Source organism: Streptomyces sp. NPDC006476 (genome assembly GCF_040612015.1).
Lineage (GTDB): Bacteria > Actinomycetota > Actinomycetes > Streptomycetales > Streptomycetaceae > Streptomyces > Streptomyces griseorubiginosus_B.
In genome coordinates this window covers 1-54,111 of sequence record NZ_JBEXPK010000054.1, presented here as the reverse complement: position 1 = coordinate 54,111, position 54,111 = coordinate 1, and the positions used below count along the sequence as shown (strand labels likewise).

Genomic DNA, 54,111 nt, shown 5'->3' with positions numbered 1-54,111 from the left:
ACCAGGGCATCATCCACGACTTCGTGATGCTCAACGCCCTGCGCGAGACCCACGCCGCCGAGGCCGCCATCAACCAGGCCGTCGCCACCCTGCGCGCGGCCCTCCACACCAACTGAGCCGGGAGACAGCCGACATGACCACCACACCCACCGCCCTTCTCGTGCACGGCGCCTTCGCCGACGCCGGCAGCTGGGCCGGTGTCGTCGCGGAGCTGCAGAACCAGGGCATCCCCGTGATCGCGCCCCCGAACCCGCTGCGCGGGCTGGCCGCCGACGCCGCCTACATCGCCTCCGTGGCCGAGCAGATCGACGGCCCGGTCGTCCTCGTGGGGCACTCCTACGGCGGCGCGGTCATCACCGTGGCCGGTGCCGTGGAGAACGTCGTCGGCCTGGTCTACGTCGCGGCCTACGTGCCCGAGGAGGGCGAGAGCCTGGGCGAGCTGCAGGGGCGCTTCCCGCTCTCGCCGCTGAGCAGCAACCTCAAGGAGTGGACGTACCCGGTCGAGGGCGGGGAGCCCGCGGTCGAGGTCACCATCCAGGCCGAGGCGTTCCCCGGCATCTTCGCCGCCGACGTCCCGGCCCCGGTCACCAAGACGCTGGCGGTGTCGCAGCGCCCGCTGGCCGCCTCGTCGTTCACCGAGCCGGCCTCGGCCGCCGCGTGGAAGACCAAGCCGTCCTGGGCCCTGGTGGCGGGCGCGGACGAGGCGATCAACCCGGAGGTGGAGCGCTTCGGCGCCAAGCGCGCCGGGGCGACGACCGTCGAGCTGGAGGGCGCCTCGCACGCGGTCGCCGTCTCCCGGTCCGAGGAGGTCGCCGCGCTGATCCGCGACGCGGTTCGGGCCACGAGCTGACGGGACCGGAAAGGCGGCGCGGACGGCGCTACAGCACCGTCCGCGCCGTCGCTCAGCCGTCCCGGTACAGCTCCGTGAGCAGTTCGATGGCCGCCGGGGTCGCCGGGTGGGGGTCGTCGTGCCACCAGGCCAGCCGTACGGCGATGGGCTCGGCGTCACGGACGGGCCGGTAGACCACGCCGGGGCGGGGGTACTGGTGGGCGGTGGACTCGGCCGTCATGCCGATGCGCCGGCCCCCGGCGATGACGTTGAGCCAGTCGTCGACGTCGTGGGTCTCCTCGGTGGCCGGGCGGGCGTCGGGCGGCCACAGGTCGGCGGTGGTCGTGCCGGTGCGCCGGTCGACGAGCAGCGTGCGATCGCTGAGGTCGGCGAGCCGCACTGAACGGCGCCGGGCGAGCGGGTCGTCCGCGGCCAGGGCGCACAGCCGTCGCTCCAGGCCCACGATGGCGGTGTCGAAGCGCCGGTCGTCGCCCAACGGCCTGCGTACGACGGCGAGTTCGCAGCTGCCCTCGGCCAGTCCGGCCGTCGCGGTGTTGACCCGGACCAGGTGCAGGTCGGTCTCGGGGTGGGCCGCGGCCCAGCGGCGCTGGAAGGCCGCGGTGTGCCGGCCGACCGCCGACCAGGCGTAACCGATCCGCAGGCTGGTGTGGTCCGAGGTCGCCGCGCGGACGAGTTCGGAGACCTCGCCGAGCACCCGCCGGGCGTGCGCCAGCACCCTCAACCCCGCTGCGGTGGGCGTCACCTCGCGCGAGGTGCGCCGGAGCAGCCGTACCCCCAGGGACCGTTCCAGCGAGGCCAGCGTGCGGGACACGGCCGCCTGGGAGACGTCCAGGGCGATGGCCGCGTCGGTGAAGGTGCCCTCGTCGACGATCGCGACGAGGCACCGCAACTGCCTCAGCTCCACATCCATGACTCCAGCGTATGGATCGAGCACCATACGCATTTTGCGCATACACCGGCTCGTCCCATCATCGGCCCATGCGACCCGTACGCACGCTCCCGCCGGCCCGCACGGCCTCCGCCCCGGCCCGCCCCTCCTCGCGGCCGTTCGCGGGCGTCGTCGCCATGGTCGCCAGCGGTCTGTCGAACCAGACCGGTGCGGCGATCGGCTCCCTCGCCTTCCCGGTGCTCGGTCCACTGGGGGTGGTGGCGGTCCGGCAGTACGTCGCCGCGCTCGTCCTCCTGGCCGTCGGCCGGCCCCGCCTGCGGACCTTCACCTGGCGGCAGTGGCAGCCGGTACTGCTGCTGGCCGTGGTGTTCGGCACGATGAACCTGTCGCTGTACACCGCCATCGACCGGATCGGTCTCGGGCTCGCGGTGACGCTGGAGTTCCTCGGCCCGCTCACCGTCGCGCTGGCCGGCGCGCGGCGCCGGGTGGACGCCTGCTGCGCGGTGATCGCGGCGGCCGGGGCCGTCACACTGATGCGCCCGCGGCCCTCGACGGACTACGTCGGCCTCGGGCTCGGTCTCCTCGCCGCCGTCTGCTGGGCCTCGTACATCCTGCTCAACCGGACGGTCGGCCGACGGGTCCCCGGCGCCCAGGGATCCGCGGCGGCGGCCGGCGTGTCCGCCGTGCTGTTCCTGCCGGTCGGTGTGGTGGTGGTGCTGCGGCAGCCGCCGACGGCCTCGGCGGTGGGGTGCGCCGTGGCGGCCGGGGTGCTGTCCTCGGCGGTGCCCTATCTGGCGGACCTGTTCACCCTCCGCCGGGTCCCGGCGGAGGCGTTCGGCCTGTTCATGAGCGTCAACCCGGTCCTGGCCGCCGTCGTCGGCCTGGTCGCTCTCGGGCAGCGTCCGGGGTGGGCGGAGTGGGCGGGCATCGGTGCGGTCGTCGCCGCGAACGCGCTGAGCATCCTCGCCAGAAGCGGGTGAGCCGCCTCAGCTCCAGAGGCCGGTGAGACCCAGTTCGAGGGTGGCCCGGTCCAAGGGGACCGGTTCTGCTGCTGTTCGTAGAGGGTGAAGGGCTCCAGGACCTCGCGCCCGACGGCACCGGACAACCAGGCGGCGTCGCAGGCGATGCCCTCCCGTGCGTTGTCCAGGGAGCCCTCGCCGCTGAGGTTGGACTGGAAGATCCCGGCGGCGGAGCGGGCAGGAAGTCCTCGTGGACGATGGGTGTGACGCGTAGCCGGCCGCCGGAGACCAGGGCCGCGAGGTCGGCGGGCGGGCGGCTGCCGTCGCGGGGCCGTTCGTCCACGCCTTCGTAGGTGACGCGGTGCAGCCGCAGTTCACCGAAGGCGAGGTCGACGAGCGTGTCGAGGGCGTCGGTGCCATGTCCACTGCCTCGGTGTTCCGGCGCCAGCATCAGGACCGCCTCCGCCGTGCCGTCGGCCAGGTCCTGGTCGATGGGGGCGGTGTAGCCGATCGGGGTGCCGTCGGGCGGCAGGACGAGTGGGTCGTCGCGGTCCACGTCGTCGATGTCCCGCTCGACGCGTTCGCGCAGCCAGGACAGGGAGCGCGGCCAGACACCGATCTCATGGGCGGCGACCGGGTCGGACCTCCACCGCTGGAGGTGTTCGGCGTCGTCGGTCTCGAGCGGGGCGAGGGCGGTCTTCCTGCCCCGGCGGCAGGTCACGCGCGCGTCGGCCTGGGTGTCGTCCGGTCCGTTGTCGTTCACGAACGCCGAGGTTGGGCCCCGCGCGGGGGCACGGCCACCGCATTCGGCGGCAGCCCAGGGAGCTGCGTCACCATGCGGCGGGCGGGGACCCCCCGGCGGACGCCTCAGCGAACGGCCGCCGTCACGGCCTCCTCGAACGTCGGGTGTTCGAAGGTGAACCCGGATTCCAGGAGGCGGGCCGGCAGCACGCGCTGGCTCATCAGGATGCCGTCGGCGAACTCGCCCAGGGCCAGACGGAGGGCGAAGGCGGGGACGGGCAGGATCGTGGGGCGGTGCAGCGCCCTGCCGATGGCGGCGGTGATGTCGCGGTTGGTCGCGGGGTGCGGGGTGGTCATGTTGACCGGGCCGGCGACCGTCTCGCTGTCGATGAGGTGCCGCAGGGCACGGACCGTGTCGGGCAGCGCGATATAGCTCCAGTACTGGTGTCCGTCGCCCAGCCGGCCGCCGAGTCCCGCCCGGGCCAGTGGCAGCAGCTGTCCCATCGCACCGCCCTTCGCCGACACGACGATCCCGAACCGGGTGGTCACCACCCGTGTCCCGGCCGCCCGTGCACCGCCGGCCGCCGCCTCCCACTCCTGGCACACACCGGCCAGGAAGTCCTGGCCCGGCAGCGCGGACTCGTCCACGACGTCCTGGCCGGTCTCGCCGTAGTAACCGACCGCGGAGCCCGACACGAACACCGCCGGGGGCTTCGCGCAGTCGCCGATCGCCGTGGCGAGGGCGCCGGTGCCGCGTACCCGGCTCTCCCGGATCCGTGCCTTGTACGCGGCCGTCCAGCGCCGGTCGCCGATCCCCGCCCCGGCGAGCCCGACGACGGCGTCGGCCCCGTCCAGCACCGCCGGATCCACGCCACCGGCCCGCGGCTCCCAGCGCGCCTCCTCGCTCCCGTCGGCCCGGACCTGCGGCTCCCGGCGGACCAGCCGGGTCACCCGGTGACCGTCGGCGAGCAGCGACGCGGCGAGGGCACCGCCGATCAGCCCCGATGAACCGCTGATGACGACATGCATGGAACCGACCTCGATCCGGGCGCGCGGCACCCATCACCCATCTGTTTGATATTTCAAGCAGTAGGATCAGCCTAACGCACACACACGAAAAAGCGTTGGCGGGTCGCGATGGCCGGAGGCTACGCTCCCGGCGATGACTCCTTCTGCTGACAGATTGGGGGTCCCGTCCGCGTCAGGTGAGTGCTGATGGCCACTCACCCCCACTTCGCGAACGGGGATTCCCGCCTCTCCCTGTGGCTGCGCGTGCGCGAGTTCGCCGTGCCGCCCGCCATGATCGAGACCGCGACCGCCCGCCGCCTCGCCGGGGACTGGGCAGGCGCGTGCGCCGCCGCGCGCGTCGACGTCGATCTCGACCTGCGTTCCGTTGCCCGTGTCCACGGCCGTGACCTCGCGGCCCGACTCCGCGCGGATCTACGGCATCTGGCACCCGACCTGCTGCGCTGGCACATGCCGAGGATCGCCCCGGACGGACTGCTGCGCCCGGCGCTGACGATCACGCTGGCCCGCTACGAGCTCCCGGGCCGCCCCCGTCCCCTGCATCTCGTGGTCCGGACCCCGCCCGCCTGGGCTGACGCCGGTCAGCGAATCAGCCTCGGCCTGTGGGACGGTTCCCGGCCGGACGCCGACGATTGCCGTCATCCGCATCCTCACCCCAGCCCGCGGTTCCGTCTGGACCTGCATCGTCATCTGTGGGATGCGCGCAGGGCGGGCGAGCTGCGGGCACGTTGCGGTGCGGATCGCCACCATGACGGGCGTCCGTGTCCGGAGGCTCTGCGGGCGGTGGCGCTCGAGCACCCGTGCGCCGTCGACCGGTGGGCGGCGGAAGCGGGGGCGCTGCTCCTGGCCGACGGCCGGGGCGGGGACCCGGGGGCGGGGGCCGTCCTGGTACGGATCGCGCGTCGGTGCCGGCTGGTGCTGCGCGTTGTCACGGACGCGGGCGGTGCCGGGCCTTCCGCTTGGCGTGTCGCGGAGGTGGCCGAAGGCGGTGGTTCGGGGCTGCCGGTCCTGCCCGACGCCGCGACCTGGGTGCTGCCCGACCTCGAACTGGTCCGAGCTGGTGCGATCGACGCCGATCGGCTGCATCCGCTCGTCGCCCGGGCGCTCGTACCGGAGTGGTCACCCGTCACCCCGGCCGCTGACGAGGAGTGGACCGCCCGGGCGCACGTCGTGGAGTGCCGGGGAGCCCGGCATCGTATCGGCCTCGTCGACGGCGTGCTGGCACCGCTGGACCACGACCCGGCCGAGATCCGCCGCGAGGAGCTGCTGGCCGCGCTGACCGGCACGCCCCTGCCCTGCCTCCAGGCCATCGACCGGGCCCACCGCCGCCCCGACTGTCTCGCCGGCGTCCGCGAACGTCTCGACCATGGCGACACCGCCGGCGCGCTGGCCGTCGTGGAGGGCCTGTTGGGCCCGGACGCGGTGCTGCGCGAGGGCGCCCTGCGGGACGCGCTGGAGGACGCGGCGCGGCGGCGGATCACGTACGGCCTCTACCGGGCGGGGCTCATCGGCCCGCCACCCGGACGGATGCGCCCGCGTGTGCCCCGCCCCGGGACCTATCGCTCGCACCCACGCGACTGCCTGCTCCGCTGACGGGACACCGTCCCGGGTTTCGCCGAGCCCTCCCACGATGCCAATCCGACTTGAAAAGGTGATGATCCATGCCGTCTTCCACCACCGCCCAACTCGACGTCGCAGACGAGCTGTTGACGCTCCTGCGCGCGAACACCACCGAACCCCGGCCCGACATCCAGCTGGAGGCCCTGACCCTGGCCGTCGCCGCCGATCTGCCGGTCCTGCTGTGGGGTGAGCCGGGGATCGGCAAGACCGCCGCCCTGACCCAGCTCGCCGCCGCCCTGGACCTCCCGCTCACCACGGTGATCGCCAGCGTGCACGAGCCCTCCGACTTCTCCGGACTGCCCATCGTCGGCGACGATCCCGCCGAGCAGGGCGTGCCGATGGCCCCGCCGGACTGGGCCGTGCGGCTGGTGCGGGCCGGGCGCGGACTGCTGTTCCTGGACGAGCTGTCCACCGCGCCGCCCGCCGTGCAGGCCGCGCTGCTCCGGCTGGTGCTGGAGCGGCGCATCGGAGCGCTCCAACTGCCGCCCGGTGTACGGATCGTGGCCGCGGCCAACCCGCGTTCCTCGGCCGCCGACGGCTGGGAGCTGAGCCCGCCGCTGGCCAACCGGTTCGTGCATCTGCAGTGGACCCACGACCACGAGGTCGTCGTCCGCGGCCTGGGCGGCACCTGGCCCGTCGCGACGCTGCCGCGGCTCGATCCCGAACTGCTGGCCGACGCCGTGGACTTCGCCCGCCGTGCGGTGTGCGGGCTGCTGGCCGCCCGGCCGAAGCTGGTGCACCAGTTGCCGGGCAGCGAGACCAGGCGGGGCGGTGCCTGGCCGTCGCCGCGCAGTTGGGAGATGACGCTGCGGCTGATCGCGTTCGCGACCGCCGCCGGTTCCTCGCGGGACGTGCTGTCCCTTCTGGTCCGCGGAACCGTGGGTGACGGGCCGGGGCTGGAGCTGCTGGCGAGTGTGGACCGTATGGACCTCCCCGATCCGGAGGTGTTGCTCGCGGACCCGGCGGGGGCCGTCCTGCCCGAGCGGGGCGATCTGCGTCAGGCCGCACTGGACGGTGTGGTGGCCGCGGTGCGCGCCCGGCCGGACCGGTCCCGCTGGGACGCCGCGTGGGCGCTGCTCGTGCGGGCCGTGGAGACCGGCGCGCCCGACCTGGTCGTCGTCCCCGCGACCACGCTCGCCTCGCTGCGGCAGCAGGGCTGGGAAGTGCCCGAGTCGATCGAGCAGTTGGCCGGTGTGGTGACCCTCTCCCGGCGGGCGGACCGGGCGGCGGCCCGGACGGTGGCGGCTAAGCCGGGGCGGCGATGACCACCGGGGCGCCGGGGGCGCCGGACCCTGAGTCGGGGGCGCTGGATTTCGACAAGCTCTACGCGGCCCGGCTGCAGGCCGCCCGCGCCCGCCCCTATCTGGCGACGGCCCTGTTCGCGCTGCACACCGTGGAGTCACGGCAGGTGCCGACGATGTCCGTGGACCGGTACTGGCGGTGCTACGTCTCACCGGGGTTCGTGGACCGGATGCCGGTGGAGGAGCTGGCCGGGGTGTGGGTGCACGAGGTGTCACACCTGCTGCGCGACCATCACGGGCGCAGCGACCGGGTCGCGAAGGAGCTCGGGCTGTCCGGACCGGGCGAGCGGCTGCGCATGAACATCGCAGCGGACTTCGAGATCAACGACGACATCTACGGCGACGGGCTGGCCTGGCCCCGGGGCGCCGCCCACCCAGGGCTGTTGCAGCTGCCCGCGGGACAGCTCATGGAGGACTACCTGCGCCTGTTCCGGCTCGGTCCGCGGCTGCAGGAGATGGCCTGGCTGGACTGCGGCAGCGGCGCCGACGGGCTGGAGCGGGAGTGGGAGCTGGGCCCCGACGGGGCGCACGCGCTGAGCCGGCAGGAACAGGACGGGGTGCGCTATCGGGTGGCGCAGGGGATCAAGGGCCGCCCGGGCCACGCGCCGGAGGGCTGGCGGCGGTGGGCCGAGGAGGCGTTCCATCCGCCGCAGCCGTGGCGGGAGTTGCTGGGTGCCGCGGTGCGGTCGGCGGCGTCCGGGGGCGGTGCGGGCGAGGACTACTCCTACGGCCGTCCGGCGCGGCGCTCGGCGGGGGTGCCCGGGGTGGTGCTGCCGAGTCTGCGGCGCCGTCCGCCCCGGGTGTCGGTGATCATCGACACGTCCGGTTCGGTCAGCGACGCCGAACTGGGCAGCGCCCTGCTGGAGGTGGCCGCGATCTCCCGTGCCGTGGGCGGCCGGCGCGACCTGGTCACGGTGGTGCCGTGCGACGCGGCGGCCCGGATCGCGCACCCCCTGTGCCGCGGCGAGGGCATCCCGCTGCTCGGCGGCGGGGGTACGGACCTGCGCACCGGCTTCGCCACGGCGCTGCGGACGCGTCCGCGCCCCGATGTCGTCGTGGCCCTGACCGACGGGCAGACACCGTGGCCGGAGGCCCGACCGGCCTGCCGGACCGTGGTGGGGCTGTTCTCCCGGTCGGGTGGTTCGTGGGACGAGGAGGACCCGGACTACGTACCTCTCGCGCCGCCCGCCTGGGCCCGGGTGGTGAAGATCGGGCCTTGAGCGGAAGGGGTCACTCCCAGACGACGATGTTGCGGCGCACCGGGACGGTCGGGGTGCCGGTGACGAAGAGTTCGGGTGAATGCGCGCGGATGCGCTCGATGTCGTCGAAGACGGCCCGCAGATGGGCGCGCATGGCGGTGCGGGCGAGGGCGACGTCACCGCCGACGACGGCGGCGAGGATCTCGTGGTGCTGGTCGGCGAAGACGGCCGGTGACTCGTTCTCGTGCAGGCCGAGCCGCCGGGCCCGGTCGAGGTGACCCTTGGCGGCGGCGACCGTGGTCCACACGTTGCCGTGCCCGCTCAGCCGCATCAGGCCCTGGTGGAATGCCTCGTCCAGGGCGAAGAACTCCTCCAGGTCCAGGCCCGTGCCGCGCTGCCGTTCGAGGTTGTCCCGCAGCTCCTCGACGACCTCGGCGTCGAGCCGCTCGGGCAGGTCCTCCAGGGAGGCGAGTTCCACGGCCTCCCGCAGGAACTGCGCGTCGGCGACCCGCGCCGGGTCCACCCGGGACACGAACGACCCGATCTTCGGGAAGACCTGCACCAGCCCCTCCTGGGCCAGCAGGATCAGGCTCTCCCGCACCGGGGTGCGGCTGACGCCGAGGGACGCGGCGAGCTCGTTCTCCGAGAGGGCGGCGCCCGGGGCGAGGTCAAGGGTCAGGACCATCTGACGCAGCCTGAGATAGATGTCGCGCCGACTCGTCCGCCGCCCGTTCGATTGAGCCATGTGCCCATCCTACGTAGCGCTCCGGCCCCTGAAGCGCAGCCGAGAGGGCCTTGCCGGGCTGCGCGACGGATGCTTGTATACAAGTACTGTACGACAGGACGGGAGCCGCAAGTGAGTACGATCGAGCGGGCCGAGGTGCTCGTCGCGTCCCCCGGGCGCACCTTCGTCACATTGCGTATCACCACCAGCGACGGGGTGACCGGACTCGGCGACGCCACCCTCAACGGACGCGAGCTGGCCGTCGCGAGCTATCTGAGCGACCACGCGGTCCCGCTGCTGATCGGCCGGGACCCGGCCCGCATCGAGGACATGTGGCAGTACCTCTACAAGGGCGCCTACTGGCGGCGCGGCCCGGTGACCATGACCGCGATCTCCGCCGTGGACACCGCGCTGTGGGACATCAAGGGCAAGGTGGCCGGGCTGCCCGTCTACCAGCTGCTCGGCGGCCGCTCCCGCGACGGCGTCCTCGTCTACTCCCACGCCAGCGGCACCGACGTGCCCTCCCTGCTGGACGACGTCCAGCGCTATCTGGAGCTGGGCTACCGGGCCGTCCGCGCACAGGCCGCCGTGCCCGGCGTCGGGGGGACGTACGGCGTGCGCAAGGGCGCGGTGTACGAGCCCGCCGCCACCGACCTGCCCGAGGAGCAGCCCTGGGACACCGAGGCCTACCTCGGTTTCGCGCCCTCCTATCTGGAGGCCGTGCGCGAACGGTTCGGCTTCGGCTTCCACCTCCTGCACGACGTGCACCACCGGCTGACCCCGATCGAGGCGGCACGCTTCGGCAGGAGTGTCGAGGCGTGCCGGCTGTTCTGGATGGAGGACCCGACCCCGGCCGAGAACCAGGAGTCCTTCCGCCTCATCCGCGAGCACACCACCACACCGATCGCGGTGGGCGAGGTGATGAACTCGATCTGGGACGTCCAGCACCTGATCACCCAGCAGCTCATCGACTACGTCCGCACGACCGTCGTGCACGCGGGCGGCATCACGCACCTGCGCCGCATCTTCGACCTCGCGGCACTCCACCAGGTGCGCACCGGCTCCCACGGGGCGACCGACCTCTCCCCGGTCAGCATGGCCGCCGCCGTCCATCTGGACCTCGCCGTACCGAACTTCGGCATCCAGGAGTACATGGGTCACCCCGCCGAGACCGCCGAGGTGTTCCACACGGGCGTGACCTTCGCCGACGGCATGCTGCACCCCTCCGAGGAGCCGGGTCTGGGCGTCGAGTACGACGACAAGGCCGCCGAACGCTTCCCCTACCAGCGGCGCTATCTCCCGGTCGCACGCCGCCTCGACGGCTCGGTGCACGACTGGTGAGCGCGCCACTGAACCGTACGACGGTCTCCCGCCTCCCCGCCGGGCTGCGCCCCTCGGTCGACCCGGCCCACCTGCGCACCCGCCTCGTCCACTTCGGCCTCGGCGCCTTCCATCGCGCACACCAGGCCGTCTACACCGAGCACGCCGGCGAACCGTGGGGCATCACCGCCGTGGCACCCCACTCGACGGACGTGGTAGCCGCCCTGCGGGATCAGGACTGTCTGTACTCCCTCACCGAACGGCGGCCGGAGGGCAACCGCACGCGGATCGTCGGCTCGATCGTCGGCGCGCTGGCCATGGGCCCGGACGCCAAGGCCGTCGACGCCCTGCTCACCGACCCCGAGGTGACGGTCGTGACGCTGACGGTGACCGAGAAGGGATATCACCGGTCGCCGCTGGCCGGCGGGCTGGACACGGACGCCGTCGCCGTCGCCGCCGACCTCGCGGCGGACCCCGCGGGGCCGCTCACCACGGTGGTGGGACGGCTGGCCACCGGACTGGCGGCCCGGATGCGGGCAGGCGCCCCACCGATCAGTGTCGTGTCCTGCGACAACATGGCGGACAACGGGGCCGCGTCGGCGCGGGTCGTGCACGACTTCGTACGGGCGTCGAGCTGGCCCGACCGCGCGGCGGTCCTGGACCGGATGGCCGAGGCCGTCGCCTTCCCGGCGACGGTCGTGGACCGGATCGTGCCCGCGACCGGGGAGGCCGACCTGGCGGCGGCCCGGGAAGCGCTCGGGATGCCCGACGCCCTGGCCGTCACCGCCGAGCCGTACCGGCAGTGGGTCCTGGAGGACTCCTTCGCCGCGCCGCGGCCACCCTGGGAGCGGGACGGGGCCCTGTTCGTTCCCGACGTGACGCCGTATCAACTCACCAAACTACGCATGCTGAACGGCTCCCACTCCGCTCTCGCCCACCTGGGTGCCGCCGCCGGGCTGACCACCGTCGCCGAGACCATGGCGACCGACTGGGGCGAGCGTCTGGTGCGGGCCCTGTGCGCCGAGGTCGCCCCGACGCTCCCCGCCGGCGGTCCGAATCCGCTCGCCTACGCCGACGATCTCGTCCTGCGGTTCCGCAACCCCGCCATGCGGCACCTGCTGCGGCAGATCGCCACCGACGGCCCGCTGAAGGTCAGGGAGCGCTGGCTGCCCGCACTGCGCGAGCTGCGCGCCCGCGGTGCCCGGACCCCGGTCCTCGAACTCGCCCTCGCAGCTTGGGCGTTGAGTGCCTCTCCGGAACCGGTACCGGCCCTGTTGCGGGCCGCCGGAGCCGCGGACCTGGCGGACGACGACACCCTCACCACCGCGATCACCGACCGGCTCCCCGCCCTGCGTGCCGGCCACGTCGAGCTCTGATCCCCCCGCTCCACCCCAGTCCCCAAAACGGAGTTCAACCGGACGGTCACCGGCCGCCCGGATCCGTCCGCTCCCGGACGGCGTGGACACCCAACAGGGGGCGCCAGCCGAGCTGTTGGCCGTCGCGCTGCACGCCGCCGACCTGGCGCCCTCCTCCCTCGCGGTCGCCCGGGCCATGGGCGCCGAGGGGTCCGGCGCCCCGGCCGCGCTCGGACCCGTGCTGCGGGCCACGGCTCGCTGCGGCACCCTCGTCCAGGTCGGCAACCTGCCGGGTACGGCCGCGCCCGCCGCCCTCGGTGACCTGGTCACCCGGGAGATCACTGCGTGCGGGACGGCCTGGACCTGACGCCGTTGATCACCCACCTGCTTTCCGTGCTCCCCGCTCGGGCGGCGCACTGAGGCTTGCGGCTCAGTGGGCGTCGCAGCAGGCGTCCCTGCGCATCAGCCTCCCCATCGCGAGCCAGTCCTCCTCGGCTTCGACCGTGCTCCGGGCGGCCGGCTCGAATGCGGCGGTCAACTCCTCGGTGGTGTAGGGCACTCCGCCCCTCAGTACCGCGACGGTATGCACGAGGGTGTCGAAGTCCGTGAACGGATCGCCGTCGACGACGGTCAGGTCCGCCAGCCTGCCCTCCTCCACGGTGCCGAGGTCCCGGTCGAGGCCGAAGAGACGGGCGGGCAGGACGGTCGCCGTGCGCAGGGCCTGGGCCGGGGAGAGGCCGCCGCGGTGCAGGGCGCGCAGGCCGAGGTGGAGGGAGAGGCCGACGGGGACGAGCGGCTGGTCCGTGCCGAGCGCGACGAGTCCGCCGGCGGCCAGGATCCGCCGGTAGACGTCGGTCTCCGTGCGCAGGGTGGCGAGTTGGGCCGCGGTGGGCGCGACACCGGCCGACTGCTTGACGGTCGCCGAGTCCCACGGCGGCATCACCACCGTGACCCGGGGATCCTCGGCGAGGGCGGGGTCCGCGCCGAGCAGGGGGACGGCGGTGAACGGGGTGGCGATCATCGAGAAACGCACCCCGCGCGCGGTGTAGATCTCCACGACGTCCTGGTAGGCGCGGCCCGTCGCGGTGACGGCGTGCCCGAACTCGGCGCGCTGGGTGGCCTGCAGATGGGTCGTCAGGTCCTGGCCGACCTCGACGCCGGGCGAGAGCAGATGACTTCCCGCGCGGACACCGAGCCGCTCGTGGGCGAAACGGGCCGCTTCCGCCATCACCCAGGCCGGCGCCCGCACATACGTCTTCACGAAGTCCCAGTCCAGCGCCTCGCCCCGCTCCAGGGAGCGCAGCAGTCCGTCCCTGGTCCGGTGGGCGCGGCCCATGCTGTAGGCGACGCGCGCCCCGTCGAGGAGTTCGCCGGTGGTCAGCAGCCGGGGCCCGGCGAGCTGTCCGGTGGCCACCGCCTCGCGCAGCCGGGCCTGTTCGTAGGCGAAGCCGCCCAGCGAGACGGCCGTGGTGATGCCGTAGGTGAGCTGGCCGACGGTCTGGCGGCCGCCGTAGGTGCTCTGCCAGGGGTGGGTGTGGGTGTCCCACAGACCGGGGATCACGGTCCGGCCGGAGGCGTCGACCCGGTGGAGCGCGGCCCGGCGGCCCGATCGGTGCGCCTCGACCGCCGTGACCCGTCCGCCGCTCACCACGATGTCCACGTCCTCGCGGGTCGTCTCGCCGGTGCCGTCCCACAGACGTCCGGCACGCACCACGACGTCGGCGGGTGTGGGTCTGGGCGCGTCGAGGGGGACGCGGACGGTGCGGGCGGGGCCGCCGTCGACACCGATGAGGCGAAGGCGTCCGGCGGAGAGGTAGAGCAGGGTGGTGGAATCGGCGGACCAGGAGGGGTGGTCGGCCGGTTCGGTGGTGAGGGTGCGGAGTTCGCCGTTCGGGGTGCCGTCGGGGTCGACCGGCAGCAGACACAGCGCGGACTCCACGATCACCGCCATCCAGCGCCCGTCGGGCGACCAGACCGGTCCGGAGTCGTAGCGGTCGGAGACGGAGGTGTGGGGCGCCACCGCGTGCAAACGGTCCGCACCGTCAGTGGCGTCGACGATCCGGAGGAGGTTGTAGCCCTCCCGGAAACGCGAGTTGAGCCGGTTGCGGTCGCACAGGGCGAGGTGGCGGCCGTCCGGCGACCAGCTGGGGCGGCCGGGCAGTCCGCCGGCGCCCAGCGGCGCGGCCAGGACGCGTTCCTCGCCGGAGGCCAGGTCGCGGACGAGGAGCCGGCCGGTCATGTCGAGGCAGGCGAGCCGCTGCCCGTCGGGTGACAGCGCCGGATGCACCCGGCCCCCTGTCGCGAGGGCGGCCTCCTCGCCGGTGGCCAGATCGTGCCGGTAGACGCCGAGCAGCCCGTCGCGGTCGTCGGCATACACGAGCGACTGCCCGTCCGGCGCCCACGAAGGGGCCAGCAGATAGCGGGTGGAGGAGGCCGTGTGCAGTCGCCGCGGCGGACGCCCGCCCGAACTCGCCGCCAGCCAGAGCGAGTTGAGCGCGGCGAAGGCGATCTGCCGGCCGTCGGGCGAGAGCGCCGGCAGATGAATGCCGCGCACGGGACGGGCCCGCCCCTCCCCCAGGTCGTACTCCTTGGTCCGGTACCGCGGCCGCCGCACCGGCAGGGTGCCCTCGAAGGGCAGGGTCTCCGGGTGCGCCGGGCTGTCCGGTCGTACGAGCGTGAAGGTGCCGTCGAGGGTGAGGAGCAGCTCGCCCCGGGGCGTCCAGCGCGGGGGCACCGGCGCGAGGTCGCCGGTGAGCGCGACCGGGTGGCCGTCGACGACGAGGGTGCAGGAGGCGTTCGGGGCGGCGGTCGTGCGCAGGTGGGCGAGGCGGCCGTCCCGGGCCACGGCGGGGGTCATGACCTGGGCGGCCTCGGACTCGGTGTACCGGACGGCGACCGCTCCCTGACCGTCGGCCCGGACGGCGGCGATGGTCCGGGCCTCCACGGTGAGACCCAGGGTGGTGGTGACGGTCTTCGCGCGGACGAACAGGATGTGGGTGCCGTCCGGTGTCCAGGTGGGGTCGAAGTCCTCCCACGCTCCGTCCTGGAGGGGGCCGTCCTGGCCGGTCAGGCCGGTGACGCGGGTGATGCGGCCGGTGCGCAGGTCGAGGACGTGGATGCGGTACGGGCTGCCGGCGACCGGGTCGCCGCCGCGTTCGGAGGAGAAGGCGAGCAGGGTGCCGTCGGGCGACCAGGCCGGGCCGCGGTCGTCCCAGGGCCCTTCGGTGCGGCGCCGCAGGTCGGAGCCGTCGGGGCGGACGGTCCAGAGGTGGAATCCGCCATCCCGGTAGGCGCAGAAGGCGATGAGCTCGCCGTCCGGCGCGTGGGTGGGCCGGTTGGGCTCCAGGTCGGCCGGGGTCAGGGGGTGGGCCGTACCGCCGGTTGGGGGCAGGGACCACAGGGTGCCCTGCACTTCGGCGACCAACTGGTCGCCGGCGAGTGTCGCCGAGCCGTTGGTGGCCCGGGTGAAGGTCAGGGAGGGGGCGCCGGTGCGCTGTCGTGCCACCGCCGCGGGGGCCACGCCCACGAGGGGCACGGCGCCTGCGGCGGCGAGGAGTTGACGGCGGGTCGGACGGAAGGTGGGGCTCCAGTCACGGTCCATGACAGAGCACCCTGGCGTAACCGCCGCCTCGGACGCAACAAACGGTACGAGGTCGCCCGCGGAGGGTGACGGTGATCGCGCCACTGATCCACGGCCGAGTGCCTCGAACGGTCGGAGGTGGGGACCCGGCACCCTGTGTCCCGTCGGCACGGCGGTACCGACCGCCCCGGACAGAGAGTCACAGCATGATCGACATCGCCGGCGAATTCCGCCTCTCGCTGCCGGCCTGGATCGAGGACGAGCTGGCGGACGTGCCCGCCGCCGTCCCGGGCGTGAGGACTGCATGCGGCTCGTGCACCGGCTGGCCGACCGCAACTGGCGTGAGGGCGACGGCGGCCCGTTCGCGGCGCTCATGGCCGAGGAGGACACCGGCCGGATCGTGTCGGTCGGAGTGAACGTCGTCCTCGCCTCCGACATCTCCAGCGCCCAGGCCGAGGTCCTCGCGCTAGCGCTGGCCCAGACCGCGATCGGCGGCTGGGATCTCGGCGCCGAGGGCCTCCCGGCCCATGAGCTGGTCGTCAACTGGCGTCCCTGCGTGCAGTGTTACGGGGCGGCACTGTGGTCCGGGGTGCGCGGGCTGGTGGTGGCCGGCGCCGGAGAGGAACTGGAGCAGCTCACCACCTTCGACGAGGGCCCCCTGCCCGACGACTGGGCCGAGCAGTTCGAGGCGCGCGGCATCAAGGTCACGGGAGATGTGCTCCGCGAGGAGGCGATCGCGGTGTTCCGCGGCTACCGCGAGGCCATCGACGCCGGTGAGATCACGGTCTACAACGCTCGCGGGGGATCCGACTGACGCCCATTTCATACGATTGCAACATCAGCCAGGATGACCTGCCTCACCGTGACGGTTGCACCCGGCACGAGCCCGTGCAGCGAGAGGGAACCATCATGACCGTCCAAGACGTCGACCGCGTGAGCTACGTCCAGGAGTGGGAGGAGTGGCACCGGCGGAAGGAGGCCGTGCTCTCCGCCCCGCACGGCTTCCTCGCGATCACCAGCCTCCGCTGGCTGACCGAGGAGCCCACCCGCTTCGAGGACGCGCCGGGCGCCTGGGCCGCCACGGGCGACGGCGTGGTCGTCGAACTCGACGAGGGCGAGGAGGTGACGGTGGACGGGCAGGTCGTGCACGGGCGTCACGAGTTCGGCGTACTCGCCGAGCGCGCGAGCGTCTACGTCGGCTGGGGCGACGCGGTGATCGAGGTCGCCAAGCGCGGCGGCCACGACATCCTGCGGCCCCGCCACCCCGAGAACGCGCTGCGTACGGCCTTCACCTTCACTCCCGCCTACGAGCCCGACCCGCGCTGGGCCCTCACCGGCCGCTTCCTGCCCTTCGACGCGCCGCGCCCGGTGACCGTGGGCGCCGCCGTCGAGGGCCTTGAGCACGTGTACGACTCCCCCGGACAGGTCGAGTTCGAGCTGGACGGCACCGCGTACCGGCTCACCGCCTTCAACGGCGGAGAGCCCGGCGCGCTGATGGTGCTGTTCACCGACGAGACCTCCGGCGTGACCACGTACGCGGCGAACCGCGCCCTGCAGATCGCCGCTCCCGACGCCGAGGGCGGGGTGACGGTCGACTTCAACCGCGCCGCCAACCTGCCCTGCGCCTATACGGACCTGGCCACCTGCCCGCTGCCACCGGCCGAGAACCGTCTGCCGGTCGCGGTCGAGGCCGGCGAGAAGATCCCGTTGGAGCGTGGCGGGCAGCCCTGACGGGACTACCGCGCGAGAAAGTCGGACACCCCGGTCAGCAGCCGGTCGACGTCCTCCGCGCTGTTGTACGGCGCCAGCCCGACGCGCAGGCCGCCGGTGTCGCCGAGGCCCAGGCGGCGGGAGGCCTCGATGGCGTAGAAGGAGCCCGAGGGGGCGTGGACGCCGCGCTCGGCGAGGAAGGCGTAGGCGTCCACCGTGCTGTGCCGTTCGAAGGTCAGCAGCACGGTGGGGGTGCGGTCGGCGGCCCTGGAGTGCACCACGACGCCGTCGAGGGCGGCGAGGCCCTTGTCGATCTGGGTGCGCAGGACGTGTTCGTGCGCCTCCAGGGCGGTGTAGGCGGCGGCCAGGCGTTCGCGTCGGCCCCCATCGGCAGCGGTGTCGAGGTCGGCGAGGAAGTCGACCGCCGCCCGGGTGCCGGCGAGGAACTCGTAGGGCAGGGTGCCCAGTTCGAAGCGCTCGGGGACCGCGTCGGTGGACGGCAGCAGCTTGTCCGGCCGCAGGGTCTCGAGCAACTCCGGCCGGGCGGCGAGGACTCCGTGGTGCGGGCCGAGGAACTTGTAGGGCGAGCAGACGTAGAAGTCGGCGCCGAGCGACTCCAGGTCCACCAGGGAGTGGGCGGTGTGGTGGACGCCGTCGACGTAGGCCAACGCACCGGCCTCGTGCGCCAGTCGGGCGATCTCGGGGATCGCGGGGCGGGTGCCGATCAGGTTGGAGGCGGCGGTGACGGCGACCAGCCGGGTGCGCCCGGACAGCACGGCCCGGACGTCGTCGACGGTCAGCTCACCGGTGGCCGGGTCGAAGTCGGCCCAGCGCACGGTGGCGCCGGCCTGGGCCGCGGCCTGCACCCAGGGGCGGATGTTGGCGTCGTGGTCGAGCCGGGTGACGACGACCTCGTCGCCGGGCGCCCAGGTCTTGGCGAGGGTCCGGGAGAAGTCGTACGTCAGCTGTGTGGCGCTGCGGCCGAAGACGATGCCGGACGGATGCGCACCCAGCAGGTCGGCCAGGGCCCGGCGGGCCTCGGTGACTATGGCCTCGGCGTTGCGCTCGCCGGGCGCGGTGTGGCCGCGGTTGGACAGGGGGTTCGCGAGCGCGTCGGCGATCGCCCGGATGACCGGCTCGGGAGTCTGGGTGCCGCCGGGTCCGTCGAAGTGGGCGACGCCGGCGGCCAGGGCCGGGAACTGGGAGCGGAGGGCGGTGATGTCGAACGTCACGGGGAGCTCCTGTCGGTTCCGGGTGGGTGCGTGCCGCGGTCGCCTCAGCGTGTCACGACCACAGCACGTGCAGGGTGGGCGGCTTGCGGAAGACCAGGCCGTGCGGGCTCGCGGGGCGGTCCGGGTCGAGGCGGAGGGCGGGGAGGCGTTCCAGCAGGCGCTGGAGGGCGATGCGGGTCTCCAGGCGGGCGAGGTGGGCGGCGAGGCAGTGGTGGGGTCCGTGGGCAAAGGCCAGTTGCAGGCGGGCCTCGGGGCGGCGGACGTCGAAGCGGTCGGGGTCGGGGAAGACGGCCGGGTCGCGGTTGGCCCCGGCCAGGGAGACGGTGACCAGGTCGCCGCGGCGGATGGTGGCCGGGCCGAGGACGGTGTCGCGGGTGGCGTAGCGGTCCACGACGGCCGCGCCGGGCTCCAGGCGCAGCGACTCCTCTATCGCGCCGTCCAGCAGGTCGAAGTCGTCCTTCACCAGGGCGAGTTGACCGGGGTCGCCGAGCAGGTGGAGCAGCGCGTTGGTGATCATCGCCTCGGTGGTCTCGATGCCGCCGAACATCAGCACGGCCGCGTTGGAGGCCACCTCGGGCACCGTCAGCCGTCCGGCGGCGGCAGCGAGCAGCGAGGACGTGTCCGGGTCGGCGACGGTGGCCTCGACGGCGCCCCGCAGCTGCGCGTAGGCCTGGGCGCCGGAGGTGCCCGGGTCCAGTCCGGCGGTGATGTCCGAGACCGCCCTCACGATGGCGTCGTACCAGGTCAGGACTGTTTCCGTGGTCGTACCGGCCAGTCCGAGGGCCTGGGTCACGACGGCCACCGCGAGAGGGCCGGCGAAAGCGCGTCGCAGTTCGCCGGCGCCCGTGGGGGCGAGGGAGGTGATCAGCCGGTCGGTCTCCTCCTCGATGAAGGCGGCGAAGCCGTCGCGCACCGCCCGGGGGCGGAAGGGAGCGGCGAAGGGGTCGCGGTGGCGGGTGTGGTCGGCGCCGTCCAGGGAGAGCATGCTGGGGCCGACGACCTGGGCGGTGGAGAAGCGGGGGTCGTCGACGGTGAAGGTCGTGCCGTCCCGCATGACGCTCAGGGCGAGGTCGCGGCGGGTCACCAGCCAGCCGTCGAGTTCGGGCAGCCAGGACACCGGCTCGTGCGCCCGCAGCAGCGCGAGGCGCGGATGCGGATCGTTGGCGAGTTCGGCGAGCGTGGTGGAGGCGCCGAGGGGGAAGGTATCGACGGCGCTCATCGCGCGTTCCGGCCGGGCGGTGGGAAACCGATCACGGCTCAGCCTAACAACGGGGCCGAGCGGTCCCAGCGGCCAGGTCAGGAGGACACTGGGCCTTGGCGGGAGGAGCGTCATGACCACTGTGGACGTGCACCAGCATCTGTGGACCCCGTCGCTGGTGGCGGCCCTGCGCGCGCGTCGCGAGCCGCCGTACCTGGACGGCTGGACACTCCATCTGGAGGGCGAGCCGCCCTTCGCGGTCCGGCCGGGCGACCACGACATCGCCCGGCGTGCGGAGCTGGCCGCCGCCGACGGCCTCGGCCGGGCGCTGGTCTCCCTGTCCACGCCGATCGGTGTGGAGTGGCTGCCGGCGGCCGCGGCACGGCCCCTGCTCGACGCCTACCACGAGGGCGCGGCCGCGCTGCCCGAGCCGTTCGGCGCGTGGGCCGCGGCCTGCGTACGGGACGTCGACGCGGCCGCCACAGCCAAGGACCTCGACCAGGGCTTCGTCGGCCTCCAGCTCCCGGCCGACGCCCTCGCCGACGCGGCCGGCTACGCGCGCTGTGCCCCGCTGCTCGACCTGCTTCAGGAGCGTGACCTGCCCCTCTTCGTGCACCCCGGCCCCGCACCCGGCGGATCCGCCGGCCCCGGCTGGTGGCCGGCCATGGTCCCCTATGTCCAGCAGATGCATGCCGCCTGGTTCGCCTTCCGTGCCTTCGGCCGCCCCCGCCACCCTCGCCTCCGTGTCTGCTTCGCCCTGCTCGCGGGCCTCGCCCCGCTCCACGGCGAGCGCTTCGCCGCCCGCGGCGACGGAGAGAACGGGGTCGACCCGAAGGTGTTCGTCGAGACGTCCTCCTACGGCCCCCGCGCGGTCGAGTCGATCGTCCGCGCCCTGGGCGTGGACGCGGTCGCCCAGGGCTCGGACCGCCCCTACGCCGAGCCCCCGCACCACCCCGGCTTCGGCCTGGGCGGAGCCGCCGCGTACGCCTTCAGGGTCGACAACCCCCGACGCCTGCTCAAGGGAGGCGACTGACGGGGCTCAGCACGTCGCCGCACCTTGGACCACCCGGCCGCACGCCCCTGACATCCGCCGCCTCGGCGGAGACGGTCAGGACGCGCCGATGAGCTGGGCTCATGGGCGCCAGTACAGGGCCGGGTCGGGGTGGTCGGTGAAGCCCAGCTCTCGGTACAGGGGTTCGCCTTCCCGGGAGGCGTACAGGTCGACCCGGGACGCTTCGCGGTCGCGGAACCAGTCCTGCAGGGCGCGCATGATCGCTCGGCTGTGACCGCGGCGACGGTGGGACGGGTCGGTGATCACGCCGATGACGTGGCCGATGCGGCCGTTGGTCAGGTGCGGTCCGGGCAGTCGTTGTTCGATCGCGCCGATGCCGCAGGCCGCGAGCCCGCCGTCGTCGCCGTCCACCACGAGGACGCGCACGGTGTCGTCGGTCAGCTGTTCCTTGAGGACCACGGCCAGGGCGTCCAGCCAACCGCCGTCCGCAGAGGCCGGGTTGAAGAAGTCTCCGCCGAGGTCCTCGAAGAGCAGGGCGCGCAGGCGCAGCAGCTCCACGAGGTCGTACTCCACGGCCTGCCGTACGGCCGATGCGTTGTCGGGGCGTTGTCCCATGACGACCAGACTGCTGTAATGGTCTTATGCATCTCAACCCTTACGGCGAGGATGCCGTGCAGCTCGCCGCGGATCTCGCCAACCGGCGCCCCGCCAACGCCGGGGAGCTCGCGGACCGCTGCCGGGCCGCCGGGCTGGTGCTGGAGCGCCCGGTCACCCCGCCCGACCTGGCCCGCGCGGAGGAGGCGCTGGACGCCTGGGAGAAGGTCGTCGACGCCGAGGACGAGGGCGAGCGCGCCGAACTGCTCAACGCCATGCTGGCGACGGCCGCCGCGTATCCGCGGCTGACCAACCACGCCGGGAGCGGCTGGCACGTGCACTACCGCGACCCCGAACTGCCCCTCGGATCACTGCTGTTGTCCCTGATCTCCGTCGGCACCGCCCTGCATCTGGCGGGCCGCGGCATGCACCGGCTGCGCCGCTGCGCCGTGGCCGAGTGCGCCACGATCTTCGCCGACACCTCCCGCACCGGCCGGCAGCGCTACTGCTCGCAGCGCTGCGCCAACCGCGACGCGGTACGCCGGCATCGGGCCCGTACGACCGCCTGACGCCGACGCGTTGTCACCTCAGGACGAACCTTTCCTCCGCCGGGACTCAACTCCCGCAAACAGAACAGGGATCGTCCAATCCCGCACCCACTTCGCTGCCATATTCGAAAGCAACTTCGGAGGTGGCTGTGACGCGAGAGGCGACGACATCCCGAGCGAGCAGGACGGCACCGGCGGCGGCGACCGCGCCGACGGCACCCACGGCGGACCGCACCGCCCTGCGCATCGCGGACCTGGAGGACCGCCGGGCCCAGGCGGTGATCACCGGTGTGCCGAGAAGACGGGGCGCGCTCGGCGCGCGGGAGCGGATCGGGCGGCTGCTCGACGAGGGCTCCTTCACCGAGACCGGCCTCTTCGTCCGGGCCCGGCCCACCGGCGACGGCGCGCAGCGCCCCTACGGAGACGGGGTCGTCACCGGGTGCGGCACGGTCGACGGACGGACCGTCTGCGTGTTCGCCCAGGACTCCACGGTCTTCGGCGGCAGCATGGGCGAGGCCTTCGGCGAGAAGGTGGTGGCCCTGATGGACCTCGCGCTGAAGACCGGCTGTCCGGTCGTCGGCCTCAACGACTCCGGCGGCGCCCGTATCCAGGAGGGCGTCGCCTCGCTCGCGCTCTACGCCGAGCTGGTGCGTCGCAACGTGCAGGCCTCCGGCGTGATCCCGCAGATCTCGGTCATCCTCGGCCCGTGCGCGGGCGGCGCCGCCTACTCGCCCGCCATCACCGACTTCACCGTGATGGTGGACGGTGCCTCGCACATGTTCGTCACCGGCCCGGACGTGATCGAGACGGTCACCGGCGAGCGCACCACCGCCGAGGAGCTGGGCGGCGCGCGGGCCAGCAACACCGTCAACGGCAACGCCCACTTCCTCGCCGCCGACGAGGAGGACGCCCTCGACACCGTGCGCGACCTGCTGTCGTACCTGCCCGCCAACAACCTCGAGCGGCCCCCGGAGTACGCGCCCGGCGCCGTCGCCGACGGCGGCCCTCTCGACGAGGTGGTCCCGGACCGCACCGGCCAGGCCTACGACATGCGCGAGATCCTGCAGGCGGTCGTCGACGACGGTGAACTCCTGTACGTCCAGGAGCTATTCGCGCCCAACATCGTCTGCGCCCTGGGCCGGGTCGAGGGCGCCACCGTCGGGATCGTCGCCAACCAGCCGCTGCACTCCGCCGGTGTCCTGGACATCGACGCCTCCGAGAAGGCGGCGCGTTTCGTACGGTTCTGCGACGCGTTCGGCATCCCCCTGCTGACCTTCGCCGACGTCCCCGGCTATCTCTCCGGCGTCGGCCAGGAGCGGGCCGGCATCATCCGGCGGGGCGCCAAACTCCTGTACGCCTACGCCGAGGCGACCGTCCCGAAGGTCACCGTGGTCGTGCGCAAGGCGTACGGCGGCGGCTACGCCGTGATGGGCTCCAAGCACCTCGGCGCCGACGTCAACCTCGCCTGGCCCACGGCCCGTATCGCCGTCATGGGCGCGGAGGGCGCCGTCGGCGTGCTGCACCGGCGCGAACTGGCCGCCGCCGCCGACCCCGAGGCCCTGCGCGCCTGTCTCGTCGCCGCGTACGAGTCCACCCATGGGACCCCCTACGCGGCCGCCGAACGCGGCTACGTCGACGCGGTGATCGCCCCGCACGAGACCCGCGCCCACATCTGCCGCGCCCTGCGCACCCTGCGCGGCAAGCGCGCCCCGATGCCCCAGCGCCGGCACGGCAACATCCCGCTCTGACGGCACTGACCGCACTAGCCGCACTGGGGCTCTGACCGCACTGGCCACGCTGGGGCTCTGACCGCTCTGAATCGGCCGCGTGCCCGCGAGAACTCTCCGCGTCCTTCGCACCACCCCGCTCCGCCCCCCACTACCGCGATGTGAGGAGCCACGCCCGATGGACAGCCGCCGCCCCCCGCTCGCGCCCGCGTACCGGACTCTGCCCGAGTACGTGCGGCACTGGGCCGAAACCATCCCCGACCGCAGGGCGTTCACCTTCGTCGAGCACCCCGCCCCCGGGTCGCGCGGCGTGCACCGCACCCTGACCTGGCGCCGCCTGGAAGCCCGCGTCCAGGCCCTCGCCGCCCGGCTCGCCCAGGAGGCCGGCCCCGGTGAACGGGTCGCGCTGCTGTGCCCGCAGGGCACGGACTATGTCACCGGGTTCCTCGCCACGCTCACCGCCGGGCTGGTCGCCGTACCGCTGTATCCGCCGGGCCTTCCCGGGCACGGCGACCGGCTCGTGGCGGTCCTGGCCGACGCCCGGCCCGCGGCCGTGCTGACCACGAGCCGGGTCCTCGCGGAGGTGACGGACTTCTGCGAGCGCGCGGAGGTGCCGGTCATCGCGGCCGACCAGGTCCCCGACGCCGCCGCCCAGGGCTGGCGGGCACCGGAGCCGGACCCGGAGGCGACCGCGTACCTGCAGTACACCTCCGGCTCCACCCGCACCCCGGCCGGAGTGGAGATCACCCACGCCAACGTCGTCGCCAACGCCCAGCAGGCCCTGAGCGCCTACGGCGCCGACACGCACCCGGTGACCTGCGTGGGCTGGCTGCCGCTCTACCACGACATGGGCCTGGTGCTGAGCGTCGCGGCCCCCGTCGCTCGGGGCCTGCTCTCCGTCCTGATGGACCCGGCCGCCTTCCTGCACGAACCGGCGCGCTGGCTCAGGCTGTTGACCGCTCATCCGCGCGCGGTGAGCGCCGCGCCCAACTTCGCCTACGACTACTGCGCCTCCGCCGTCACCGACGCGCAGAAGGCGGACCTGCGGCTGGACGGCATCACCGCGCTGATCAACGGCAGCGAACCGGTACGCCCCGGCACCGCCGACCGCTTCCACGCGGCCTTCGCCGCCCAAGGGCTGGACGCCGACGTCCACTGTCCGTCGTACGGGCTGGCCGAGGCGACCGTCTTCGTCAGCGCCGCCCGGCCCGGCGAGCCGCTCGCCCGGTTCGCCCTCGACCGGGACGCGCTGGCCACCGGCAAGGCGCTGCCCGCCCGGCCGGACGACCCCAGAGCCATGCTGCTGGCAGGCTGCGGCACCCCGGTGGGGCAGCGGGTGCGGATCGTCGACCCGGTCTCGCGTGCCGTGCTGTCCGATGGGGAGGTCGGCGAGATATGGGTACGGGGCCCGAACGTGGGGCGCGGTTACTGGAACAACGAGCCGCAGACCCGGCGCGTCTTCGGTGCCGCCCTCGCCGGGGACACACCGGGCGCCTGGCTGCGCACCGGCGACCTGGGGACCGTGCTGGACGGCCAGTTGATCGTCACCGGGCGGCTGAAGGACCTGATCGTCGTCGACGGCCGCAACCACTACCCGCAGGACGTGGAGGCCACCGTCCAGGACACGCATCCGGCGGTGCGGCGCGATCGGCTCGCCGCCTTCGGGGTGCCCGGCGGGGCGGGTGAGCGGGTGGTCGTCGTCGCCGAGCACGCACGGACCACGAGCCTCGCCGACATCGACCTGCCGGGCCTGGTGCGGGCCGTGCGTTCGGCGGTCTCCTCACGGCACGGGCTGCGGCTGGCGGACGTCGTGCTGGTCGCGCCGGGCACGGTGCCCCGGACGTCCAGCGGAAAGGTGTCGCGGGCGCTGACCCGGACCCGGTATCTGGAAGGCGCCTACGCGGCCGGGACCGCGCAGTGAGCGCCGCCGACGAGGGCGCGCTGCGCCGCCTGATCGCGGAACGCGTGGCCGCCTGGACCGGCAGCGCCGTCGCCGACGCCCCGATGGACCGGCCGCTGGCCGACCTCGGCATGGCCTCGCGGGATGCCGTGGTGCTGGCCGGGGACCTGTCCCGGCTGGTGGGCCGTGAACTACAGCCGACCCTGCTGTGGGAGGCGCCGACCGGGGACGCTCTGGTGGCCCACCTGTGCCGAACCGCCCCACAGGAGACGCCGGTCGTGGCCCCCTCCCCGGCGCTGGACGAACCGGTCGCGGTCATCGGGGTCGGCTGCCGGCTGCCCGGCGGAGTGCGCGGCCCGGCCGACTACTGGCGGCTGCTGTGCGACGGCGTGGACGCCATAGGCCGCGTCCCCGAGGACCGCTGGCGGGACTTCACGGTCTTCCCGCCCGCGGACGCGCCCGCGTACGGCGGCTACCTCGACGACATCGCCGGGTTCGACGCCGACTTCTTCCGGATCACACCGCGCGAGGCCGCGGTGATGGACCCGCAGCAGCGGATCCTGCTGGAGGTCGTCCACGAGACCCTCGACCACGCCGCCGTCCCGGCGTCCTCCCTGGCCGGCACGGCCACGGGCGTCTTCGTCGGCGTCTCGGTCCCCGAGTACGGCAGGCTCACGGCCGCCGACCCGGCCGCCGTAGATCCCTGGGCCCCGGCGGGCGCGGCCCTGAGCGTGACGGCGGGACGACTGGCGTACGTCCTGGACACCCGCGGTCCCACCATGGCGGTGGACACGGCCTGTTCGTCCTCCCTGGTCGCCCTGCACCACGCCTGTGTCAGCCTGCGCACCGGTGAGTGCGACACGGCGATCGCCGCCGGGGTCAACGTCCTGCTGTCACCTGTCGTCGGCGTCGCGTTCGAGCGGGCGGGCGCGCTGGCGCAGGACGGCCGCTGCAAGCCGTTCTCCCCGTCGGCCGACGGCATCGGGCGGGGCGAGGGCTGCGCTGCCGTCCTCCTGAAGCGGCTGTCCGACGCCGAACGGGACGGCGACCGGGTCCTGGCCGTCGTACGGGCCACGGCCGTGAACTCCGACGGCCGCTCCAACGGGCTGCTGGCGCCCAACCCGGCTGCCCAGCAAGCCCTGTTGGCGACGGCCTACGGGCGAGCCGACCTGGTCCCGGCCCGGATCGACTACGTGGAGGCGCACGGCACCGGCACTCCGCTCGGCGACCCGATCGAGGCGGGGGCGCTGGGCGCCGTGCTGGGCGCGGACCGGGATCCCGACCAGCCGTTGCTGCTCGGTTCGGTCAAGGGCAACCTCGGTCATCTGGAGTCCGCGGCGGGCATCGCGGGAGTGGTGAAGACGGTCCTCGCCCTGTACCACGACAGCATCCCGCCCTCGCTGCACTGCTCCGACGGCAGCGCACTCACGGACCCCCGGCTGCGGGTGGTGACCGAGCCCGAGCCGTGGCCGCGCTACGGCGGCACCGCGACGGCAGGGGTCTCCGGTTTCGGCTTCGGGGGCACCAACGCCCACGCGGTGCTGGAGGAGTGGCCGGTCGACTCCCTCCCGACCCAGGAGTCCGCCGCCCAGCTGTACCTGCTGTCCGACGTCGACACCGAGCGGGTCCGCGACACGGCGGGCCGACTCGCCGCGTGGCTCCGTTCGCCGGAGGGCGGCAGAGCGCGCCCGGCCGATGTGGCGCGCACCCTGGCGGGACGGGCCGGGCGCGGTCCTGTGCGGGCCGCCGTCGCCGCACATGGGCGGGACGAACTGGCGGACGCACTGGACGCGTTGGCTCAAGGGCAGGGGCATGAGCGGCTGATCACCGGTGACCGCGACCGCGTCGGGCGGGGTCCCGTGTGGGTGTTCTCCGGGTACGGCAGTCAGTGGGCCGGCATGGGGCGCCGGCTGCTGAGCGAGGAACCGGCCTTCGCGGCGGCCGTCGAGAAGCTCGACGGGCAGTCGGCCGGCGAGTTCGGGTTCTCCCTCCGCGACCAGTTGATCTCCGGGGACGGTCTCGACCGCCTGGAGGTCTCCCAACCGGCCCTGTTCGGGATTCAGTTGGCTCTCGCCGAACTGTGGCGTTACCAGGGGGTGGAACCGGTCGCGGTCATCGGCCACTCCATGGGCGAGGTGGCCGCCGCCGTCTGCGCCGGCGCGCTGGACGTGTCGGACGCGGCCCGGGTGATCGCCGTACGGGCGCGGCTGCTGAGCAGGCTGCAGGGCGGCGCGATGGCCGTCGTCGACCTGGACGACGACGAGCTCGCCCTGCTGGAACGGGACTTCCCGGGAGTACAGGTCGCCGTCCACTCCTCGCCCCGGCAGAAGGTGGTCACCGGTGAGGAGCCCGCCGTCGCCCGGCTGGTGCGGCAACTGGAGAAGCAGGGGCGGGCCGTCCGGTCCATGCGGGTGGTCGGCGCCGGGCACTCACCGCAGGTCGACCCACTGCTGCCGGACCTGTCCGACGCCCTGTCCGACGTCCGCGGCCGGCCTCCCCGCATCCCCGTGTACTCCACCGTCCTCGACGACCCGCGCGGCGGCTGCGCCTTCGACGCGGCACACTGGGCCGCCAACCTGCGTCGGCCCGTGCGTCTGGACCGGGCGCTCGCGGCCGCCGCGGCCGACGGCCACGGCATGTTCGTCGAGGTCTCACCGCACCCGGTGCTGGCGCGGTCCGTCACGGACAATGTGCCGGACGCCCTCGCCATCGGCACCCTGCGGCGGGACGCGGACGGATCCGCCGCGTTTCTCGGGGAGTTGGGCGCGCTGTACGCCGCAGGCCTACCCCTGCCCCCGCCGCCCGGCGCGGTCGTCGACCTGCCCGCGCCGCGCTGGCGGCACGCACGGTACTGGTGGACGGACGGCCGGACACCCGCCACGGCGCCGGCGAGCGACCGATGGGCAGAGCCCACTGCGCCCCCGGGGGACGCGTCGTCCTCCGTCGCCGCGCGACTGGGCCGGCACATCGCCGCGGTCACCGGCCATCCGGCAGCCCGCATCACCCCGGCCACGGCTCTCGCCGACCTCGGCCTGGACTCCCTGATGGCCGTCCGCATCCGCACCGCCCTGGAGCGGGAGTTCCGGGTCGAACTCCCCCTGCGCGACCTCCTGGGTGCCGTCACGGTCGCGGACGTGGCCGACCGCGTCCGGCAGTCCGTGCCGGGCGGGTCCCCCCTGTTCCTGTTCCCCGCGGCCGGCGCCCCCACCGGCGTCTACCGGGCACTATCCGAACAGCTCGGGGACGCCCGCCCGGTGCACGCGCTGGAGCGGATCGAGGACGCCCGTACCGTCCGGGAGAAGGCCCGCCGTTACGCCGAGACGATCACCTCCGATCACCCCAGCGGCCCCTGTGTGCTGGCCGGTTGGTCCTTCGGCGGGTTCCTGGCCCAGGAGACGGCACGCCAACTCACCGCCGACGGACGGGAGGTGGAGCTCGTCGCGCTCATCGACTCCGTACGGCCGTTCCCCCGCCCCGGCGTCACCCCGGCCGACCGGATCCGCGCCCACCTCACCGGATTCGCCCGGCACGTCGCCGACACCTACGGGGTTCGACTCCCCTTGCCGTACGACGAGTTGGTGGCGATGGAGGACGACAGCGAGCGCATCGACACGGTGCTGCGGGCGCTGCGGGAGGCCGCCGACGTGCCGGCGGCCGCGCTGGAGCACCAGCGCGCCTCCTATCTGGACCTGAGGGTCGGCGAGGCCCACCGCCCCGGTCCTTACGACGGGCCGGTGGTGCTGTACCGGGCCACCGAGCCCGCCCCGCACACCGTGCGCGACCCCGCCTACGAACGGGACGACGCCGCCCTCGGCTGGGACGCGGTGTGCCCGGACCTGACGGTGGTCGAGGTCCCGGGAAACCATCTGTCGCTGCTCGACCCGCCGCACGTCGACGAGATCGCCGCACATCTGCGGCAGGTCCTCGCGAGACCCGCCCAACCGGACTGAGGAGCCGCCATGCCGCACCACCCCGCCGGAATGTCCCGCCGTGCCGTCACCCGGGCAGCGGCCGTCACGGGACTGGCCGCCCTGTTCGGCGTCACGGCCGCCACCGGACGCGCCCGGGCCGCGACCCAGGTGGGGCCGCGCACCTTCGACGTGTCCGTGTCCTCCGCCGCGCTCGGCCGCAGCGCGCCGGTCCGGCTCATCCTGCCGTCGGACTTCGCCACGCAGACCGCCCGGACCTACCCCGTCCTGTACCTCCTGCACGGCGCCCACGACGACTACACGTCCTGGACGCGGGAGACGGACATCGTGGCGTTCACCGAGGGCCGTGAGCTGATCGTGGCCATGCCGGACGCGGGCCCCACCGGCATCCCGAGCGTCTGGCGCAGCGGTCCGGACTACGAGACCTTCCAGGTGCAGGAGGTTCCGGCCATGCTGGCCCGCGACTACCGGGCGTCCGGCGTGCGGGCCGTCGCGGGGGTCTCCACCGGGGGTTACGGGGCGATGGCGCACGCGGCCCGGCATCCCGGCGCGTTCAGGGCGGCCGCCTCCTACAGCGGCATCCTGGACACCACGGCGATCGGTGTGCCGCCCCTGGTGGACGCGATCGTGGCCCGCGAGAACCTGACGCCGGGCTCGCTGTGGGGCAGTCCGATCCTCGACGCGCCGGTCTGGCGCGACTTCAATCCGCGCACCCGCGCCACCGGGCTGCGCGGCACACCGCTGTACGTGTCGCAGGGCAGCGGTGTCGCGGGCGGGGGCGTGGGTGACTGGCTGCCCGAGGTACTGGAGAGCCTGCTGTGGCCCTCGGCGCACCTTTTCACCAGCGCCCTCGCCCTGCTGGGCATCCCGGTCACCACGCACTACTACGCGGGAGGAGGCCACAGCTGGGCCTACTGGAAAGCGGAGTTCGCGGCCTCGTGGCCGATGCTCGCCGGTGCGCTGGGACTTCCGGAGTGATGTCGGCGCAGCCGGGGCACGGAACGGAGCGCAGGGGACGCCCGTCCAACGGGCGCCCCTCTCGTCCCACGGGCAACGGCCCGTGGGTGAGCCGTCTCCGGGTGAAAGGAGTGTCCGTCGTGGCCGTCCCCACACCCCGCGGCGTTCCCACCGACCCCGCCACCACCCAGGTTCCGCCCGAACTGGCCGAGTTGCTGCGCGCCCAGCTGGAGCGCGTCGCCGACAAGGTGGAGGAGGAGGTCCGCAGACAGGTCCCCGAGTACGCGCGTCCCGCGGACGGCACCTACCGGGAGAACCTCCGGGCCGGTGTCGTGCAGGCCCTGACCCTTTTCGTCGACCACATCGCCGACCCGCGCGGACAAGGAGCGGCGATCGCGGCGACGTACTACGAACTCGGCCGCGGGGAGGCGCTGGAGGGCCGCAGCCTGGACGCGCTGCAGTCCGCGTTACGGGTCGGCGGCCTGCACGCCTGGCGGCTGATGGGACGTACGGCGGAGGAACTCGGGCTGGACTCGACGGTGGTGGCCGCGCTGGGCGAGCTGGCGTTCCGTACCGTGCACGAGGTCGCCGAGGCGGCCGCCGCGGGGTACTCCGAGGCGCAGTTGCGCAGCACGCACGAGCTGGAGCGGCGGCGCAGGCGGCTGCTCGACCTGCTGCTGGGCGAGGGGCCGGTGGCCCTGGAGGCCGTGCAGGACCTGGCGCACGGGGCCCGCTGGCGGGTGCCCACGCGGGTCGCGGTGGTGGCGCTCGCGGCAACGACGGAGCCGTACCCGGCGGATCAGCCGCCGGCAATGCCGGGGGCGTTGGTGGACATGGAGGCCCGGCCACCACGGGTGCTCGTGCCCGACCCGGAGGGCTCCGGCCGTTTCGGCGGCCGGTCCTTCGTCCTGGGCCTGCGCGGACGCCCGGCGGCGGTCGGGCCGACGGTCGCGGTGACCGAGGCCGCGCAGTCGCTGCGCTGGGCGACACGGGCGCTGGGGCTGATGGGCCGCGGGGTGCTGCCCCGGCAGGGCGTGGTGCGCTGCGCCGACCATCTCTCGACGCTGCTGCTGCACGCCGACGAGCCGCTGCTCGCCCAGCTGGAGACGCAGGCCCTGGCACCGCTGGAGGCCGCGTCCGAGGGGCAGCGCCCGCGTCTCGCCGAGACCTTGCTGGCCTGGCTCCTCAGCGGCAGCAACGTCCCGGATGTGGCCGCCCGTCTCCACGTCCATCCTCAGACGGTCCGCTACCGTCTGCGCCAGTTGGAAAAGCTCTTCGGGGACGCCCTGCACGACCCCGACACCCGCCTGAATCTGATCCTCGCCCTGCGTTCGGCGGCCACCAGTTCCCGGCTTTCCGCGGTGGACTCACCTCAGAACAAAAACAGCGCGCATTCCTGAATTACCGTCCATAACACCTCGTCAGAGAACGCGAATACCTTCGGGATCGTCCTTTTCCCCAGGCGCTGCACGCGCCCGACCCGCAAAGGATCCCCATGCGTATTCGCTTGTGTCTCGCCGCGCTCTCGTTGGCCGCCGGGGCCGGACTGGCCACTCTCTCGCAGCCCGCGGCTTCCGCTGCCACCTGCTCGGACATCGACGTCGTGGCGGCTCGCGGCACCTTCGAACCGGGCACGCTCGGCCTGATCGTCGGCGACCCGGTGTACTCCGCGCTGCAGAAGAAACTGACGGGCAAAAGCCTCTCCAGCTATGCGGTGAATTACCCGGCCGATCTTTCTCTGACATCGGCCGCCCAGGGAAACGCCGATCTGGTGAACCACGTCAACGCGCAGGCCGCCGCCTGCCCGAATCAGCGCTTCGTTCTTGTCGGCTATTCGCAGGGCGCGAACGTCGTCGACAACTCGATCGGCATCAGCAGCGCCGGAGCGGTGGTCGGCAGCCCCATCGTGGCGACCCTCCCCGCGGCGGTCGAACCGCGAGTCGCCGCGGTGCTTCTGTTCGGCAACCCGATCCGGGCCCTCGGCAAGAGCGTCACCGGCACCTACCAGAGCCGCACCATCGACTTCTGCGCCAAGGGCGACCCCATCTGTGAGAACGGCGGCGGCGACGTCCTGGCCCACCTCGGCTACACCGCCGACGCGGACGCGGCGGCCAACTTCGCCGCGGGCAAGGTCTGAGCGAGGGCGGCCAAGCGTCGATCGGCCCGGGAGGTTCTCCTCCCGGGCCGATCGGCTGTGGGGGGATCTCTACCGGGGCTCCGCGGCGAAGCCCGCGAGGCTGGTGGACACCGCCTCGGGCCTGCCGTCGTTCTGCACCGGCGCCGCGGTCAGCACGTCGAGGTGCTGGTAGCCGGGGGCGACCACCGGGTGCAGGCCGGCCGGGATGCGGCCCGCGAGGAGCCCGTCGCCGGCGAGGACGGTGAGCGTCGGGTTCGCCGTCAACCCGTCGGGGTGCACCACGAGTTGCTTGATCTGCGGGGAGCCGGCTAGCTCGATGTCGGTCACCAGCTTGGTGGGGAAGTACTGCTCGGTGAAGTCCAGCGGCTGCTCGGCCAGACTGCGGGCCAGCTCCCGGATGTCGGTGACCTCCTTGGAGGCACTGGTGAAGGGGGTGCCGTCGGCGGAGCGGTGTCCGGGGTCGTCGGCGGCGCCGACACGGTCGTAGTCGCGCCAGGTGTACAGCGGTCCGTGCGGCTCGGCGGGAATCGCCTTGTACTCGACGCCGAACAGCTGCTGCTGCGACGAACTGCCGTTGGCTGCCGGGAAGTTCTTGTCCGTGATCGGCCCGCCGTCGAAGAAGCCGACGCTGCTCTGCAGGAACGCCAGCGGTACGGAGTTGTCGTCCAGCAGCGCGCCGAGCACGGCGTCGTTGGTGAGCCGGAAGTCCTTCACGGCCGGTGAGCCGGTGAGGAAGGTGGTGGTGTCCTTGGAGAACAGGAAGCGGTTGGTGGCCTCGATGTTGACGTTGGACGGCAGATAGGAGGGCAGGTCCGCCTCGGCGTCCGGGGCCTTTACGGCACCCAGTCCGGCGATGCCGAGCAGGGTCATGGTCTCGGGGTTGAGGAGCACGGGCGCGGACAGTGAGCGGGGCAGCACCCCGCTGTCGAGTCCGGCCTGCACGGCGGTGTAACCGATGCCGACATCGGGCAGGTTGGTGTCGCCCGGCACGCTGCCGCTGAGGTCGGCGAGGGAGGTGGAGATCGTGGTGTCGAGGGCGAAGTACCCGGCGCACTGGTTCTGTCCGGCGTCCGCCGTGGTCGCCGGATCGCCGTCGAAGTCGGCGGCCGCGAAGTAGCCGGTGATCACCCCGCCCAGGGAGTGCCCGCCGCACAGCACCTTGCGCCGCCGCAGCGTCTGGTCGGGCAACTCGGCGGTGAGCAGGTCGTACTCGTCCCGCACGGTCTGCCGGATGCCGAGCCTGGCCAGCCAGCCGAGCTGCCCGTTGCCGACGTACCCGGCGAAGGTGCGGCCGGCGACCTGCTTGCCGCGGTAGTAGTAGTCGACGGCCGTGTGCTCGTCGCCGGAGGCGATGCCCGTCCGGTCCTCCAGACAGTTCGAGCGGCGGTCCAGGGCCCAGAACTCGATGTGCCGGCCCTCTTCCGCGGCCCGTGCGACGGTGTCGCGGGCGACGCTGTCGAACGCTCCGGCGCCCTCCAGGATGCCCGGCTGGGCGACCAGGATCCGGTCCGCGTCGGCCGGGCGGCCCGGCCCGTCGGCGGAGCGGTAGCGCAGGTACGACAGCCAGTCGCAGGCCTCCGGGCGGGCCCCGAACGACCGCGGCAGCGCAACCTTCACCCGCACCACCGTCTCCACGACACCGTCGGCCGGGTGCGTCGACGCCACGGCCGTCTCGGTCCGGGCCGCGCCGTCCCCCTGGGCCTGCGGGACCGCGGCGGTGAGCGCGCCCGCGGTCAGCAGCGTCGCCAGCGCGGCGCCGCGCCATGTCCTTCCTGTTCTCCGACTCGTGTTCATAGCCGGACCGTAGGACCGCGCCACCCGCGCGATCCGGAAGTGCTCACAACAACGCAGCACTCGACGACACCCTTGTCACCGGCACGCAGCGAGCCGGGGCCCTGCTGACGGACCAAGAGCCTGTCTCGGAGTCCGGCTCGTTTCATCTTGTGACAAGATCACGGGATGCTACGACTCACCGACTTCATCATCGACTGCCCGGACACGATGGAGCTGGCGGCCTTCTACTCCGAGGTGGTGGGACTGCCGGTCAAGGAGGACAGCAACGAGCACTGGGCCGGGATCCAGCTCGGCGGGATCGAGCTGGCCTTCGTCCAGGTGGAGGACTACCGCGCCCCGCAGTGGCCCGACAGTGCGCACCCCAAGCAGTTCCACCTCGACTTCGAAGTCGACGACATCGAGGCCGAACAGCGCCGCGTCCTGGGCCTCGGCGCGACGCTGCTGCGGAACTGCGTCGACCCCGACGGCTACGGCTTCCGCGTCTACACCGATCCCGTCGGCCACCCCTTCTGCCTCTGCCGCAACAAGGGTGTCGTCTGGACCGACCAGGGCCCGGTCTGGCCCGAGCGCGGCTAGGCGTCCTCGACCACCGCCATGACCGGCGTGCCGATCTCGACGGTGCGGCTGACCGTGCACAGGCGGTCGTGGGAGACGCCGACCGCCCGGGGCAGGATGGCGCGGGCCCGGTCGCCGGAGGCGCCTTCGGGGAAGGTGACCGAGAATCTGACCTCGAGGTCGGTCATCCGGTTGCCCAGCTCGTCGCTGACCTTGTTGCCGCTGACGGTGACGGTGAACGCCTCGGGCTCCGCGTGCCGGCTGGTGGCGACGTCCACGTCGACGGCGGTGCAGCCGCCGAGCGCGGCGAGCAGCAGCTCGACGGGGGTGAAGTCCGTACCGTCTCCGGTACCGAAGTCGATCGTGGCGCCGTGGGCGTTCGTCGCGGTGAACCGGCCCGGACCGGTGCGCTCGACGGTGACGGCGCGCAGAGAGCCCTCGCTCATGGACCAACCAATCTCTCGGAGTCTTTCGACCCCGTCATGCTCTCCACAGCGACCGGCCCGGTTCAAACAGCCACGGCGTCGGACGGCTACACACCGTCGGCGGCCGCAGCGCTCGGGGCCTGGGTGCCCGTGGTGCCGAAGCGGATGCCTTTGGCCTCCTTGCCGACGGCGCTCAGCACGACCACCGCGGCGAGCGCCGGGACGACGGTCCAGGCGATCGCCGGCGGATAGCCGTGCCGCTCTGCGATGGCCTCCTGGATCGGCAGGTTGAGGGCGGCGATGAGGTTGCCGAGCTGGTAGGTGACGCCGGGGTAGAAGCCGCGGATCGCGTCGGGGCTCATCTCGGTCAGATGCGCGGGGATGACGCCCCAGGCCCCCTGGACGCAGACCTGCATGAGGAAGGAGGAGAGCATCAGCCAGCCGACGGTGGTGGACAGCACGAAGAAGGGCACGACGACCAGGCCCCCGGTCGCCGCGATCATGATCGTACGGCGGCGTCCCAGCTGCTCGGACAGGGCGCCGAGCAGGGCGCCCCCGATGATGGCGCCGACGTTGTAGACGATCGCGATGGCGATGGAGGTGTCCGCGGACAGGCCGAGGCCCTTCTTCACGAAGGTCGGGTAGACGTCCTGGGTGCCGTGCGACATCCAGTTGAAGGCGGTCATCAGCGCGACCAGGTACACGAAGCGCTTCAGCACCGCCGGGTTCCTGAAGACCTGGTGGGCGGGGGTGCGGTTGACGGCGACGCTCTTCTCCCACACCTCGCTCTCCTCTACCCGGGTGCGCACCCACAGGGCGACCAGGGCGGGCACCAGGCTGAAGGCGAACAACCCCCGCCAGCCGAAGGCGGGTTCGATGCCGAGGAAGGCCACGGCGGCGAGCAGATAGCCCAGCGAGTAGCCGCTCTGCAGCAGCCCCGACCAGAATCCGCGCCGCTCCGCCGGGATCTTCTCCATGGCGAGCGCCGCGCCCAGGCCCCACTCGCCGCCCATGCCGATGCCGTACAACAGGCGCAGCACCAGCAGCACGGCGTAGTTGGGGGCGAAGGCGCAGGCGAAGCCGACGATCGAGTAGAAGACGACGTCGACCATGAGCGGCAGCCGGCGGCCCCGGCGGTCGGCCCACAGGCCGAAGAGGAACGCACCGACCGGCCGCATCACCAGCGTGGCGGTGGTCAGGAACGCCATGTCGGTGAGGGAGACGTCGAAATCGTCGGCGATCTCGCTGTAGACGAGGACCACCAGGAAGTAGTCGAAGGCGTCCATCGCCCAGCCCAGGTAGGCGGCGACGAAGGCGTTGCGCTGATCCCTGGTGAGACCTGTTGCCTGTTCCCGGACGGTCTTCAGCATGCCGGTCCTTCCCACGGCTCCGCGGGTCAGGGTAGGTGGGGGTGCATGGGTGGGCAATGCAAGAACCGGCAAAACAAGCGCCACGATCGCCTCGGACGCCACCGCGCCCGCTGGACTGACCCGACGTCAACAAACAAACAGGTCAAGGTAATTGGGCCCGATGATTCACATGATCCGCGCCTGGGAGAATAACGTGGACGTCGACGACCGGCGTTCGACCATCCGTGGTTCCACCATCCCGTACCCACAGGAGCGTCCATGGCTGATCAGGCGGAGAACTCCGAGCGAGAGCCGTTGCCCAAGATCGACACCTCTGTGCCGCAGTCGGCCCGGATCTGGAACTACTGGCTGGGAGGGAAGGACAACTACGAAGTCGACCGGGTGGCCGGTGACGCGTTCCGGGAGATCTTCCCCGGTATCGAGACCGGTGCCCGCGCCGCCCGTTACTTCCTCGCCCGCGCCGTCCGCCACCTGGCCGGCGAGGAGGGCGTCCGCCAGTTCCTGGACATAGGAACCGGGCTGCCCAACGTGGACAACACCCACCAGATCGCCCAGCGGGTGGCCCCGGAGTCCCGGATCGTCTACGTCGACAACGACCCGTTGGTCCTGGCCCACGCGCGGGCCCTGCTCACCAGCACCCCGGAGGGCGTCACCAACTACGTCGACGCCGACCTGCGCGATCCGGAGACGATCCTGCGGGAGGCCGCGAAGACGCTGGACTTCGACAAGCCGGTCGCCCTCATGCTGATGGGCATCCTGGGCCATATCGAGGACCACGACGAGGCGTGCTCGATCGTCCGCCGGCTGGTGGCCGGGCTGCCGTCGGGCAGCTTCCTGGTGCAGTACGACAGCACCGACACCAGCAAGGCCTACCTCGAGGCTATCCAGCAGTACAACGAGGGCGGCTCGATCCCCTACATCCTCCGCAGCCCCGAGCAGATCGCCCGCTACTTCGACGGCCTGGAACTGCTCGAACCGGGCGTGACCTCGTGTTCGCGCTGGCGCCCCGACGACGGCGCCTGGGGTCTGCCCGCGGAGGTGCACCAGTACGGCGGTGTCGCCCGCAAGCCCTGACGGGCGAGGCGCCCGCCGGGTCAGGTCTCCTGGAGGATGCGGTGGAGGATCGTCGGGGTCTCGTCCGGCGATTCGGCCTCGACCACCAGGCGGTTCATGGCGTCCCAGTAGCACTCGACGTCGGCGGGCCGGTCGGGATAGAGCGCGGTGGCGAGTCGTTCGAGGTGGACCACGTCGGGCAACTCGCTGCCGGGCAGCCGCACGATGGTCATGGGGCCGCTCTCCGCGGAGTGACCACCGGCGAGGAACGGCAGGACCTGGACGGAGACCCGCGGGTGCCGGCACATCTCGATGAGATGCCTGAGCTGGGCGCGCATCGTGGGCAGACCGCCCACCGGGCGGCGCAGCGCCGCCTCGTCGATGACGGCCCAGAGCCGGGTCGCCGACCGGCCGTCGAGGATCCGCTGCCGGGTCATCCGTAAGGCGAGCCGCCGGTCGATCTCGTCCTCGGAGGCGTCCGCGTGGGCGAGCCGGATGGCGGCACGGGCGTAGTCGCGGGTCTGCAACAGGGCCGGGACGCGCTGGACCTCGTAGCAGCGGATGAGGGCCGCCGCCTGTTCCGCCGCGAGGTAGGCCTGCGACCAGGCGGGCACCACGTCGTGGTAGTCCTGCCACCACGCGGGGGTGTTGGCCGCCTCGGCCAGCGTCAGCAGGGTGGCTCGCTCGGCCTCGTCCGTGACGCCGTAGAGGGTGAGCAGATCGGCCACGTCGCGCAGCTTGAATCCGTGCCGGCCGGCCTCCATGCGGCTGATCTTCGACCGGGAGCCGCGGATGACCTGCCCCGCCTCCTCACGGGAGACACCCCGCCCCTCCCGCAACCTCCGCAGCCGCGCCCCCAGGAGCAGTCTCGGCACCATGGGCCCGGCGGACGGACCACCCAGAACCCCCGTGCCGGACGGTGTGCTTGCGGTCTCTTCGACACCCATGGGCATGCTCCTCGCCGTGAACTCCACCATCGTAAAGCCCGGTTGACGCCAGGGGTCGGCTTCACCGAACCGACATGGCTCGGTTCCGGCGAACGTTCATGGCCGCCTCGGCGTCCTGTCTGCGTGATGTCCGAAGGGGGTTCCATGTCACGACGAAGCGGTCGAGCGGCCGGGTGCGCGGCGACAGCGGTCGCCGCCGCCATCGCCCTGGCGGGGTGCGCAAACAGGGCCACCGATCCGTCCGCCGCCCCATCCGCACCGGAGCTGACCACGTCCCCACCGCAGGCCTTCCAACACCGCACCTACGCCTGCGGAAGCACTGTCGCCCCGCCGGTGGAATCCTCCACGGCGAGTGACGCGGTCCGGCTGTCCGTCACCGACGTCCGGTTCCACGGCGATCGGATCACCGCCCGCTACGGGATCAGCTCCGCGAACGCCACGACGGTTCTCAACTACCCCGTGTCGCCCACGCCGCCGACGATCCTGCTGATGCGCGCGGGGCACATCGTGGGACGGCACAAACCACCGGCGTCCTCCGTCGTCGACGGCCTCCCCGCCGAGATGCGTCCCATCGGCCGGCACCCCTACGTCTCGTCCCTGACCGTCGACGAGTTGTGCGCCGGAACGACCTGGGCGCAGGTCCGCTCGCACCCCACGCGGTACCGCGTCGAGATCGTCATGTCCCGGCAACCGACGAGCGGGCCGCAGACCGCCCCACCCGCCACCCGTCTGACCGACCCCCTGACGACGGCCACCACGCGGCTCACGCTGTGAACCCGGCCCCGGCGTCGACCCCCACCAAGGTGCGAATGGCCCTAAAATAGGACAAGCACTCCCTGGATGATCGAGGGCAGCGTGTCGGCCAACGGTATGGCATCGAGCTCGTACCCGCTCGGCGCCGCGGGTGTCGGCGAAGCGCCCGAACGCGACGACGCGTTGGTCAGGGCCGTGATCCATGCCGTGGAGGTCACCGGAGCACATACCGGAAGCGTGTTCCTGCTCTCCGCCGACCATCGCTCGCTCGTGGTGGCCGCGTCCTGCGGGTCACCGCCCTCCCTGCTCACCGGGTGGCGTCGGATCCCGGTGAGCAGCCGTATACCGGTGGCGGAGGCGTACCGCTCCGGGCGCATGGTCCACCTGGCCGGCGCGGAGGAGACGATGCGGCGCTTCCCTCAGCTCTCGATCGCCCTGCCCTACCCGTTCGGCTCCGCGTCGGTCCCCGTACGGGCGGGCGGGCGCACTTTCGGCGCCATCGCCGTGGTGTGGACGGCCAGGCGGGACGGGACGGGCCTGTCGAGGGCGCAGCGCCGACAGCTGCGCTCCACCGCCGACCGGCTGGGCACCGTCCTCGCCGGGCTGCGGGCCCGCGGCGGACTCGGCGAGTACGACGAGCGGACGGCCCCGGTACTGGTCCCGCTGCCGTCCTCCCCGATGATCCGGGTCGGTCTGTTCGACTGGAATCTCGGCACCGGTGCCCTCACCGCCGACGACGAACTGTGCGCGATCCTCGGGATCGAGCCCCGCGAGTTCGACGGGCGGGCGGCCACGCTGGCGGCCCGTGTCGAGCCGGCGGATCTGCCCGGTTTTCGGTCCGCCGCCCGTGCCGCGGTCGAGGAGGGGCACGTACTGGCGCACGGACTGCGCATCCTCGACGGCCGTGGTGGGCACCGCCTCGTCGAGCTGTGGGGCCGGGTGCCGGAGAGCCCCCATGACCCGGAGGCCTCGTGCCACCTGGTCGGCGCCGTGCTCGACTCCGGGAGCGGCATGGCCGCCGTCGCGGCGATCGAACGGCTCGCGGACGGCTTCTTCGCGCTCTCTCCGGACGGACGCATCGCCTACGCCAACCACAGCCTGGAGGATCTGCTGCGGGTCCGCCAGGACGAACTCCTCGGCCGGCGCCCCTGGGAGGTCCTGCCCTGGCTGGCCGATCCCGTGTACGAGGACCGCTACCGGGCCGCCGTCGTCTCCCAGCAGCCGGTCTCCTTCCTGGTCCGCCGCCCACCGGACGAGTGGCTGGTCTTCTCCCTCCACCCGGGCGCCCAGGGCATGACGGGATGGGCCTCACGCGTGCGACAGCCCGTACCGGCAGACATCGGACCCGGTACACCGGTCGCTGAGGAGGTACCGCCCATCTCGCCGGCGGCTCCGCCCGCGGTCCCCCGCGTGGGTGCCCTCTACCGGGTGCTCTCGCTCGGCAGCGCCCTCACCGAGGCGGTAACCGCGCACGAGGTGTTCGATGCCGTCGCCGATCAGCTGCTGCCCGCTTTCGGCGGCCAGAAGCTGGCGATCGCCGTGGTGGAGGAGCGGCGCCTGCACCTGCTCGCCCAGCGCGGCTACTCGAAACGCTTCCTCGCCCGGTTCGAAGGGACCCCGCTGCACGCCCGGCTGCCCGTGACGGACGCGCTGACCTCCGGCGCCCCGCTCTTCGTCGAGTCCCGGGAGCAGCTGCGCGCCATGTACCCCGGGATCATGGTGGGTCACACCAACTCCTGGGCGTTCCTGCCGTTGATCGCCTCGAACCGTCCGGTGGGCGGCTGCATGCTGGGCTTCGACGACGTCCACCGGTTCCCCGACGAGGAGCGCGGCGTCCTCACCGCCCTGAGCGGCCTGATCGGCCAGGCCCTCGAACGCGCCAGGCTCTACGACGCCGAATTCGCCCTCGCCCGCGGCCTGCAGGACGCGCTGCTGCCGCACCGGCTGCCCTCCGTGCCGGGTCTGCGCGTCACCGGACGCTATCTTCCTGGCACCCGGGGGATGGAGATCGGCGGCGACTGGTACGACGTCATCCCTACCGGCGACGACGTCTCACTGATCGTCGGGGACGTCGAGGGGCACAACGTCCCCGCCGCGGCCGCCATGGGCCAACTGCGCAGCGCCATGCGGGCCTTCGTCGCCGCAGGTCACCGACCGGGCGAGGTCGTCGCCGGCACCAACCGGCTCCATATGGACCTCGACCCGGCGCTCCTCGCCAGCTGCTGCTACGCCCGGCTCCATCCCCGTTCGGGGATCGTGCGCATCGTCCGCGCGGGCCATCTCCCGCCCCTGCTGCGCCTGTCCGACGGGCACACCAGGATCCTGGACGTGCCCGGCGGCCCGCTGCTCGGCATCGACGCGGCGGCACACTTTCCGGAGTCGGAGCTGCGTCTGGCTCCCGGGTCGGTCCTCGTCCTGTACACGGACGGGTTGATCGAGAGGCGCGACTCGGACATCGGCTCCGACGTCGAGCGGCTCCGGGCGTCGCTGGCCCGTCTGGGCGGGGGCCGCCTGGACGATCTGGCGGACGGGCTGCTGCGCGATGCCTGCCAGGTCCTCCCCGACCGGGCGGACGACATCGCACTCCTCCTCACCGAGCTCACCGAGTACGCACCGCCGCGTTGACCGGTCCCCGCCGCCACCGTCACCTGCCCCAGATCTTCCGGTAGGCCTCCCGGTATCCCACCGGATCCCAGCTTGTGGCGCCCTGGCTGTTGTCGGCCGTGCTGATGTGGACGGGGGCGACATAACCGCTGGCCGGTCGGCCCGAGAAGGCGCGGTTGAACTCGTCGACGATCTGCCAGCCCTGCAGGGACAGTGGCTCGGGCACGGTGGCCGCCTGGTACTGCCCGCTGTTGATGCGCTCGAAGGCGGAGGGGTCGCCGTCGCCCGCGCCGATGTTGAAGGGCGGCCCTGCGCCGTTCTTGCCGGCCGCGCGGAACGCCGGGGCGGCGTCGGCGAAGTACAGGTCGTTGATGGCGACCGAGTGGGTCCAGCTGCCCTGGAAGCGGGAGAGGAGTGAGGAGATCTCCCGGGGCGTGCGGCTGCTCGCGTCCGGGAGCGGGATGTTCTCGTACGCCAGCAGCCGCACGCCCGCGCAGGTGGCCAGCTCCTTCCTGATCAGGTCGGACTTGTACTTGGCGAAGGGAATCGAGGCGTCGGTGAAGACCACGGCCCCGGCGGTGCCGTGGGAGCTGGAGATGACCCACTGCCCGCTGGCTCTGGCGACCTCCTCGACCTTGGTGGTGACGTTGGTGAAGAGCCTGGGGCGCCGGCTGGGGCCGGGGGAGGCGACCGCGTGCCAGCCGATGAGCGGGATGCCTGCCGCGTTCGCGCGCGCCACCTGCTGCGAGGTCGAGCCGGGGTCGAAGCCCCCGATGACGATGCCCGAGGGCCTGACGTCGACGGCCTCGCTCATCGCCGCCTGGATACCGGCGGGGGTGCCGCCGCCGTCGATCACCCGGACGTCCCAGCCGATGACCCGTGCGGCTTCCCGCACACCCTCCGCGGCGCCCGCGACTCCCGGATTGGTCATGGTCTGGGCGACGTAGACGATGGTCCTGCCGGCCACGGCGGTGGGACCGCGGGTCGGTCCGTTCCAGGGGATGTCGGTCCGCTCCGCCCGGCTGACGGCCGCCTGGGCCCTGGCCTGGACCGTGGGGCAGCCGCTCGGGCCCGAGGCGGAGTGCGCCGGGCCGCTCGACGAGCCGCGTTCACAGCCGGCCAGCACGACGACCGCGGCCGCCAATGCGGTGACGGTGGACCGCGCGTTGCGGACGGTGGGGGTGGTGGTGCGGTTGCGGTGCACGGAAGTTCCTTGCCGAGGATTCCGCCCGGGCACGACGGCGGTGCCCGAGGCGTGGGTCATGGAGGGCTGCCCCGTGTGCCGTCTTCCTGTGTCACGGCCGGCGAGTCGCGGGCGACGACCGCGCCGGTGCGCAGCCGGCGACGGGCGGAGTAACCGGCCAGCCCGACGGCGAGGAGCAGCGTGCCGCCGTAGAACAGCGGGACCGTCCAGAAATCACCGCCCATCTGGGCGATGCCGGTGAGGCCCACGGCCAGGACAGCGACGGCGACGAGGGTGCCCAGGGCGTTGGGCCGGCCGGGTTTGATGGCGGTGGAGCCGAGGAGGGCGCCGACGAACGCGGGCAGCAGGTAGTCGAGGCCGACGCTGGGATTGCCGATCTCCTGCTGGGCCGCGAGCAGCACGCCGTCGAAGCCGACGATCAGTCCCGACGCGGCGAAGGCGTAGACGGTGTACCGGCGGGTCGGGATGCCGACCAGGTCGGCGGCGCGCGGGTTCGACCCGACGACGTACAGGTACCTGCCGAGCGGCAGCCGTTCCAGAACCAGCCAGAGGACGGCCGTGAGGGCGAGCACGTAGAAGGCGGGAACCGGCAGGCCGAGGAACGTGGAGTCGTACAAGTCGGTGAAGGCGGGCGGCAGTCCCCGCGGGCCGGGGACGATCCGGCTGCCGCCGGTGATCCAGCCGGTCATCGCGTACATCATGCTGCCGGTTCCGAGGGTGGCGATGAACGAGTCGATCCGTCCGAATTCGACGACGAGACCGTTGAGGACGCCCACGACACCGCCTCCGGCGATCACCGTGAGGCAGGCGAGCGGCCAGGGCCACCCGTCGGCAACGACGAGCTGCATCACCATGACGTGCGCCAGGCCGAGACCGTAGCCGATGGAGAGGTCGAACGCGCCGGTCACGATGGGGACCATGGCGGCGAGCGCGAGGACGGCCGGGATCGACTGGTTGGACAGGATCGAGTCGACGGTGTCCCGCGTGGGAAAGGTGCGGGGCAGGGTGAGGGAGAAGATCAGGAAGAGCAGGGCGGTGAGAGCCAGGAGGCCGTAGGCGCCGATGAGCTGCCCGCTCCGGCCGTGCGGTCGGGCCGGTCGCCTCGGTGCATCCGGGCGACGCCGCCGTGGCGGGGGCGCGGACGGAATGGGGGCGCCGGTCACGAGGTCGCCGTGGTTCCGGAGGAGGGCAGGGCCGACGCCGCCCTGGTGAGCTCGGTGACCGTGAGGGCCGGACCGGTCAGCTCGGCCGTCATGGATCCGCGGACGAAGACCAGGGCGCGTCGGCACACGCCGGCGACCTCCTCGAAGTCGCTGGAGACGAGGAGGACCGCGAGACCGGCCGCGCGTGCCTCGTCGAGCAGGCGGTGGATCGCGGCTTTGGCACCGATGTCCACGCTCGCCGTCGGGTCCTCGAGGATCAGCAGGCGCAGGCCCAGCCGCAGCCATCGGCCGATCATGACCTTCTGCTGGTTCCCCCCGGACAGGGTGGCGATGGTGGCCTCGCTGTCACGGGGACGCACCGAGAACCGTTCGATCAGCGCGCCGGCCTCGGCGCGTTCGCGGCGGGGGCTGATCCAGCGCGGCGCCGACAGGCCCCCCGCGCGAGGATTGGCCAGGAGGTTCTCCCGTACGGTCAGCCCGGCGAGGCAGCCCTCCCGCTGTCTGTCGCCGGGCACGAGGGCGACGCCGTGCCCGACGGCCTCGGCGACCGTACGGGGACGGTACGGGCGACCGCCGAGGAGGGCCCGTCCGGCGAGGAGGGGGCGGCTGCCGGCGAGGGCTCGGGCGAGGTCCATGTGCCCGGCGCCCGTGAGTCCCACCAGACCGAGCACTTCCCCCTCTCCGAGCTCCAGCGCGACCGGGCCCGTGGCGGCGGTGCGCACTCCCTCCAGGGTCAGCACGGCCGGGCCGCCGGGCGGGGCGGTGAAGGGGCGGTGGTCGGTCGGTTCCCCGCCGGTGATGTCGCGCACCAGGCGGGCGGGACCGTGGCTCGCCGACGAGCCGTGGCTGACCAGGCGTCCGTCGCGCAGCACGGCGACGGTGTCGGCGACCTCGTACACCTCGTCCAGGCGATGGGTGACGTAGAGGATGGCGTGGCCCCGCTCGCGCAGGGTGTGCAGGACGTGGAACAGCCGGGCGCAGTCCGCGGCGGGCAGGCGGGCGGTCGGCTCGTCGAGGACGATGAGTTGCGCCCGTGCCGCCAGGGCTCGTGCCACGGCGACGAGCGATCGCTCGGCCGGGGCGAGGCCGGCGACCGGCGCGTCGGGGTCGAGGTGCCCGGCGACGACCCGCAGGGCCTCGGCGCAGTGTTCCCGGGTGCGCCGCCAGGAGATCAGTCCGGCGCGGCGCGGATACCCGGCGGTCAGGGCGATGTTCTCGGCCGCCGTCATCCAGTCCACCAGGCCGAGGTCCTGGTGGATGAAGGACATGTGCCGGGACGCGGCGTGAGTCCCGAGCGGGTGACCGGCCACGGTGACCCGCCCCGAGTCGGCGTGGTGGACGCCGGCGAGCACCTTGATGAGGGTGGACTTCCCCGCTCCGTTGGGACCGAGAAGGGCGAGGACGCTGCCGGCGCGGACATCGAGGTTGACCCCGGCGAGCGCGAGGGTCGCCCCGAAGCTCTTGGTGAGTCCGCGGACACGGACCAGAGGTTCCGCCCCGTGGGGCGGAACCGCGGGCGCAGAGGTGTCGCGGGCCTCGTGCACGGACCTCTCCGGGGTTGGACCTGGTGTGTTCTGCCCGATGTGCATCAGTGATGTTAGCCGCACATACCAGATATTTTCCGATGTCCTGCCCCTGTCTGTACCCCCAACGGAGCAGTCGATCGCCGGACGGGGCTCACGGCCCCTCGAGCCCGCATTCGGCCCAGATGACCTTGCCCTGCCGGGTGTAGCGCGTGCCCCAGCTCCGTGTCAGCTGCGCGACGAGGAACAGGCCGCGGCCCCCCTCGTCGGTGCCGGCCGCCTGCCTCAGGTGCGGGGCCGTGTTGCTGGTGTCGGAGACCTCGCAGATCAGGGAGCGGTCGTGGAGCAGGCGTACCCGGATCGGCCCGGAACCGTGCCGGATCGCGTTGGTGACCAGCTCGCTGAGCACCAGTTCGGCGGCGAACGCGGCCTCGTCGAGTCCCCAGTCGGCCAGTTGCCGGGTGGCGGCGGCACGGACGTCGCTGACCCGTGCCGGATCCGCGGGCAGGTCCCAGGTGGCGATCCGTCGGGGATCCAGCGCGTGGGTGCGGGCGACGAGCAGGGCGATGTCGTCGTAGGGATGAGCGGGAGCCACGGTGTCGAGCACCGCATCGCAGGTCTCGTCGGGCGTGCCCGCCGCCCGGGCCAGGGTGACGCGCAGCTCTTCGAGGACCACGTCGACGTCGCGGTGCCGGTCCTCGATGAGCCCGTCGGTGTAGAGGACCACCTGGCTGTTCTCGGGAAGCTCGAACTCGGTGGCTTCGAACGGCAGACCGCCGAGACCGAGCGGGGGTCCGGCGGGCAGGTCGGGGAACCACACGGTGCCGTCGGGCCGGACCAGAGCGGGCGGGGGATGGCCGGCGCGGGCCATGGTGCACCGCTGTGTGGTCGGGTCGTAGACGGCGTAGAGACAGGTCGCGCCGATGATGCCCGCGTCCACCGCGCCGGGGTCCTCGCGGTCCAGGCGCCCCACGAGTCTGTCGAGGTGGGTGAGGACCTCCTCCGGGGGGAAGTCGAGTTCGGCGAAACTGCGGGCGGCGGTGTGCAGCCGCCCCATGGTGGCGGCCGAGAGCATGCCGTGGCCGACGACGTCACCGACGAAGAGACCGACCCGGGTGCCGGACAGGGGGATGACGTCGTACCAGTCCCCTCCGACGTCGGATTCGGCGGGCAGGTAGCGGTGGGCGACCTCGACGGCGTCCTGGTCCGGCACCACCTGCGGGAGCAGGCTGCGCTGCAGGGCCAGGACCATGGTGCGCTCGCGGGTGTAGCGCCGGGCGTTGTCGATGGACAGCGCGGCACGAGCGGCGAGTTCCTGGGCCAGCGACCGGTCGTCGTCCCCGAACGGTGGGGAGCCCTGCGCGCGGTAGAGGCCGACCACGCCCAGGACGACGCCGCGGGCGACCAGGGGTACCGCGATGAGGGAGTGGACGTGGCTCAGCAGCTGAGCGGAGTGCTCCGCGTCCTGCGTGAACCAGCCCGCGGCGGCCTTCAGGTCCGGTTCCAGCACGGCCCGGCCGCTCGCCAGACAGCGCGACTGCGGCATCGCGGGACCGTAGTTGATCTGCTTGCCGACCGGCTGGAAGGGACAGTCGTCGCGGATGCCGTGGACCACCGTACGGCGCAGGTCGCTGCGGGGATCGGCGGACTCCTCGCCGCGCAGCACGGCCTCGGGCAGGTCGACGGTGACGTAGTCGGCCAGGTGGGGCACCGCCGCCTCGGCGAGTTCCCGGGCGGTACCGCGCACATCCAGCGTGGTGCCGATGCGGACACCGGCCTCGGACAGCAGTTCCAGACGGCGGCGCGCGGCGAGGGCGTACGTCCCCACGTGCGGCTCCCCCACCATCACGAGGCCTCTCGCCGGGGGCGTGGGGCCGAAGTTCCCGTCAGGCGTGCCGTCGGGTCCTGTGACGCCCTCGGCGCCCACGGCGACAGGGCCGTGCACCGTGTCGGCGAGAAGCCCCGACGACGAGGGTGCGGACGGCTGTGCGGGTGCCATGGCGGGAACGGCCCCGGAGAGCGGGAGGGACGTCGCGACGGCAGTCTCCACCGGGAGGGCCAGCGGCTCGTGGATCTGACGCGGGAGGGCGAGGGGCCCGCGCGGTGAGGGACCGGGGAGAACGGCTTCGATGACGAAGCCCTCCACTCCGGAGGCACTCGTCACCGGCCGGCTCACGAGCGTGACCCGACCGCCGTCGGGCAGGGGCACGTCGACACAGGCCCGCTGCGCCCGGGCGATCAGCTCGGCGGCCTTCTCCATGACGATTCCCCGGTCGCGGGGCCTCATCTCCACGGCCAGTTCCCGAACCCCGACACGGTGCCGTGTGCCTGCGGCAGCCTCCGCCCCGCTGTCCAGGTACGCCTGCAGCAGAGCACGCTCACGCGCGGAACTCTGCGCCAGCAGCCCCTGCTCGATGGTCTCGGCCGCCTTGCGTATCACGGCGTCCAGCGCCGGGTTCTCGACGCTGCGCGGATATCCCAGGCACAGGACGCCCTCGATGCGGCCACTGAGCGGGTCGCGGACGGGCAGCGCGCGGCAGGCGCTTGCCTGGGAGCGCTCGGCGAAGTGCTCGGCGCCGAAGACCCGGATGGGCCGGCGCTCCGCCAGGGCGAGACCGATGCCGTTGGTGCCGGCGACCTGCTCGGCGAACACGAATCCGGGGACGCTCTGGATGGACGGAAGGGCTCTGGCCAGCGATGCCTCTCCGAAACGGCGCATGAGCACCGTCCCGTCGGCATCGGCGAGGGAGATGTTCATCGCGCTGCCGGCGAACGTCGCCTGCAGCCGGTCGAGCACCGGAGCGGCCGCGCGGACGATCCGTCCGTCCGGCTCGAAGTCCTCCCGGAAGGGAAGGTCGGTCTGGTCCGGCGACAGCCCCAGCAGCCGGCAGCGCCGCCAGGAAGCCAGGATCGACGCGCGCACCCCCGTCTCGACCGGCTCACCCTGCAGGAACCGCTCACGGAAACCCGCGGGCCCCGTGCCGCCTGACGTACGCCCTGTCGGTATCGGATCTCCGCCTGCCCGAACCACGCTCCGCCTCACTCGCGCCTTCGACAGTCAGATCTTGAGACATGTCGGATATGGAAGAGGATACGAGCATCGGAAGCGCGAGTCACTGTGCGCAAGGTCTCTCCAACCACCGACCGGACTGATCGGTTCAGAGGACCGCGACGGGGTTGACGGGCGAGCCCGTCCCGCCCGGGACGTTCAGCGGCGCCACGACGAGTAGGAAATCGTGCCGACCCGCCTTCGCGGTCTCGGCGGACAGCGATTCCAGGTCGAGGTTGTCCAGCAGCGGCACCCCCATGGCGGCGACGGCCAGGGCATGGACCGGCGAGTGCACACCGTCCACGGGGGAGGGCCGTACGTCACTGTCGCCGTCCCCACCGAGCAGCGCGATGCCGCGCTCGGCCAGCAGCGGCAGGGCGTCCACATGAAAGCCCGCGCTGGCCGTGTCCGGGTCCCAGGCACCGAGTTCCTCGCGGCGCCGGACGTGTCCGGAGCGCAGCAGTACCGCGTCGCCCTCGCCGATCGTCACACCGAGCGCCTTCTCCGCGGCGACGATGTCCTCGGCGTGCACCGGTCGCCCCGGCTCCAGCCAGCGGGTTTTGAGGACGGCGGGCAGATCGAGGAGAACCCCCCTCGTGACGAGGGGGCCGAGCGCCGACACCGCGCCGAAGCGGGCGCCCGCGGCATCGACGACCTCGTGCGCCGTACGGCCGTCGTAGAGCCGCCCCCGGTAGGCGATGTGGCACAGGGCGTCGAGATGGCTGATGCCCTTGCCGTGGTAGTCGGCGGCGATGAAGTCCTTGTGGGTGGAGGGTTCCGGCGCCTCCACGTCACCGAGATCGGTCATGTGGTGCAGCGCGGGCTTGCGGTTGTCGGGGCCCGGCCGGGTGTTCCAGGGCAGCCCCAGCGGGACGACCGTGCCCGTCCGCACCCGCGCCACGGCCCGCAGCACGTGGTCCGGGGTGACCCGGTTGAAGGCGCCGCGCTCGGCCGGGGACCAGCGTCCCCACGTGCGGACCGCATCGAAGAGTGCGTCGAACTCCCGACGGGAGACGGCGGGCCCGTCGCCGGAACGTGGACTCATCCGGCCCTCCTTGATCACTGGGCGGTCAGGAGCCCCCGAGGAAGGGCAGGCGCACCTTCCGTTGAGAATTGTCCCTGTTCGTGTCGGCCGACCTCCGCCAAGACAACCCCGACCCTACCGATAGGCCTGCCGCAGCTCCCGTGGGCGATCCACGACAACGACAGGAGGCTGCGGTCCCCGGGCCGTCTCACCCGAGGACCGTGTGTTTCCGGGGTCTCCGTCAGGTTCGGGCTCAGTTCCGTCGGCGCAGTTCCGTGTCGATCAAGTGGTTCAGATGGCGGCGGGCGTCCTCTGTGGCCAGCGGCGGAGCCTGCCGCAGCCGTTGCAGGGCCAGGCCGTCGGCGAGGGCGGCGAAGCGGGCTGTGAAGCCGTCCAGGTCATCGCAGGTGAACTCACCGTCGGCGAGTCCTCGTTCGGCCAGCGTGCGGATCTGCTGGTACCAACTCTCGTAGCGTCGGTCCTGGCCGCGGGAGAACGCCGGATCGGGATGGTGCTCGCCGACGTTCCAGTACTCGAACCACATCCGCCAGTGGCGGTCGGTGTCCTCGGTGAACAGCGCATCGACAAGGAGCCGCAGTCCCTCCGCACCGCTGGTCGCCCGGTCGGCGGCCTCGCTGAGGGCGGTGTAGTACCGCTCGATCTGCAGCACCATCGCCTCGGAGAGGATCTCCTGGACGCTGCCGAAGTGGTAGGTGACCGTGCCGACCGACACCCCGGCCGCGGCGGCGACGTCCCGGACTCCGACCGAGGCGTACCCGCGCTCCGCGATCAGCGGAACAGCCGCCTCGACGATGAGCCGGCGGCGCACCTCGGTGGGCTGCCGGGTGCGGTCGGCGGCGGCCACGGCACGGCGCGGGCTCTTCTCGGCCTTCGTCCCCACATCCTCGGCCTTCATCCCGACGTCCTCGGGGTGGTCCGGTGCCATGCGCGCTTGGCCACTGTCTCTCCGTTCGCCCGTGCCTCAAGGTGACTGTCCATGACGAACTCCGCCGCCGTGGCCCGCAGTTCCGTCCGTGCGACGACCTCGGCATCCCATTCCTCGCCGCGGCTGAGCCGGATCGTCCACGCCGAGACGGCCGAGGCCGACAGTGGGTCGTCGCCGCGGATACGGTACGTCTCCCGAGCGCTCTCCTCGTATCGCAGGCCGTCGGGGTAGGTGCGGGAGCCGCCGTAACGCGGGTCGACCTCCAGGGTCCACTCCCCTGCCGCCACGTCGTGGCTGACCAGCCGCTCGGGCCCCGGCTCGCCAGGGACGTCGTACGTCACCGGAAGCGGTACCGCCTGCTCGGGTTCCTCGAAGCGGATCGGCGGCTCTTCTCCGGCCGTCCGCACCGGCAGCAGGAGGGCGCTGTGCGCGGGCAGCAGAGTCAGCTTCCCGCGTTCGCCGTGCGGCCACACCCAGGGCCAGTACGTGTCGGACACGGCGACCCGGATGCGGTGGCCGGGCGGGAAGGCGTACCCGACGGCGCTCAGTTCGAACTCGACGTCCTCGACGCTCCCCGGCGTCCATGCGACCGCCTTGTCCCGTCCGTGCCGGGCGAGCAGGTTGAGCACGCCCCGGGTGACGAGGGTGGACGAGCCGTCGGGGGCCACGTCGCAAAGGCGGGCGATCACATGGGCGCGCGCAGTGGCGCTGTCCAGGCTGAGCCGGACCCGAGGGCGGCCGAGGATCTCGACGCGTTCGGTCAGGGGCCCCGAGTCGAGGCAGACCGAACGGCCGTCCTCCTCCCGCTGGTCCGGCGGCAGGTCGCTCGCGTTGCCGAAGGGGAAGAAACGGCCGGCGTCGATGCCGGTGTGCTGTGGAGAGCGGACGACGAGGGGCGGTGCGCCCTCCGCAGCAAGCGGGCGCTCCTGCCACGTCACGTGTGGCGAGGGCCAGTTCATGTCGCCGACCCAACGGCCCGGCATGACGTCGTACGAAGTGGCGGGCCGGACCGGATCGTTGACCCAGGCGCGCAGGAGCGGCTCCCGCATGACCCCGGTGTCCGCGCCCTTCAGCCAGTGGTCCCACCAGCGCAGGGTTTCCTGGAGGAAGCCGATCGCCGGGCCGGGCGGAAGTCCGCGGTCCGGGTACTGGTGGGACCAGGGGCCGATCAACCCTCGTACCCGGTCGGCGGGAAGGTGTTCCACCAACCGCAGCACCGTGTCGCGATACGGATCGTTCCAGCCGCCCACCGCGAGGACGGCCGCGCCGATCGCGCCGTAGTCCTCGCAGACGCTGCCGTGCCGCCAGTAGTCGTCGCGCTGCTGGTGGGCCAGCCAGGTGTGCAGGAACGGTTCGAGGGCGTCGAGGCGTTCGCGCCACATCGGCAGCCAGCGGTCGGCGCCGACGTTCGCCGGGTCGGGCGGGCGGGCGGCGAAGGCGAGCATGGTGCCGGCCCAGGCGAGCATGTCGATGCCGAGGACGGCGCCGCCGGTGTAGTGCACGTCGTTGTCGTAGCGGTCGTCGGTGGAGCAGACGGTGACGATCGCCTTGAGGGGTTCGGGGGCCAGGGCGGCGATCTGGAGAGAGTTGAAGCCGCCCCAGGAGATGCCGAACATGCCGACCTTGCCGGTGCACCAGGGCTGCGCGGCCAGCCAGTTGACGACGTCGACGCCGTCCGCCAGCTCCTGGGCGTCGTACTCGTCGCCCGGTACGCCCTCACTGTCGCCGTGGCCACGGATGTCCACGCGGACGGAGGCGTAGCCGTGACCCGCGTACCAGGGGTGGCGCTGGGCGTCGCGCGGAGCGGTCCAGTCGCTCTTGCGGTACGGGAGGTATTCGAGCAGCGCGGGCACCGGGTCGGCCTCGGCGTCGGCGGGGCGCCAGACACGGGCGTGCAGGCGGACCCTGCCGTCGCGGGTGGGGATCCAGACGTCCTCACGCACGACCTGGCGCTCGAACCGCTCTCGGTACTTCACGAAACTCCTTCGGGGAGAGGGGTGTTGGCCGGAAGCCAGCGGCGAGCCCGGTGGCCGTCGCCGTGGTCGGCCCACAGGTCGCCGGGTTCGGCCGCGTCGAGCCAGTCGGGCGCCTTTGCCACGAACGGCTCGGCGTCGGGATCGGGTTCGAGCGCCGCCGCCATCAGTTCGCGGGTGTAGGGGTGGGCCGGGTCGCCGAAGACGGCCTCGGTGGGACCCTCCTCCACCACCACACCCTGCCGCAGCACGAGCACGCGGTCGGCGATGCCCCGTACGACGGCCAGGTCGTGGCTGATGAACAGACAGGCCAACTGCCGTTCCCGGCGCAGGTCGTCGAGCAGCCGCAGCACCTCGGCCTGCACGGAGACGTCCAGGGCGGTGGTGATCTCGTCGGCGATCAGCACGTCCGGCTCCCCTGCCAACGCCCGTGCGATACCGATCCGTTGACGCTGGCCGCCGGAGAGCTGGGCGGGCAGCCGGGCGGCGAGCGACGGGTCGAGGCGTACGTCCCGCACGAGGTCGAGGGCGCGTGCGGCGGCCGTCTGCCGGTCGGGGGCGGTGCCGAAGAAGCGCAGGGGACGGCGGATCGCGTCGCCGACCGTGCGGCGCGGGTTGAGGGAGGTGTCGGCGTTCTGGAACACCAACTGCACCAAACGCCGTAGCGCTGTCGGTCGTTGACGTGCGGGCTTGGCCAGATCACCGGAGCCGTGGGTCATCGTCCCGCCGGAAGGAGCGCGCAGACCGGCGAGGGACCAGGCGAGGGTGGACTTCCCGCTGCCCGACTCCCCCACCAGGGCGACGATCTCGCCGCGCCGGACGTCGAAGGAGACGCCGTGGACGGCACGCGCCGACCCGTAGTCGACGGTGACGTCCGCGGCCGAGACCGCCACCGGAGCGTCCGCCGCCACCACGGCTCTGGCGCGGACCTCGCGCTCACCGTCGTCCCCCACGAGGGCGAGACCGTCGTCGGTCAGGCGCGGCACGCTCGCCAACAGCCGCTTGGTGTAGGCGTGTTGGGCTCCGGAGAAGAGGGTTCGCGTGGGCGCCGCCTCCACGACCCGGCCCGCGCGCAGCACGCTCACCTCATCGGCCATCCGGGCGACGACCCCGAGGTCGTGGCTCACTAGTAGATTGTCGCAGCTAATTTCTGGGGTAGAGGTGGCGCAGTTTGATGCGTGCGTCGTGGTTGGTGAACTGCCAGTCCACCTGACGCTGGT

General features: G+C 72.9%; 40 protein-coding genes and 3 pseudogenes. 23 read left to right on the top strand and 20 right to left on the bottom strand.

Annotated elements, in window-relative coordinates:
• Both ABZZ74_RS39440 and ABZZ74_RS39435 read left to right on the top strand, forming a co-directional pair.
• Positions 1-116 (top strand): annotated as a pseudogene (locus tag ABZZ74_RS39440) (esterase); the annotation flags it as partial.
• Between the two features lie 17 nt (positions 117-133).
• Positions 134-850 (top strand): alpha/beta hydrolase, encoded by a 717-nt coding sequence (locus ABZZ74_RS39435; RefSeq protein ID WP_356773482.1) that lies wholly within the window; start codon positions 134-136, stop codon positions 848-850.
• Positions 851-902: 52 nt separating this feature from the next.
• On the opposite strand, the gene ABZZ74_RS39430 is transcribed toward ABZZ74_RS39435, so the two are convergent.
• Positions 903-1,760: a LysR family transcriptional regulator gene (locus ABZZ74_RS39430; protein ID WP_356773480.1), complete on the bottom strand. Its 858-nt coding sequence runs from the start codon at positions 1,758-1,760 to the stop codon at positions 903-905.
• A 155-nt stretch (positions 1,761-1,915) separates the two neighbouring features.
• On the opposite strand from ABZZ74_RS39430, the gene ABZZ74_RS39425 reads away from it, so the two are divergent.
• Positions 1,916-2,719, top strand: a complete 804-nt coding sequence (locus ABZZ74_RS39425; protein WP_356773486.1) for an EamA family transporter — start codon at positions 1,916-1,918, stop codon at positions 2,717-2,719.
• Between the two features lie 388 nt (positions 2,720-3,107).
• Here ABZZ74_RS39425 and ABZZ74_RS39420 read toward each other — a convergent pair.
• Together ABZZ74_RS39420 and ABZZ74_RS39415 are read right to left on the bottom strand one after the other, a co-directional pair.
• Positions 3,108-3,419, bottom strand: a pseudogene (locus ABZZ74_RS39420) (GNAT family N-acetyltransferase); the annotation flags it as partial.
• A gap of 146 nt (positions 3,420-3,565) precedes the next feature.
• Positions 3,566-4,468, bottom strand: coding sequence for a TIGR01777 family oxidoreductase (locus ABZZ74_RS39415; RefSeq protein WP_356773478.1), 903 nt, complete (start codon positions 4,466-4,468; stop codon positions 3,566-3,568).
• A gap of 186 nt (positions 4,469-4,654) precedes the next feature.
• On the opposite strand from ABZZ74_RS39415, the gene ABZZ74_RS39410 reads away from it, so the two are divergent.
• The 3 genes from ABZZ74_RS39410 to ABZZ74_RS39400 all read left to right on the top strand — a co-directional run bounded on the left by ABZZ74_RS39410 (position 4,655) and on the right by ABZZ74_RS39400 (position 8,606).
• The gene (locus ABZZ74_RS39410; protein WP_356773476.1) at positions 4,655-6,058 is read left to right on the top strand and encodes a hypothetical protein; all 1,404 of its coding nucleotides are present in this window, start codon (positions 4,655-4,657) and stop codon (positions 6,056-6,058) included.
• 68 nt (positions 6,059-6,126) lie between these two features.
• Positions 6,127-7,350: an AAA family ATPase gene (locus ABZZ74_RS39405; protein ID WP_356773474.1), complete on the top strand. Its 1,224-nt coding sequence runs from the start codon at positions 6,127-6,129 to the stop codon at positions 7,348-7,350.
• The gene (locus ABZZ74_RS39400) at positions 7,347-8,606 is read left to right on the top strand and encodes a VWA-like domain-containing protein (RefSeq protein ID WP_356773472.1); all 1,260 of its coding nucleotides are present in this window, start codon (positions 7,347-7,349) and stop codon (positions 8,604-8,606) included. The genes ABZZ74_RS39405 and ABZZ74_RS39400 overlap by 4 nt, the downstream gene beginning before the upstream one ends.
• Before the next feature lie 10 nt (positions 8,607-8,616).
• On the opposite strand, the gene ABZZ74_RS39395 is transcribed toward ABZZ74_RS39400, so the two are convergent.
• Positions 8,617-9,330 (bottom strand): GntR family transcriptional regulator, encoded by a 714-nt coding sequence (locus tag ABZZ74_RS39395; protein WP_356773470.1) that lies wholly within the window; start codon positions 9,328-9,330, stop codon positions 8,617-8,619.
• Positions 9,331-9,441: 111 nt separating this feature from the next.
• On the opposite strand from ABZZ74_RS39395, the gene manD reads away from it, so the two are divergent.
• From manD to ABZZ74_RS39380, 3 genes are all read left to right on the top strand, one after another.
• A complete protein-coding gene (gene manD, locus ABZZ74_RS39390; protein WP_356773468.1) occupies positions 9,442-10,650 on the top strand; it encodes a D-mannonate dehydratase ManD in 1,209 nt (402 codons plus the stop codon).
• Positions 10,647-12,005: a mannitol dehydrogenase family protein gene (locus tag ABZZ74_RS39385; protein WP_356773465.1), complete on the top strand. Its 1,359-nt coding sequence runs from the start codon at positions 10,647-10,649 to the stop codon at positions 12,003-12,005. The genes manD and ABZZ74_RS39385 overlap by 4 nt, the downstream gene beginning before the upstream one ends.
• Before the next feature lie 82 nt (positions 12,006-12,087).
• Positions 12,088-12,351 carry a hypothetical protein gene (locus ABZZ74_RS39380; RefSeq protein WP_356773463.1) on the top strand — a complete coding sequence of 88 codons (264 nt, stop codon included), beginning with the start codon at positions 12,088-12,090 and terminating at the stop codon, positions 12,349-12,351.
• 63 nt (positions 12,352-12,414) lie between these two features.
• On the opposite strand, the gene ABZZ74_RS39375 is transcribed toward ABZZ74_RS39380, so the two are convergent.
• A complete protein-coding gene (locus tag ABZZ74_RS39375; protein ID WP_356773461.1) occupies positions 12,415-15,585 on the bottom strand; it encodes an amidohydrolase family protein in 3,171 nt (1,056 codons plus the stop codon).
• Between the two features lie 185 nt (positions 15,586-15,770).
• On the opposite strand from ABZZ74_RS39375, the pseudogene ABZZ74_RS39370 reads away from it, so the two are divergent.
• Together ABZZ74_RS39370 and ABZZ74_RS39365 are read left to right on the top strand one after the other, a co-directional pair.
• Positions 15,771-16,378 (top strand): annotated as a pseudogene (locus ABZZ74_RS39370) (nucleoside deaminase).
• 95 nt (positions 16,379-16,473) lie between these two features.
• A complete protein-coding gene (locus ABZZ74_RS39365) occupies positions 16,474-17,295 on the top strand; it encodes a DUF1684 domain-containing protein (protein WP_356773459.1) in 822 nt (273 codons plus the stop codon).
• Between the two features lie 5 nt (positions 17,296-17,300).
• On the opposite strand, the gene ABZZ74_RS39360 is transcribed toward ABZZ74_RS39365, so the two are convergent.
• Positions 17,301-18,506, bottom strand: a complete 1,206-nt coding sequence (locus tag ABZZ74_RS39360; protein ID WP_356773457.1) for a cysteine desulfurase-like protein — start codon at positions 18,504-18,506, stop codon at positions 17,301-17,303.
• 52 nt (positions 18,507-18,558) lie between these two features.
• Positions 18,559-19,725: a cytochrome P450 gene (locus tag ABZZ74_RS39355; protein WP_356773455.1), complete on the bottom strand. Its 1,167-nt coding sequence runs from the start codon at positions 19,723-19,725 to the stop codon at positions 18,559-18,561.
• Between the two features lie 112 nt (positions 19,726-19,837).
• Here ABZZ74_RS39355 and ABZZ74_RS39350 point away from each other — a divergent pair, with 112 nt between their 5' ends.
• Entirely contained in the window at positions 19,838-20,737 is a 900-nt protein-coding gene (locus ABZZ74_RS39350; RefSeq protein ID WP_356773453.1) for an amidohydrolase, read from the top strand.
• A gap of 99 nt (positions 20,738-20,836) precedes the next feature.
• On the opposite strand, the gene ABZZ74_RS39345 is transcribed toward ABZZ74_RS39350, so the two are convergent.
• Positions 20,837-21,331, bottom strand: coding sequence for a GNAT family N-acetyltransferase (locus ABZZ74_RS39345; RefSeq protein WP_356773451.1), 495 nt, complete (start codon positions 21,329-21,331; stop codon positions 20,837-20,839).
• Positions 21,332-21,357: 26 nt separating this feature from the next.
• Here ABZZ74_RS39345 and ABZZ74_RS39340 point away from each other — a divergent pair, with 26 nt between their 5' ends.
• From ABZZ74_RS39340 to ABZZ74_RS39310, 7 genes are all read left to right on the top strand, one after another.
• On the top strand, positions 21,358-21,879 hold the full coding sequence (locus ABZZ74_RS39340; protein ID WP_356773449.1) for a CGNR zinc finger domain-containing protein: 522 nt from the start codon (positions 21,358-21,360) through the stop codon (positions 21,877-21,879).
• Between the two features lie 224 nt (positions 21,880-22,103).
• Positions 22,104-23,606, top strand: coding sequence for an acyl-CoA carboxylase subunit beta (locus tag ABZZ74_RS39335; RefSeq protein ID WP_356773484.1), 1,503 nt, complete (start codon positions 22,104-22,106; stop codon positions 23,604-23,606).
• Between the two features lie 157 nt (positions 23,607-23,763).
• Complete coding sequence (locus tag ABZZ74_RS39330; RefSeq protein ID WP_356773447.1) at positions 23,764-25,506, top strand: fatty acyl-AMP ligase; 1,743 nt, start codon at positions 23,764-23,766, stop codon at positions 25,504-25,506.
• Complete coding sequence (locus ABZZ74_RS39325; protein WP_356773445.1) at positions 25,503-29,435, top strand: beta-ketoacyl synthase N-terminal-like domain-containing protein; 3,933 nt, start codon at positions 25,503-25,505, stop codon at positions 29,433-29,435. Before ABZZ74_RS39330 ends, ABZZ74_RS39325 begins: the two co-directional genes overlap by 4 nt.
• Positions 29,436-29,444: 9 nt before the next feature.
• On the top strand, positions 29,445-30,392 hold the full coding sequence (locus tag ABZZ74_RS39320; protein WP_356773443.1) for an alpha/beta hydrolase family protein: 948 nt from the start codon (positions 29,445-29,447) through the stop codon (positions 30,390-30,392).
• Positions 30,393-30,511: 119 nt separating this feature from the next.
• Positions 30,512-31,771, top strand: a complete 1,260-nt coding sequence (locus ABZZ74_RS39315; protein ID WP_356773441.1) for a helix-turn-helix domain-containing protein — start codon at positions 30,512-30,514, stop codon at positions 31,769-31,771.
• Positions 31,772-31,866: 95 nt separating this feature from the next.
• Entirely contained in the window at positions 31,867-32,508 is a 642-nt protein-coding gene (locus tag ABZZ74_RS39310; RefSeq protein WP_356773439.1) for a cutinase family protein, read from the top strand.
• A gap of 69 nt (positions 32,509-32,577) precedes the next feature.
• Here the strand turns inward: ABZZ74_RS39310 and ABZZ74_RS39305 are convergent, their stop codons facing one another.
• The gene (locus tag ABZZ74_RS39305) at positions 32,578-34,302 is read right to left on the bottom strand and encodes a hypothetical protein (protein ID WP_356773437.1); all 1,725 of its coding nucleotides are present in this window, start codon (positions 34,300-34,302) and stop codon (positions 32,578-32,580) included.
• 165 nt (positions 34,303-34,467) lie between these two features.
• On the opposite strand from ABZZ74_RS39305, the gene ABZZ74_RS39300 reads away from it, so the two are divergent.
• Positions 34,468-34,878 (top strand): VOC family protein, encoded by a 411-nt coding sequence (locus tag ABZZ74_RS39300; protein WP_356773435.1) that lies wholly within the window; start codon positions 34,468-34,470, stop codon positions 34,876-34,878.
• Here the strand turns inward: ABZZ74_RS39300 and ABZZ74_RS39295 are convergent.
• Positions 34,875-35,303, bottom strand: coding sequence for an OsmC family protein (locus ABZZ74_RS39295; protein ID WP_356773433.1), 429 nt, complete (start codon positions 35,301-35,303; stop codon positions 34,875-34,877). The genes ABZZ74_RS39300 and ABZZ74_RS39295 overlap by 4 nt on opposite strands.
• An 86-nt stretch (positions 35,304-35,389) precedes the next feature.
• Positions 35,390-36,652: an MFS transporter gene (locus ABZZ74_RS39290; RefSeq protein ID WP_356773431.1), complete on the bottom strand. Its 1,263-nt coding sequence runs from the start codon at positions 36,650-36,652 to the stop codon at positions 35,390-35,392.
• Positions 36,653-36,910: 258 nt separating this feature from the next.
• On the opposite strand from ABZZ74_RS39290, the gene ABZZ74_RS39285 reads away from it, so the two are divergent.
• Positions 36,911-37,726: an SAM-dependent methyltransferase gene (locus tag ABZZ74_RS39285; RefSeq protein ID WP_356773429.1), complete on the top strand. Its 816-nt coding sequence runs from the start codon at positions 36,911-36,913 to the stop codon at positions 37,724-37,726.
• 20 nt (positions 37,727-37,746) lie between these two features.
• Here ABZZ74_RS39285 and ABZZ74_RS39280 read toward each other — a convergent pair whose 3' ends face one another.
• Complete coding sequence (locus tag ABZZ74_RS39280) at positions 37,747-38,652, bottom strand: helix-turn-helix transcriptional regulator (RefSeq protein ID WP_356773427.1); 906 nt, start codon at positions 38,650-38,652, stop codon at positions 37,747-37,749.
• 144 nt (positions 38,653-38,796) lie between these two features.
• On the opposite strand from ABZZ74_RS39280, the gene ABZZ74_RS39275 reads away from it, so the two are divergent.
• Positions 38,797-39,426, top strand: coding sequence for a hypothetical protein (locus tag ABZZ74_RS39275; RefSeq protein WP_356773425.1), 630 nt, complete (start codon positions 38,797-38,799; stop codon positions 39,424-39,426).
• Positions 39,427-39,492: 66 nt separating this feature from the next.
• Positions 39,493-42,030 (top strand): SpoIIE family protein phosphatase, encoded by a 2,538-nt coding sequence (locus ABZZ74_RS39270; RefSeq protein ID WP_356773423.1) that lies wholly within the window; start codon positions 39,493-39,495, stop codon positions 42,028-42,030.
• Between the two features lie 19 nt (positions 42,031-42,049).
• Here ABZZ74_RS39270 and ABZZ74_RS39265 read toward each other — a convergent pair whose 3' ends face one another.
• From ABZZ74_RS39265 to ABZZ74_RS39230, 8 genes are all read right to left on the bottom strand, one after another.
• On the bottom strand, positions 42,050-43,213 hold the full coding sequence (locus ABZZ74_RS39265) for a substrate-binding domain-containing protein (protein ID WP_356773421.1): 1,164 nt from the start codon (positions 43,211-43,213) through the stop codon (positions 42,050-42,052).
• A gap of 56 nt (positions 43,214-43,269) precedes the next feature.
• Complete coding sequence (locus ABZZ74_RS39260) at positions 43,270-44,376, bottom strand: ABC transporter permease (protein ID WP_356773419.1); 1,107 nt, start codon at positions 44,374-44,376, stop codon at positions 43,270-43,272.
• A complete protein-coding gene (locus ABZZ74_RS39255) occupies positions 44,373-45,920 on the bottom strand; it encodes a sugar ABC transporter ATP-binding protein (RefSeq protein WP_356773417.1) in 1,548 nt (515 codons plus the stop codon). Before ABZZ74_RS39255 ends, ABZZ74_RS39260 begins: the two co-directional genes overlap by 4 nt.
• Before the next feature lie 133 nt (positions 45,921-46,053).
• Positions 46,054-48,930, bottom strand: a complete 2,877-nt coding sequence (locus ABZZ74_RS39250; protein WP_356773415.1) for a SpoIIE family protein phosphatase — start codon at positions 48,928-48,930, stop codon at positions 46,054-46,056.
• Positions 48,931-49,057: 127 nt separating this feature from the next.
• Positions 49,058-49,993 carry a cyclase family protein gene (locus ABZZ74_RS39245; protein WP_356773413.1) on the bottom strand — a complete coding sequence of 312 codons (936 nt, stop codon included), beginning with the start codon at positions 49,991-49,993 and terminating at the stop codon, positions 49,058-49,060.
• 232 nt (positions 49,994-50,225) lie between these two features.
• Positions 50,226-50,888, bottom strand: coding sequence for a TetR family transcriptional regulator C-terminal domain-containing protein (locus ABZZ74_RS39240; RefSeq protein ID WP_356773411.1), 663 nt, complete (start codon positions 50,886-50,888; stop codon positions 50,226-50,228).
• On the bottom strand, positions 50,885-52,894 hold the full coding sequence (locus ABZZ74_RS39235) for a CocE/NonD family hydrolase (protein WP_356773409.1): 2,010 nt from the start codon (positions 52,892-52,894) through the stop codon (positions 50,885-50,887). Before ABZZ74_RS39235 ends, ABZZ74_RS39240 begins: the two co-directional genes overlap by 4 nt.
• Positions 52,891-54,018: an ATP-binding cassette domain-containing protein gene (locus ABZZ74_RS39230; RefSeq protein ID WP_356773407.1), complete on the bottom strand. Its 1,128-nt coding sequence runs from the start codon at positions 54,016-54,018 to the stop codon at positions 52,891-52,893. Before ABZZ74_RS39230 ends, ABZZ74_RS39235 begins: the two co-directional genes overlap by 4 nt.
• Between the last annotated feature and the right edge of the window lie 93 nt (positions 54,019-54,111).

Coding starts and splice junctions, on each gene's coding strand:
- ABZZ74_RS39435 (WP_356773482.1), top strand. CDS start 134: ATGACCACCACACCCACCGCCCTTCTCGTGCACGGCGCCTTCGCCGAC.
- ABZZ74_RS39430 (WP_356773480.1), bottom strand. CDS start 1,760: ATGGATGTGGAGCTGAGGCAGTTGCGGTGCCTCGTCGCGATCGTCGAC.
- ABZZ74_RS39425 (WP_356773486.1), top strand. CDS start 1,916: ATGGTCGCCAGCGGTCTGTCGAACCAGACCGGTGCGGCGATCGGCTCC.
- ABZZ74_RS39415 (WP_356773478.1), bottom strand. CDS start 4,468: ATGCATGTCGTCATCAGCGGTTCATCGGGGCTGATCGGCGGTGCCCTC.
- ABZZ74_RS39410 (WP_356773476.1), top strand. CDS start 4,655: ATGGCCACTCACCCCCACTTCGCGAACGGGGATTCCCGCCTCTCCCTG.
- ABZZ74_RS39405 (WP_356773474.1), top strand. CDS start 6,127: ATGCCGTCTTCCACCACCGCCCAACTCGACGTCGCAGACGAGCTGTTG.
- ABZZ74_RS39400 (WP_356773472.1), top strand. CDS start 7,347: ATGACCACCGGGGCGCCGGGGGCGCCGGACCCTGAGTCGGGGGCGCTG.
- ABZZ74_RS39395 (WP_356773470.1), bottom strand. CDS start 9,330: ATGGCTCAATCGAACGGGCGGCGGACGAGTCGGCGCGACATCTATCTC.
- ABZZ74_RS39375 (WP_356773461.1), bottom strand. CDS start 15,585: ATGGACCGTGACTGGAGCCCCACCTTCCGTCCGACCCGCCGTCAACTC.
- ABZZ74_RS39365 (WP_356773459.1), top strand. CDS start 16,474: ATGACCGTCCAAGACGTCGACCGCGTGAGCTACGTCCAGGAGTGGGAG.
- ABZZ74_RS39355 (WP_356773455.1), bottom strand. CDS start 19,725: ATGAGCGCCGTCGATACCTTCCCCCTCGGCGCCTCCACCACGCTCGCC.
- ABZZ74_RS39350 (WP_356773453.1), top strand. CDS start 19,838: ATGACCACTGTGGACGTGCACCAGCATCTGTGGACCCCGTCGCTGGTG.
- ABZZ74_RS39345 (WP_356773451.1), bottom strand. CDS start 21,331: ATGGGACAACGCCCCGACAACGCATCGGCCGTACGGCAGGCCGTGGAG.
- ABZZ74_RS39340 (WP_356773449.1), top strand. CDS start 21,358: ATGCATCTCAACCCTTACGGCGAGGATGCCGTGCAGCTCGCCGCGGAT.
- ABZZ74_RS39330 (WP_356773447.1), top strand. CDS start 23,764: ATGGACAGCCGCCGCCCCCCGCTCGCGCCCGCGTACCGGACTCTGCCC.
- ABZZ74_RS39320 (WP_356773443.1), top strand. CDS start 29,445: ATGCCGCACCACCCCGCCGGAATGTCCCGCCGTGCCGTCACCCGGGCA.
- ABZZ74_RS39310 (WP_356773439.1), top strand. CDS start 31,867: ATGCGTATTCGCTTGTGTCTCGCCGCGCTCTCGTTGGCCGCCGGGGCC.
- ABZZ74_RS39305 (WP_356773437.1), bottom strand. CDS start 34,302: ATGAACACGAGTCGGAGAACAGGAAGGACATGGCGCGGCGCCGCGCTG.
- ABZZ74_RS39300 (WP_356773435.1), top strand. CDS start 34,468: ATGCTACGACTCACCGACTTCATCATCGACTGCCCGGACACGATGGAG.
- ABZZ74_RS39295 (WP_356773433.1), bottom strand. CDS start 35,303: ATGAGCGAGGGCTCTCTGCGCGCCGTCACCGTCGAGCGCACCGGTCCG.
- ABZZ74_RS39290 (WP_356773431.1), bottom strand. CDS start 36,652: ATGCTGAAGACCGTCCGGGAACAGGCAACAGGTCTCACCAGGGATCAG.
- ABZZ74_RS39285 (WP_356773429.1), top strand. CDS start 36,911: ATGGCTGATCAGGCGGAGAACTCCGAGCGAGAGCCGTTGCCCAAGATC.
- ABZZ74_RS39280 (WP_356773427.1), bottom strand. CDS start 38,652: ATGGGTGTCGAAGAGACCGCAAGCACACCGTCCGGCACGGGGGTTCTG.
- ABZZ74_RS39275 (WP_356773425.1), top strand. CDS start 38,797: ATGTCACGACGAAGCGGTCGAGCGGCCGGGTGCGCGGCGACAGCGGTC.
- ABZZ74_RS39270 (WP_356773423.1), top strand. CDS start 39,493: ATGATCGAGGGCAGCGTGTCGGCCAACGGTATGGCATCGAGCTCGTAC.
- ABZZ74_RS39245 (WP_356773413.1), bottom strand. CDS start 49,993: ATGAGTCCACGTTCCGGCGACGGGCCCGCCGTCTCCCGTCGGGAGTTC.
- ABZZ74_RS39240 (WP_356773411.1), bottom strand. CDS start 50,888: ATGAAGGCCGAGGATGTGGGGACGAAGGCCGAGAAGAGCCCGCGCCGT.